This is a genomic window from Gemmatimonadaceae bacterium (assembly GCA_036504815.1).
In the GTDB taxonomy this organism is placed as follows: domain Bacteria; phylum Gemmatimonadota; class Gemmatimonadetes; order Gemmatimonadales; family Gemmatimonadaceae; genus PNKL01.
In genome coordinates, this window is the sequence record DASXUN010000018.1 from 1 (window position 1) to 46,789 (window position 46,789).

Genomic DNA, 46,789 nt, shown 5'->3' on the forward strand with positions numbered 1-46,789 from the left:
GAGACAACAGCCGTGGGGGACTCCTCCGTCCGTGCCGCGCGAACCGCGTATTGGTTACGGACGCGGTCCGCGCGCTCCCCACGCCCTTTCCGCGCAAATCGCAAATCGTAAGTTTGTCGCCCATGCTGCGCCGCACGCTTACCACGCTGCCGCTCGTCTTCGTCATCTACTTCAACGTCTCGGGCGGCGCGTTCACGCTCGAGGGGTTGGTGGCCGGGGCGGGGCCGGGACTGGCGCTCCTCATCCTGCTGCTCATCCCGATCTTCTGGTCGCTGCCGGAAATCCTGATCATCGGCGAGCTGGCGAGCATGCATCCCGACGAGGGCGGCTACTACCGGTGGGTGCGCCGCGCCTTCGGCGATTTCTGGGCCTTCCAGAATGGCTGGTACACCTGGCTCTACTCGCTGGTGGACATGGCCATCTACCCGGCGATGCTGAACCTGTACCTCGCCTGGTTCGTGCCGGACCTCGCGGCGGGCACGCGGTGGGCCGTATCGCTGGTGATGATCTGGACGGCGGCCGGCATCAACCTGCGTGGCGCGCGGCCCGTCGGGCGCGTCTCGGTGATGGTGGGGATGCTGATTCTCGGCGCGTTCCTGCTCGTGGCGCTCTGCTCGATTCCGCACATCACGCACGCCCCGTGGCAGCCCTTCATGAAGTCGGGGCAGGGGCTCGGCACCGGACTCGCCGTGGGTCTCTCGACGGCGCTCTGGAACTACATCGGCTGGGACAACGCCTCCACGGTTGGCGGTGAGGTGGTGGACGCGGGACGCACCTACCCGCGCGCGCTCGCGCTGGCGTTGCCACTGGTCACGCTGGGCTACTTCGTGCCGCTCCTGCCAACGCTCGGGGCCACCGACTGGACGACGTGGCGTGAGGGCGGGTGGCCGGCCATCGCCGCCAGCGCCACGGGAGCCGCGGGCGTCTACCTCGCGCCATTGCTCGCCATCGCGGGAATCTGCAGCGCCATCGCGCTCTTCAACGCGCTGTTGCTCTCGTACACGCGCATCCCGATGGCGATGTCGGCGGACGGACTGCTTCCCGAAATCTTCAGCCGCACCGACGCGCGCGGGACGCCGCGCGTGGCGATCATCGTCTCCGCTGCCATCTACAGCGTCGTGTCGCTGCTCCCGTTCGGCAATCTCGTGGTGGCCGACGTCATCTTCTACGCCGCGGCAGTGTTGCTCGAGTTTGCCTCGCTCATCTGGTTCCGCATCCACGAACCGCACCTGCGCGGCCCCTTCCGCGTGCCGCTCGGCACGGCGGGGATGGTGGCGCTGACCATCGTCCCCTCGGCCGTCTTCCTCTCGGTGCTCGTGATTTCCTTCTACGACGGCGAGTACGGATTCGCCTCGGCGGGTATCGCGATGCTGATGATGGCGGGCGGAATGCCGTGGTATCTCGTGATGCGGCGATTGTCGCGGCGCTGAGCGCTTGCGGGGGCAGCGACGCGCGTCGCCGGTTGACTAGGGCTTCCGCGCGATCACGCCACCCTTCATCACCATCGCCACCGCGCGCACCGCATGGATGTCGCGCGTCGGGTCGCCCTTCACCGCCACGAGATCCGCGAGCAGGCCCGGCGCCACGCGTCCCACGCGACTCTCCCAGTGCAGCAACTTCGCGTTGCCCGACGTGGCGGCCTTCAGGACGGCAAGCGGCGCCATGCCGTAGTCGACCATCAGCTCCAGCTCGCGCGCGTCATCGCCGTGCGCATAGACGCCGACGTCGCCGCCCACGCACATCGTCACGCCGGCGGCGAGCGCCGCCCGGAAGGACGCGCGCTTGGCGGTGATCGACGCCGGTTCGGGATCCACGCCCTTCTTCCAGCCGGCGTACTGCCGCGTCGCGTCGCCCGCCGCGAGCGTCGGGCAGAAGGTGACGTTGTGCTCCTTCATCAGGCGCCACGTCTCGTCAGTGCCGCCATCACCGTGCTCGATGGATTCGACGCCGGCCACGATGGCGCGCCGCATCCCCTCGGGGGTGCTGGCGTGCGCCACCACCGCCCGGCCGCTGCTGCGGGCCGCCTCGACGATGGCGCGCAACTCGGCCTCGGTGAACGTCGGCATCGTCTCGCCGCGCGGTCCCCACCGGTAGTCGGCGTACACCTTTACCCAGTCGGCGCCGTGCGCAATCTGGTCGCGCGCCACCCGCATCACGCCATCGATGCCGTCCGCTTCTTCCGCGCCCTGCGGCGGGTCGAACGCAAAATCCGTGCGCCGGGGGGCGTAGCTGCCCGTCACCAGCATCGCGCGCGTCGTCACGACCATGCGCGGGCCCGGGATGATCCCCTGATCGATGGCCTGCTTGAGTCCGACGTCGGCGTAGCCCGCCCCTTCGGTGCCAAGGTCGCGAATGGTCGTGAAGCCGGCCAGCAGCGTGGCGCGCGCGTGGTTCACCGCCCGCGCCGTGCGCAGCGCGAGCGGCTCGCGCATCACCTGGTCGTTCCACGGCGTCTCGTTGTAGGGGTGGAGGAAGAGGTGCGTGTGCGCCTCGATCATCCCCGGGATCAACGTCGTCCCCGGCAGTTCAAGCACCGAGGCGCCCTTCGGCACGCCCACCTGCGCCGCCGGCCCGACCGCCGCGATGCGGTCCCCGCGCACGAGCACCGTCCATCCCGTGGATGGCGCGTCGCTCGTCCCGTCCCACACCGCCGACGGCTTCAGCAGCAGCAGTGAGTCAGGTGCCTGCGCGGCAACCGGCGCGGCAAGAATGGTGAGCAGGAAGAGTGTGCGCATACCCACGAGCCCTCGTGTGATCGGACCACCCCAATCGACAATCGCCGTCCGCGATCGCTGTCCTGTGTCGCAATCCGGATTCCCAATCCTCAATGCAGTTTCGGAAAGTCCGTCACGCCACCCGATACAATGAACGCCATGAACTCCGCGCTGTCCGTCGCCAGCAGCTTCACCTTCGCGGACGGCATGATGAGCATCTGTCCCGACCAGGCGTACGAATGCGGCACGTACACCACGACGGATCCGTCCAGGCCCAGGCGCTCCGCCGATGACTGCGTGAGGAAGCCGAGCACCTGCACGTCGCTCCCCAGTCCCAGGTCCACCAGCGCCGGCTGGCTGAAGCGCTTCTTCTCGCCCACGAAGGCGCTCAGCACATCCTTGGTGGACGTGTAGAGCAGGCGGACGAAGGGCAGGCGCTGGAGCAGGTCTTCGAATATCGTCACGGCCGAGCGGGTGAGGATGCTCGAGCCCAGCGCGCCGATGGTGGTGATGATCACCAGGGTCAGGACGAACCCGATGCCGGGGGTCTTGATGCCGAGCCAGCCGTCGACGCGGGTGAAGATCCCGTAGCAGACCCAGACGGTCACGACGACGGGTACCGTCAGGATGAGGCCGCGGATGAAGTAGCCGAAGATCCGTTTCATGGGCTCGTGGGCAACGGAGTGTGCGAGGTATTCGTACCTTAGGGAAACCCGGCGGAAAGGCCTTCGTCTCCCGCGGGGAAGATAACTCCACACCCGGATTCCGCGATGAACATTCGCCGCATCGTCTTCAACGCCCTTCGCGTTCTGCTGCTCAGCGCCGCGTCAATTCCGCTCGCTGCCCAGTCGAAGAAACCCATCACGCAGGACACGTACGACCTGTGGCGCGCCATTCAGGGGGCAACGCTGTCGCCCGACGGCAAGTTTGCGATGTACACGGTCTCTCCGGTCGTGGGGGACGGCGAGGTGGTCATTCGAGGCACGGGCACGGGCACGGAATACCGCTTTGCCCGCGGCTACACGGGGCGTCCGCAACTGATGCCGGCCGCCGACTCGGCGGCGATCTTCGTGGCGCCTCCGGCGCAGTTCTCGGCCGGCTCAACAGTTGCGGCATTCATTACATATGCCGCGCGCGCCGATTTCGAGTCCGCTCGCAAGGCGAAGCCACGCCCGCTGCCGCCGCCGCGCACCTCGCTGACCATCGTGACCCTTGCCGACGGCAAGGCTCAGGTGATTCCGCGCGTGCGGTCGTTCCGCTTTGCGCGTGAGGGCGGCAGGTACCTCGCCTACCTGATGGAAGCCGACACGGCAGCCCCGGGAAGCGGCGGCACGGCGCCAGCTGGCGGTGCGGGCGCCCCGGGCGGTGCGCGCGCTGGCGCCACCGGCGGCACCCGCAGCGATCCGGCCGCGCCGCTGATGCTGCGCGACCTGACCACCGGACAGGAACTCAAGATCGATGACGTGACCTCGTACCTGTTCGACGAAGGCGAGAAGGTGCTCGTCTACGCCACGACGGTGGCGACGGACAGCACCAAGACGGGCGTCTACGTGCGCGACCTGGCCACCGGAACCGTCACGACGCTGGCCGCCGGGAAGGGGAACTACAAGTCGCTCGCCGTCGACCGGAAGGCCGCGCAAGTGGCCTTCGTGACCGATCGCGATGACATCGCCTCGGCCAAGCCACGCTACGCGCTGTATCACGCGTTGCTCGTGCTGGCGAAGGGGCAGAAGGGGCCCGTTGCCGCGACGAAGGTGGTGGACCAGGCGATGGTAGGCGCCGAGCAGGTGATTGCCGATCGCGGTCGCCTCGATTTCGTGCGCGACGGCACGGCGCTGCAGTTCGCGTTGGCGCCAATCCCGATTGACTCCATCCCGGCCGACTCGCTCACCGACAAGGCCGTGTATGACCTGTGGCATTACAGGGACACGCAGGTAATGCCGATGCAGAAAGTGAACGCCGCGCGTGAGCGCGGCCGCACCTGGACCGCGCTGTACACGCCGGCGGTCAGGAAGTGGGCCAAGCTTGGCAACGACTCGCTCCGTCAGGTCACGGTCTCCGACAACGGCAAGGTCGTGCTGGCGCTGAATGCGGTGGAGTACGCCATCGAACAGACGTGGGGCGAGGGAGGCAGCGACGCGTACCTCCTCGACCCGACGACCGCCGCGCGCACGCTCGTGGCCCGGAAGCTCGACGGCGCCCAGCTTTCGCCGGGCGGCAAGTACGTGACCTTCTTCCGCGACGGCAAGTGGTTTGCGCATGCGACGGCCAGCGGCAAGCAGGTGGAGATCACCGCCGCCATCAAGGGCGTGAAGCTGGACAACGAGGAGTTCGACATGCCCGATACCCGTCCGCCGTACGGACTCGGCGGCTGGACGACGGACGACGCGCGCGTGCTCGTGTACGACCGCTACGACGCGTGGGAAGTGGACCCGGCGGGCGTCGCCGCCCCGGTCAACCTGACGGCCGGCGCAGGACGCGCGAAGAAGGTGACGTACCGCGTGGTGAATCTCGACAGCGAGGATCGTTTCCTCGATCCGGCCGAACCGCTGATGCTCCGCGCCTTCGACAACGAGACGAAGGCGAGCGGCTACGCGCGTGCCAGGCTCGGCGCGAGCGCGGCCCCCGAGGTGCTCGTGATGGGGCCGAAGAACTACGCGGCCCTCCAGAAGGCGCGGAAGGCCGGGCAGTATCTGCTGACCCAGCAGAGGTACCGTGAGTTCCCCGACCTCTGGACGGGCACGGCGCTGAACGCCGTCACGAAGATCTCCAATGCGAACCCGCAGGACGCCGAGTATCCGCGCGGTGACGTGGAACTCGTCAGTTGGCTCAACGACGACGGCGTCCCCCTGAAGGGGATGCTCTTCAAGCCCGAGGGCTTCGATGCGTCGAAGAAGTACCCGATGATCACGTACTTCTACGAGAAGCTCGCCGACGGCCTGCACACCTACTACGCGCCGTCGGGGCGGAATACGGTCAATCCGCTCGTGTACAACTCGCTCGGCTACCTCGTCTTCATGCCCGACATCGTCTACACCGACGGTTTTCCGGGGCCGAGCGCGGCCAAGGCGATCATCCCGGGCGTGCAGTCGCTGATCGCCCGCGGCTTCGTCGATTCCAGGAAGCTCGGCGTCACCGGCCAGTCGTGGGGCGGCTACCAGTCGGCGTACCTCATCACGGTCACCAACATGTTCGCCGCGGCGGTGCCGAATGCGACGGTCGTGAACATGACGTCGGCGTACGACGGCATCCGCTGGCAGAGCGGCCTGCTGCGCCAGATGCAGTACGAGCACTCGCAGAGCCGCATCGGCGGTTCGCTGTGGCAGTATCCCGAACGGTTCATCGAGAACTCGCCGCTGTTCAAGCTCGACCGCGTGACGACGCCGGTGCTCTTCATGGCCAACGACAACGACGGCGCGGTGCCGTGGTACCAGGGGATCGAGTTCTACGGGGCGATGCGCCGCCTGCAGAAGGAGGCGTACCTGGTGGTCTACAACGGCGACGAGCACAACCCGACCAAGCGCGCCAACCAGAAGGACATCGACCGCAAGATGCAGGAGTTCTTCGGCGCCAAGCTGCTGAGCCAGCCGGAACCTGACTGGATGAAGAACGGGATCCCGTTCCTCAAGAAGGGGCAGGATCAGCTGAACCGCAGATAACGACAGAGTACGACAGAGTACGACAGAGTACGACAGAGTACGGCAGGGGGCTCGGCCTTCGGGGCGGGCCCCCTCGCATTTCCCTGAGCGGTGCTCCAGCGTCAATACAGGATCGCCGCCCCTTGAAAAACACTATATCGCGATATAGTATTATATAGACCCTAACCACAACGTCCCATGCCCTCCCAGACTCGCTACGGAATCACCGCCCAGGTTCGCAAGCCGTTCGACGCCACGGTCGAGGCGGCGCGCGCGGCGCTCGCCGCCGAGGGGTTCGGCGTCCTCATGGAGGCCGACCTGAAGGCCACCTTCCTGAAGAAGCTCGGCGCCGAGCACACGCCCTACGTGATTCTCGGCGCCTGCAGTCCGCGCGATGCGTTCGATGCGATCCAGCTCGAACCCGACCTCGGCCTGCTCCTCCCGTGCAACGTGATCGTGCGCGACGCGGGCAACGGCACCACGCACGTGGCGGCGCTCGATCCCACCGCGCAGCTGCGCCTGGCGGGGAATGCGGCGCTCGAACCTGCCGCCGCGGCCATTCGCGACCGGCTCGCCCGCGCCATCGCTGCGCTCGAGGCGGCGCCGTGACCACCCCGGTCGAAAGCACGGCGGCCTCAGCCGTCGTCGCCTGCCCGTTCTGCTCGCAGCTGAATCGCGTCGCCCTCGGACGGCTCGATGACCGGCCCCGGTGCGCCGAGTGCCAGAAACCGCTGCTGCTGGACCGCCCGGTGCACGCCAAGGATGATCACCTCTCGAAGGTGATCAACGGCGCGAGCGTTCCGGTCGTCGTCGATTTCTACGCCGACTGGTGCGGACCGTGCAAGATGATGGCGCCCGTGCTCGATGACCTGGCGGCCGAGCGCGCGGGCGAACTGCTCGTCGTGAAGGTGAACTCCGACCAGAATCCCGTCTCGCCGCAGCATTACGGCGTGCGGGGGATCCCGACGCTCATCGTCTTCCGCGATGGGCAGGAAGTGGCGCGTCAGGTCGGCTTCGCGCCAAAGGCGCAGCTGGCGCAGCTCATCGACTCGTCGGCTCCATAACGACGGCGCGACAAGGCGCCCATCGCGAACGCTCGCGATGGGCGCCTCGTGCTGCGGATGCCTAGCGTCCGCCGTACGGCTTGGGCGGGACGGTCCTCAGGAAGAGCCAGAGCGCTCGAATCTCGTCGTCCGTCATCAGCTTCGTGAAGCGGTACGGCATGAGCGAGTCGATGGCCACGCCGCTCGGGCGCTTTCCTTCGCGCAGGGCACGGAAGAAATCCTCTTCCGTGTAGTGGCCGATGCCGGTGGGCGTGATGTTCGCCGCCGGCTTCCAGTCGGGCGGCGTGCCGGGAATGTGGCCGCCGGAGAAGCCCTCGCCGTGGCAGCCGGTGCACCCGCCGATCTCGGCGAGGTAGCGCCCGTACTCCGGCGTCACGGCCATCGGCGCGGCGACCGGATGCTTGTCATGCGCGACCCGCTCGGCCGGGACGAGCGCCAGCTCGCCCTTGGCATACAGCGCGCGGCCAATCGGACCGACGCTGTTCTTCGCCGGCACGCGATCCACCGGCGGCATCGTTTTGAGATACGCGATGAGCGCGGCGAGGTCGTCGTCGCTCAGGAACTGGAATTCAAGCGACGGCATGAAGAGCAGCGCGGAGCCGTCGGGCTTCACGCCGTGCCGGATGGCGCGCTCCCAGTCGAGGTCGCTGAGCTGTCCGCCCACGCCGCCCTTGCCGCGCGTCAGGTTGGCCGCGTACAGCCGGGCGACCGGCGGCACGTCGATGAATTGGCGGCCGCCGAGGTCGGCGCCGTGGCAGTCCACGCACTTGGAGAGCGCCGTGGCCACGTGGTGGCCGCGCACCAGCGCAAGCGAGTCGGTGGGAATGGTCAGCGGGTGTCCCGCGATGGCGTACCGCCTGTCGATGCCACGCTGCGTGTAGAAGTACAGCGCGCAGCCGGCCACGAGCAGCAGCACCAGCACGGCACCAACGCCCCACGCGAGTGCGCGGACGATCTTCCTCATAGGGGGCCTCCGAAGGAGAATGAGAAGAAGCGGACAACATGCATGCCGCGCCGTCCGGCGTCCAATTGCCGGGGGCGCGGCCACGCCGACGTCCGCTCGCCTATCGCGTACGCCGTCCGGCCTTTGTAGGTTTCGCCACAACATGACCACCACCGCGCCCCACGACCCGGTGCCGGCGACCGAATCGCCGCGCTGGAACACCGATTCCGCCAAGCTCCTCTACAACGTGGAGGGGTGGGGCGACGGTTTCTTCGACATCTCCGACAAGGGGCGGATGCTGGTGCGGCCGGACAAGGCGCACCCGGAGCGGATGCTCGACCTCTTCGAGCTGGCGCTCGATCTCGAGGCGCAGGGCGTCGCGCTGCCCGTGCTGCTGCGGTTCTCCGACATCCTGCGCTCGCGTATCGAGGCGCTGCACGCCGCCTTCCAGAACGCCATCGCCGAGTTCGAGTACGGCGGACAGTACACCACGGTCTATCCGATCAAGGTCAACCAGCAGCGCCATGTGGTGGAGGAGATTCTCGCGTTCGGCCAGGTGGCCGGCGTCGGCCTCGAGTGCGGCTCCAAGCCCGAGCTGCAGGCGGTGCTTGCGCTGTCGGAGCGCACCGACCACGTGATCGTCTGCAACGGCTACAAGGACGAGGAGTTCATGCGCCTCGCCCTGATGGGGCAGAAGCTTGGCCACCGCGTCTTCATCGTGCTCGAGCAGCTCAGCGAGCTCGACGTGCTGCTGCAGGCCGCCGACGACATGGGGATCGTCCCCACATGCGGGGTGCGCATCAAGCTCTCCACCGAAGGGTCGGGACGCTGGGCGCAGTCGGGCGGCGAGAAGTCCAAGTTCGGGCTCAGCTCGGCGCAGCTCATCGGCCTCATCGAGCGCCTGCAGACGCTCGGCCGGCTCGATATCCTCAAGCTGGTGCACTTCCACCTCGGCTCGCAGATCACCGACATCCGCTACATCAAGCGGGCGATGGGCGAGGTGGCGCGGTTCTACGTCGAGCTGCGCCGCATGGGCCTCGACATCACGCACGTGGACGTCGGCGGCGGGCTCGGCGTCGACTACGACGGCACGCAGAGCACCAACACGGCGTCGGTGAACTACACCGTACAGGAGTACGCGAACGACATCGTGTACACGCTGGCCGAGATGTGCCGCGAGCTCGAGCAGCCAATGCCCGACATCATCAGCGAGTCGGGGCGCGCGCTCACGGCGCACCACGCGCTGATGCTGATGAGCGTCATCGACGTCGAGTCGCAGGTGGAGGCGGCCACGCCGGCCATCTTCGAGGAGGATCACACGCTCCTCCACGAGATGGCCGACGACCTCAAGGCCGTCTCGCGCAAGAACGTCTCCATCCGGCGCGTGCGCGAGGCGTACCACGACGCGACGTACGACAAGGAGAAGGCGCAGTCGCTGTTCAACAACGGGGTGCTCTCGCTCCGCGAGCGCGCGCATGCCGAGCAGCTGCACCTCTGCACGCTCAATGCCGTGCGCAGCGCGGCCCGCCGCCATCCCGATGAGTTCGAGGACATCATCTCCGACCTCGACGCGGCACTGGTGGACCGGTACTTCTGCAACTTCTCGCTCTTCCAGTCGCTCCCCGACAACTGGGCCATCGACCAGCTCTTCCCGATCATGCCCATCCACCGGCTCGACGAGGAGCCGACGCGGCGCGGCACGCTGCAGGACGTGAGCTGTGACTCCGACGGCAAGATCGACCGCTTCGTCGGCGACAAGGGCGGGGTGCCATCGCTCGAGCTGCACCCGTTCACCGACGGCGAGCCATACATCCTGGGCATCTTCCTCACGGGCGCCTATCAGGAAATCCTGGGCGACCTGCACAACCTGTTTGGCGACACCAACGCCGTGCACGTGCGCCTGCGCGACGGCGGCTACGAGATCACGGACCTCGTGCATGGCGACACGGTCACGGAAGTGCTGAACTACGTGCAGTTCCGCGCTTCCGACCTGCTGGCAACGTTCCGCCGCAAGGTGCAGGCCGCCTCCGGCATCACGCGCGACGAGGCGAACATGTTCATCGCCGACTACGTCGCCGGACTCGAGGGCTACACCTACCTCGAAGGCGAGGCCGCGCGCTGATGAACCTCTGGGCTGCCATGGCCGCTCCGGCGAGCGGCGGTCCCGACGTCCCCGCGTTGCTGCTGACGCTCGCCGCCGTGCTGGTCGCAACGAAGGTGATCGGCGCGCTCGCGCGGCGCATCAACCAGCCGGCGGTGCTTGGCGAGCTTGTCGCCGGCATCCTGCTGGGCGGCTCCGTGCTGGGCGTGCTCGACTCCAACGAGCCCGTGCTGCACGTGCTGAGCGAGATCGGCGTGCTGATCCTGCTCTTCGAAGTGGGCCTCGAGACCGACCTGCAGTCGCTGCGCCGCGTCGGCGGCGCCGCGCTCACGGTCGGCGGCGTCGGCATCGTCGTTCCGTTCGCGGGCGGCTTCGCCGTGGCCTCCGCCTTCGGCGCGTCCACCTTCTCGTCGCTCGTGATCGCGGCCGCGCTCACGGCCACCTCGATTGGCATCACCGCCCGCGTGCTCGGTGACCTCGGACGCCTGAAGAGCGATGAAGGGCAAATCGTGCTCGGGGCCGCCGTCATCGACGACGTGTTGGGGCTGGTGATCCTCGCCGTCGTCAGTGGCCTGGTGGCCGGCGAATCGCTGACGACGCTCGGCGTCGCGTCCAAGGCGCTCGTGGCGATCGGTTTCGTCGTGGCCGCCGTGGTGCTCGGCGCGTACGTTGCGCGTCCGTTGATGGACGCGGTGTCCCGCGTGCGGGTGGCCGGCACCGTGGGCGTCACCGCGCTCGTCCTCGTCTTCGTCACCGCGGCCATCGCGGCCAGGGTGGGATCGGCGATGATCATCGGCGCGTTCGCCGCGGGGCTCGTCCTGCACCGCACGCCGCAGCGCCACGAGATCGAGAAGTGGGTGACGTCGCTCGGCCACGCCCTCGTTCCGGTCTTCTTCGCCTCCGTCGGGGCGGCCGTGGACCTGCGCGCCATGTTTTCGCCGGCGGCGCTGGGTCTCGGTGCCGCGCTGATCGTCGTCGCCGTGGTAGGGAAGGTCGTGGCCGGCTATGCGCCGTGGTGGTTCAGGGGGCGCAAGCTGCTCGTGGGCGTGGCGATGGTTCCCCGCGGCGAGGTGGGGCTCATCTTTGCGCAGATGGGCGTGGGCGCGGGCGTGCTCGCCGGCGGGGAGTTCGGCGCGGTGATCGCAATGATCGTGGTGACCACCTTCCTCACGCCGCCGCTGCTCGCCCTCGTCGCCGGGCCGTCGCCCACCGGGCGCGGCGATGGCGACGGCGAGAGCGGGTTGAACGAGCTGGTGGCCGAGGGGGCGCCGCCCGCGCCGCCGCGGCGCGCGACGCAGGCGAGGCCCCGCCTCAACTGAGCGCGCCCGATCAGGCCGCTGCGAGCACTTCCCGCTCGAGCCGCTGATAGCTCGCTTCCATCCCGGCCGTCATCCCGGTGCCGAGGATCATGTCGCGCACTTCCTTGCTCGGATACGTGATGAGGAGCGACAGCAGCGTGCCGGCGGGAACCGCGGTGAGCGTCAGCTCGTTGCGCGTCGCCGGACCGGGGACGCCGATCATCGCCTCGGTGGTCACGGCGCGGTACGGCGCGGCCGACTCGAGCAATTCTCCCTCGAAGCCGAAACGCTGCCCCTGCGCGGCGTTTTCCCACTCGTAGCGATAGCGTCCGCCAACCGTCGTGGCGACTTCGCAGACGGGCATCGTCCAGCCGTCGGGGCCGAGGAGCCAGCGTTTCATCAGCGCAGGTTCGTGATGCGCGCGCCAGACCTGCTCGACGGTGCCGCGGATGACGCGGCTCACGCGCACCTGCGTGTCGCTGAGGAGCTGGGCCTCCGCGGCGCGGCTGGCGGCGAAGGACGCGAGGTCGGCGAGCACGCCATCGATCTGGCTCATCGCCGACTGCATCCCCTCCATCATCCCCATCTGCACCAGCTGCTCCATGGCCGCGATGCTCGGAAAGCGGGTGACGCTGGTGAAGCGCGAGCCCGTCGCGGTCTTCTCGAAGTTGAAGACCATGCGCATGGTGGGCATCTCGGCGTTGCGGCGGCCGTCCTCGTGGGCGAAGCCGTCCTCGACTTCAAAGCAGCGAAGCGGTTCCACCTTGAGGAAGCGGAACCAGCCGCGTGCACGCTCGCCGTCCGGGCCCGACATGTAGTAGTGCGACTCGCCGCCGACGGTCATGTCGTGCCGCGTGAAGGTGGCCGGCCACTCCACCGGGCCCCAGAAGCGCTCCAGCTGGCGCGGGTCGGCGTAGGCCTCCCAGAGGCGTTCGACGCTCACCGGGTAGTCGGCGACGACGGTGAGGGTGAGGGCGGCGGGATCGGACGAGACGGAGGTGATGGGCATGGGCTACTCCTTCGGGGGACGGGACTCGGCGAGAATGGCGTCGAGTTGGCTGAAGCGTGACGTCCATAGACGCTCGAGCTGTTGGAGGAGCTGGCGCGCGTGCGCCAACTGCTGGGGATTGCCGCGGACGATGCGTTCGCGGCCCTGCGGGCGCTTGGTCACAAGTCCTGCCTTCTCCAGTACGGCCACGTGCTTCTGCACGGCGGCGAACGACATGTCGTAGCGTGCCGCGAGGGCGGAGACCGAGGCGTCGCGGCCACTGAGGAGGCGCGTGACGATGTCACGCCGCGTGGTATCCGCGAGGGCGTGGAAGAGGCGGTCGAGGGCCGCCGGCGAGAGGTGGGATCGTACAACCATTCGGTTGTACGTTAGTGGCACGCGATTCGACGTGCAAGGGGGGCAATCCGGCATCCATAATGCAGAAGGGGCGCGCGAGCGCCCCTTCGTCGTACGTCCATCAAGCCGGTCTTCTACCGCGCCGAATAGCGCCTTGCCACCTCGGCCCAGTTCACGACGTTCCACCAGGCCTCGATGTAATCGGGGCGGCGGTTCTGGTACTTGAGGTAGTACGCGTGCTCCCAGACGTCGAGGCCGAGGATGGCGTGCTTGCCGTCCATCAGCGGGTTGTCCTGGTTGGGCGTGCTTTCAATGGTCAGCGCGCCGTCGCGACCGGCGACGACCCACGCCCACCCCGAGCCGAACCGCCCGACGGCCGCCGCCTTGAAGGCGTCGCGGAACTTGCCGAAGTCGCCCCACGTCTTCGTGATCGCCGCGCCGACGTCGCCACCCGGCTCGCCGCCGGCGCTGGGCGCCATCAGTTCCCAGAACAGCGAGTGATTCCAGTGGCCGCCGCCATTGTTGCGCACCGCCGTGCGCACCGTCTCCGGCACCTGCGCGATGTTGCGGCACAGGTCGCCCAGCGACCAGTTGCCAAGTTCCGGCGCCTTGTCGATGGCCGCGTTCAGGTTGGTGACGTAGGCGTTGTGGTGCTTGTCGTGGTGGATCGTCATCGTCAGCGCGTCGATGTGCGGCTCGAGCGCGTTGGCGGCGTAGGGCAGGGGGGGAAGCGTATGGGCCATGGGAGTCTCCAGGGGGGCTGAAGGAAGCTGCTCTAATATTAGCGGTCTTTCGGGCTTACGGGTTCCCGCGAACGGCCCGGCGGGCCTTGATCGCGCCGAGGATGGCCGGCGAAATGGAGATCAGCACGACGAGAATGATCACTTTCTCCACGTGCTGTGCCACGCCGGGCACGTACCGTCCCAGCAGGAAGCCCGTCAGCAGCATGGACCAGATCCAGGCGAGCCCGCCCATGATGCTGAACGTCAGGAAGGTGCGATACCGCATCACCGCCACGCCCGCCACGAGCGGCGCGAAGGTGCGAATGATGGGCATGAACCGGCAGAGGACGACGGTGACCGGGCCCCACTTCTCATAGAAGGCGTGCGCCTCATCCACGTACTTCTTCTTGAAGAAGAACGAGTCGTCGCGCTTGAAGATGCGCGGACCGGTGAGCCGCCCCACCCAGTAGTTCGTGTTGTCGCCGAGGATTGCCGCCGCGCTGAGCAGGCTGCCGAGCGTCACCAGGTCGAACTTGACCGGCGAATCCGGGGTCGCCGACAGCAGCCCGGCCGTGACCAACAGCGAGTCGCCGGGGAGGAAAAAGCCGAAGAAGAGCCCGGTCTCGGTGAAGATGATGCCCGCGAGGCCGGCCATGCCGGCCCAGGCGACCAGGGCGTCGAGGTCGCGGAGCTTGTGGAACAGGTCGAGAATGAGATCCATGGGCGGAAATCTAGCGCCTCGGAACGGCGATTGAGGATCGGGAATCCGGATTTCGATTTAGGATGGCGAATGCGGATCGCGATTTGCGAATCACAGCCGAAGGCTTCGCGCTCACCGGCCGGCTCGCGGAGGCCCTGATCGCGAGTCGTGGTCCGAAATCGACCTCCTGAATCCCAATCCGAATTCCCAATCCTCAGTTATCTTCTTGCCGTGCCTCTCCTCGATCGCCTCTCCATCGTCTTCCTCTACCCGCAGGATCCCGTGAACATCGCGGCGACCGTGCGGGCGATGAAGAACATGGGCGTCAGCGACCTGCGCCTGGTGAAGCCGTGCCCGTACGACCCGTTTCGCATCGAGGGCGTGGCGCACGGGACGCGCGACGTGGTGGAGAAGATCCGGCACTTCGAGACGCTCGACGAGGCGCTCGCGGATTGCCATCGCGTCATCGGCTTCGCCGGCAAGCGGCGCTCGGCCAAGTGGGAGCGGCTGCCGCCGCGCGCCATCGCCGAGCGCCATGTCGAGGATCTCGCCGCCGGGCACCGCGTCGCGCTCCTGTTCGGGCAGGAAGATCACGGGCTGCCCAACGACGCCCTCGACCGGGCGCAGGTGCTCTGCATGATCCCCACCACCGAGCACTCGTCGCTGAACCTGGCGCAGGCCGTGCTGGTGGCGCTCTACGAGTTCCACCTGGTGGCGGGCGACGCCACGCGCCGGGTCGAGGCGCATCGCCACCAGGCCGGTCCGGCCACGCACGACGAGTGGGAGCGGCTGTTCGAGGACACCGAACGGGCGCTGGATGCCATCGCCTTCTTCCGGACGCGGAACCCCGAGCTGGTGATGCGCTCGATGCGCAGCCTGGCCTTTCGCGCGAAGCCTGACGAGCGGGAAGTGACGATGTTGCGCGCGGTCGCCATCGAAGTGCAGCGCACCATCGATCGCATCACGCGCGGCCTGGCGAAGGGCCCGTGGCGGCGCCGGGGCGAACCGATGCACCCGCCGGAAGAGGGGTGAGCGCAACTCCGCGCGACTTCTTGGCTTAGGCTTGCGCGGCCCTATTCAGGCGGTGAAATTCCCTCGCTTGTTTCGCACCAGGTGTCCGCACGTGGTGCAGTCCCCCGTATTCCCTCTCTCCCGGACGACATCCGATGACGGGACGCAGGAAGTGGCTGGCGATTCTCGGCGTCGTGGCGATTGCGGTCGCTTCGACGCTGATGTCTGCCTATGCTGGCAATTACCAGACCGCCGCCGTGGCCGCAGGCACCACGGAGACCGCGACGCAGAAGGCGAACCGCGAGGCGCTCGGCAAGGCGAAGCCCGGGCCCTGGGGGTACAGCGGCGCGTCGGGCTACACCAACTATCTGGGACAGGGCACGGGCCGTTCGCCCGTCCAGCCCGTCATCTTCCCGCACCCGGTGCACGTGAACACGCTCAAGATGAACTGCGTGTTCTGTCACTTCTCCGCGAACAAGTCGCCGGACCCGGGCCTTCCCGCCGGCTCCACCTGCATGGGTTGCCACGCCATCACCGCGATCGACCGCCCCGAAGTGAAGAAGGTCGCGGAGGCGTACAACAAGCAGCTGCCGATTCCGTGGGTGCGCGTGCACAAGGTGCCGGAGTACGTGCGGTTCACGCATGTGCGCCACATCAACGTGGGCATCACGTGCCAGACGTGCCACGGCCAGGTGCAGAACATGGCGCGGGTCTTCCAGTACTCCTCGCTCAACATGGGCTGGTGCGTGTCCTGCCATGTGAACGGCTATTCGCGCGCCGAAGGGCTGCGGGCGGCCGGATACGAACCCGACTCCGCCGCGCTCGCCGACGAACGCAAGGGCGTGCGCAAGGTCGCGTCCTACGATTGCGCCAACTGCCACTACTAGAGACCGACGCATGACGATCCCCGTGGAAACGACGAACGGCGTCAAGCGCCGCGATTTCCTGAAGGTTCTCGGCGTCACTGGCGCCGCGACGACCATGGTCGGCTGCAGCACCGACAAGGTCGAGAAGCTCATTCCGTACGTCACGTCACCCGATCACACGGTGCCGGGCGTCTCCAACTACTACGCCAGCACCTGCCGCGAATGCGCGGCGGGCTGCGGCATCCTCGTCGAGACGCGCGACGGCCGCGCGATCAAGATCGAGGGCAACCCCGATCATCCGGTGAACCGCGGGGCGCTCTGCGCCCGCGGCCAGGCGGCGCTGCAGGGGCTCTACAACCCCGACCGCTTCCGCGGTCCGATGCTGCGGCAGAATGGCCAGCTCGTGCCGATCACCTGGACCCAGGCGATGGACGCCCTGCACAAGGGCGTGGACACGGCGATGAAGAGCGGCAAGGCCAAGGGCGCCGTCTTCATCAACCAGCACGAGCAGGGGCTGCTCCACACCTTCCTCGACGAGTGGCTGTCGCTGCGCGGCATGCCGCCGCACATCAGCTATGACGCCGAGGCGCCGTTCGCGACCATTGCCGCCAACAAGGCGGTGTACGGCGTGTCGTGGCCGAAGCTCGACTTTGGCGCCGCCCAGTTGATCGTCTCGTTCGCGGCGGACTTCCTCGATGGCTGGGGACTTCCGGTGCCGCAGCAGCTCGACTTCGCCGAAGCGCGCGGCAAGATCGACGGGGCGCCGCGCCTCATCTACATCGGCCCGCGCCGCCCGCTCACCGGCCTCAACGCCGACCAGTGGATCGCGGCCAAGCCAGGCACGGCGGGCGCGATCGCCAAGATGCTCGCTGGCAAGATGTCGGCGGCCGACGCGGCCGCCAGCACCGACGTGCCGGTCAAGGTGCTCGCGGCGCTGCAGAAGGAAGTGGCCGCCGCCAAGCCGTCGCTGATCATCGCCGGCGGCTCGGGGCCGCACGCCCTCGACCTCAACACCGAGGTGGCCAACCTCAACAAGGCGCTCGGCAATGTCGGCGTCACGGTGAAGCCAGCCGAGGCGCACGGCGCGTGGGAAGGTGTGGTGCCGCCCGCCGTGCTCAACGATGTCGTGGCCGCCATGGAAGCCGGGGAAGTGCCCGCCTTCTTCGTGCGTGGCGCCGATCCGGTCTATAGCACGCCGGCCGGCGTGGGATTTGCCGCGGCGCTCAAGAAGGTGCCGTTCAAGGTCTCCTTCTCCTCCGTGCCGAACGAGACGACGGCGCTCTGCGACCTCATCCTCCCCGATCACCACGCGCTCGAGAGCTGGGGAATCGCGGAGCCGGTGCAGGGAACGCTGAGCCTGCAGCAGCCGAGCATGGATCCGGTCTTCAACACCCGGTCCACGGCAGATGTGCTGCTGGCGTCGCTGAAGCCCGCGCCGTGCTTCGCCTGCCCGGAGAATCCAGCCGAGGACAAGCGGCACGCCGCGGACGTCGCCAAGTTCCCGCCCGACTATCGCGGCGTCGTGGCCAAGCACATCGGCGGCAACGGCCGGCTGCAGAACGCGCTGCCGAAGGCCGTGCTCGCGGGCTCGCTTCCCAAGCGGGTCGCGCCGGTGGCGAAGATCATGAAGCCGGCCATCGCCGGCGAGCAGAACGGCGACTTCTACCTCGCGACCTACTCCAACCTGCTGATGGGCGACGGCCGCGGCGCCAACAAGCCGTGGCTGCAGGAGCTCCCCGACCCGGTCACGAAGATCTGCTGGCAGACCGTGGTCGAGATGCATCCCGAGACGGCGCGGAAACTGGGCGTCGCGAGCGGCGATCATGTCACGGTGAAGACGGCCGCCGGATCGATCACGGCGCCCGCCTTCCTTTATATCGGCGTTCGCCCCGACACCATCGCGGTGATGGTGGGACGCGGACAGCAGGCATCCGGTCGCTACGCGACCAACACGGGGCACAACGCGTGGAGCCTGCTCCCCGCCTCGAATGACCAGGCCGGCGGCTACCAGCTCGTCGGCGTGCGCTGCACGGTCTCGAAGGCCGAAGGGCACTCGATGATCGTCACCACCGAGGGTTCCGGCCGACAGCACGGGCGTGGCATCGCGCGCGCCGCGACGCTCGAGGAACTGCTGAAGGGCGCGGAGCACGGTGAGCACGCGTTCCCCGGGCAGGCCTCGACGGAGTTCCTGCCGGGCCTTCGCGCGCCGGTGGCCAATGATGCGCAGGGCGAACTCGGCGACCCGAAGTCGGGCCAGCTGGGCGAGTACGATCCGAAGCATCCGAGCGGCCTGGCCAAGCGCCGCTGGGCGATGACGATCGACCTCGCGAAGTGCACGGGGTGCTCGGCCTGCGTGACGGCCTGCTACGCCGAGAACAACATCCCGACGGTCGGCGCCGAGTGGCAGGGGCCGATCCTGTACCCGGACCGCAAGTTCCCGGGGGCCAACATCACGCGCTCGCGCGAGATGGCCTGGCTGCGCCTCGAGCGCTACTACGAGATCGACCGCGAGTACAAGGACGTGGCGTGGAACCCGGAGCATCATCCCGAGGCGCGCGTCATCCCGATGATGTGCCAGCACTGCGGCAACGCGCCGTGCGAGCCCGTCTGCCCGGTCTACGCGACCTACCACTCGCCGGACGGCCTGAACGTGCAGGTCTACAATCGCTGCGTGGGCACGCGCTACTGCTCGAACAACTGCCCGTACAAGGTCCGCTACTTCAACTGGTTCGGGTACGGCGAGGAGGATCGCGCGCAGTATGCGTTCCCGGAGCCGCTCAACTGGCAGCTCAATCCCGACGTGACGGTGCGCGGGAAGGGCGTCATGGAGAAGTGCTCGTTCTGCGTGCAGCGCATCCGCGACGCGGAGACGCTGGCCAAGGTGCAGAAGCGCGAGATCAACGCCGACGAGTTCACCACGGCATGCGCGCAGGCCTGCCCGTCGCGCGCCATCATCTTCGGCGACGCCGCGGATGAGAACTGGTCGGTCACCAAGCTCATCGAGGACCGCCGCGCGTATCACGTGTTCGAGGAACTGAACACGTTCACCGCGGTCGTCTACCTGAAGAAGATCAACCACCCGGCCCCGGCCGGGGCTACGGCGTAAGGGGGCGCGGACGATGGCAACCATCGCCTACGAACCAAGGCGGCCGAACATCGCCTCGGCGAACGTGCAGCTCCCGGCGATCCGGGACTACGAGCAGGTCGACCACGAGATCACGGCCACGCTGCGGCCCAGCAAGGCCTGGTTCCTGATGCTGCTGATCTCCATGGGCTGCCTGGCCCTTGGCGCCGCCAGCTGGGCGTACCAGATCCACCAGGGCCTCGGCGTCGCGGGATACAATCCGCCGGTGATGTGGGGCGTCTACATCATCACCTTCGTGTTCTGGGTCGGCATCGGCCACGCCGGGACGCTCATTTCGGCCATTCTGTATCTCTTCCGCGCCGGCTTCCGCACCACGATCTACCGGTGCGCCGAGGCGATGACGGTCTTCGCCGTGATGACGGCCGGCCTCTTCCCGATCATTCACGTCGGGCGGCCGTGGAAGGCCTTCTGGCTGATTCCGTATCCCAACTGGCGCCTCCTCTGGCCGCAGTTCAAGTCGCCGCTGGTGTGGGACGTCTTCGCGATCTCGACGTACCTGACCATCTCGACGACCTTCCTCTTCGTCGGCCTGATTCCCGACATCGCCGTGCTGCGCGACCGCGAGACGAACCCGACGCGCAAGCGGATTCTCGCCTTGCTCTCGTTCGGCTGGCGCAACACCGAGCGGGAGTGGCGGCACTTCGCCCGCGCCTACCTGTTCCTGGCGGCGGTCAGCACGCCGCTGGTGCTCTCGGTGCACTCGGTGGTGTCGTTCGACTTCGCCATGGCGCTGACGCCCGGCTGGCACACGACCATCTTCCCGCCCTACTTCGTGGCCGGCGCCATCTTCTCGGGCATCGGGATGGTCTTCACGATCATCATCCCGATCCGGAAGTACTTCCGGCTGCAGCATTACGTGACGCTCAACCACCTCGATGCGGCGGCGAAGCTCTGCCTCACCACGTCGCTCGTGGTCGGGTGCGCGTACCTGATCGAGTTCTTCATCGCCTGGTACGGCGGCGTGCCGGCCGAGCAGGCCTTCTTCTGGAACCGCGTCTTCGGCCAGTGGTGGTGGGCCGCGTGGATCATGCTCACCTGCAACATGATCCTGCCGCTCTCGCTCTTCTCGCAGAAGCTCCGCCGCAACCCGACCTGGCTCTGGATCCTGTCGATCTTCATCAACATCGGCATGTGGTTCGAGCGCTTCGTGATCGTCGTCCCGTCGCTGTCGCACGAGTTCGAGCCGTGGCAGTGGACGACGTACGCGCCGACCTGGGTGGACTACTCCATCCTGATCGGGTCGTTCGGCTGGTTCTTCATGTGGTTCCTGCTCTTTGTCCGCCAGTTCCCGGTGATCGCCATCTCCGAGACCAAGGAGATCGTGCCGCCGCGCGTCCGGCATGTTCACGTGCACACGCCGGCGGACGCCGAAGACTTCGAACCCCAAACGGGACGGGCCCACTAATGCGCGGCGTCCTCGGTCACTTCAAGGAGTTGGACAGCGCGGTGGACGCCATCACCGAGCTGAAGACGGCGCGCCTTGGCGACGTGACGGTGTTCACGCCGACGCCGCGCCACGAGTTCGAGGTGGCGGTGAAGCCGCCGACAAGTCCGGTGCGGCTCTACCTGCTGATCGGCGGCCTCGCCGGCTGCGTGTTCGGCTACTGGATTGCCATCTGGGCGTCCGCCTACTGGCCGCTGGTGGTGGGCGGCAAGGCGTTCGCGTCGTGGATCCCGTACACGATCTTCGGCTTCGAGGTCTTCGTGCTCGTGGGCGCCCTGTCGACGGTCGCCGGCCTGTTCATCCACGCCGGCGTCCCGCGGCTGACCATGATGGTCGGCTACGATCCCCGCTTCAGCAGCGGCGACTTTGGCGTCTGGGTGGAATGCACGCCCGATCGCCTCGCGTCGGCCGAAGCGCTGCTGCGCAAGCACGGGGCGGTGGAGGTGCGCGGTGAACGCTAAATCGCTTCTCCGTCGCGCGGCGCTGGTCGCGCTGCCGCTCGCGCTCGGCGCCTGCGGCACCGGCACGTGGCTCGGCGACTTCAAGCAGCAGCCGTCCGTGGGGCCGTGGCAGGTCTTCAACCCCGACTCGGCGGAGACCAAGGGCTTCCGCGGCAATCCGGCCGGCTCGGTGTCCACCAATGGCACGCTGATGCCCGCGTGGGTCGTGTCGTACGGGCAGTTGCCGAGCGTGATCGACTCCATGTCCACGCTGGCGAATCCCGTGGCGGCCGACACCGCGTCGGTGCACCGCGGCCGCGTCTACTACCAGATCAACTGCGCGCCGTGCCACGGCGTGTCGGGGAAGGGAAACGGGCTCGCGACCACGCTCGGCATGGTACCGATGCCGCTCGTCTCGGACCGCGCCAAGAATTTCACCGACGGCTACATCTGGGGCATGATCCGCAACGGTCGCGGCCTGATGCCGTCGTACAATCGCATTGAAGAGATGGACCGCTGGGACGTCGTGAACTACATCCGCGCGCTGCAGGACAAGGTGCCGGGGATCGTGGCCGACACGACGCCGGCCGGCCTGCCCGGGGAGACGGGTGACAAGCTGCCCGGCTTCACGCAGATCGGTCCCAACCGCAACCCGGCCTTCGTCCGCCCGATCGTGACGGCGGCACCGAAGTCCGCCGAGCCGGCGGCCCAGGCCAAGACGGAGGGCCACAAGTAATGAGCGCCCACGATACTCCCGCCCCGTCGCGCGAACGCGTGGTGGCGGCCATCGACAAGCCGATTCCGGCGACCATCAAGCAGGCCTTCCTGGCGATGTTCGTCGCCGGCTTCGCCGTCTTCCTGTACGGCGTCGCGCGCGGCAACGGCCGCGCGTGGCAGGCCTTCCATGTGAACTGGCTGTTCTTCACGACCATCGCGTCGGCCGGCGTGACGTTCGTGGCGGTGCAGCGCATCACGACGGCGCGCTGGTCGCGCTCGGTGATCCGCTTCCTCGAGGGGTTCGTCGCCTTCCTCCCGTTCGCGTTCGTCGCGCTGATGCTCACCATCTTCTTCGGCGGCCGGGCGGTCTATCCGTGGTGGGACATGCCGGGGACCGGCGAGCTCATCCCCGAGAAGAACCTGTACCTGAATCACACGTTCTTCTGGGCCCGGTCCATCGGCGTGTTCGGCGCGCTGGTGGCGCTGCAGGTCTGGTACGTGTGGACGTCGGTGCGGCTGGACGTCGGCGTGACGCCCGAGCACGGCGCCAAGTGGGCGGCCGGCATTCGCGCCGCGATGCGGCGCAGCTTCGGCGAGGAGCGCCGGGAACTCCATTCCACCCACAGCCGACAGGGGTGGATGGCGGTGGTGATGGCGCTGCTGTTCGGGTTCGGGTGGGTCGTGATGGCGTGGGATCACAGCATGTCGCTCGACATCCACTTCTTCAGCACGATGTACGGCTGGCAGGTCTTCATGGGCGGCTGGGTCGTGGCGCTGATGATCTTCAGCGCCCTCGTGCGGTGGTTCAACCATCACCTCGGCGCGCCGGACCTGATCACCGAGAAGCAGTATCACGACATCGGCAAGCTGTGCTTTGCCTTCACGGCGTTCTGGGGCTACCTGACCTTCTCGCAGTACCTCGTGATCTGGTACGGCAACATGCCGGAGGAGACGCACTTCTTCACGCTGCGCCTGACCGGCGCGTGGAAGACGGCCACGGTGTCGGTGGCGATGCTGATGTTCACGCTGCCGTTCTTCGGCCTGCTGAGCGTGAAGGCCAAGCTGTACACGCCGACAATGATGTTCTTCGCCGCCTGCTCGTTCGTCGGGCTGTGGCTGGCGCGGTATGTCGAGGTGTATCCGTCGATCTACGGGCCGCGCGCGCTGGGTGAGCTGCCGGCGCTGTGGAAGTGGAACCTGGCCCTGTTCGTCGGCTTCCTCGGGGCGTTCGGCTGGTTCTACACCCAGTTCATGGACGGCTTCCCCAAGATGCGTGTCTTCCTGATGACGTCGCCGTATCGCGACGAGGTGCAGGTGCCGTGTGATCCGGAAACCATGGAACCGCTCCCTGCGCATGAATAGATCCGTGCTGGGCCAGTGATGGCGGATGGCGGAGGGCGGGTGGCAGATGCGGCGGGCCGGGGCTATCCGGTCCGCCGGTTTGCGTTGCGGCGGACGGCTTGGAGGAGGCGGACGAGTCTCGGGACCAAGCGGTCGAGTTCGGCGTGCAGTGCCTCGCAGTCTGGGACAAGAAGCAGTCCGGCATCCTGCGCCACATGCAGGTGACTCGCGGTTTCGCGCGCGGACGCAACTGAGATGGCGATGTAGCGCGCGAAGCTCGCTTGCGACTCGGACGCCGCGCCCTCGGCGAGGTTGGCGGGGATTGCACGGACAGAGCGAAGCAACTGGGCGCGCAGATCGCGGTCTCGAACTCTCGCCGCGACTGCGCTGCAGTTGGCAGCGAGGGCTCTCGCCTGAGCGTAGACCTCGAGCTTGTGCAACGGATACATGCCCAAATCCTGCGGCCGCTGCCGCGTACCGCGTCATCACGAGAAGGCATGGTCATCATTCGAGTGCCGCCCGCCATCCGCCATCCGCCATCTGCCATCTGCCCTTCCCACCCATCGATACTTAGATTTGTGCACGTCGGGGCGTTAGCTCAGTTGGGAGAGCACCGGCTTTGCAAGCCGGGGGTCATCGGTTCGAACCCGATACGCTCCATACGAGGACGGGGATCGGCACTACGGCCGGTCCCCGTCATCTCGTTTGCTGTCATTCTCTTTCTCACAAGCGCACAACGAAAACCCTGCTCGCAGAGATACGCTCGAACGTTCAACTCGTTATGCCATATAGTGTTACTACGTAGGGTAAAGCCGTACAGAAAATCGGCATCCTGCGACTGGAAAAGAGGGAGGCAATTGTACTCTTTTCTTTCGTGACCAGCGCCGCCACCCTTCGCGCCCCTGATCTCGCGCTCGACGCGCGCGGCATCGCGCGCCGCTTCGGTGCCCGCTGGGTGTTGCGCGGCGTCAATCTCCAGGTGCAGGCGGGCGAGATGGTCGGCCTGCTCGGCCACAATGGCTGCGGCAAGAGCACGTTCATGCGCATCGTCGCCACGCTGCTCAAGCCATCGGCCGGCGACTGTTTCGTCTACGGGTCGAACGTGAAGACCGAAGGCGACGACGTCCGCCATCACGTGGGCTTCTTCTCCCACGTGCCGGGGCTCTACGATGACCTCACGGCCCGCGAGAACCTCGCCTTCGCCGCCACGATGCTGGGCTTCCCGTCCGCCGATATCGATGCCGCGCTCGAGCGGGTGGGGCTGACCCACGTCACGCATGAACGCGTGCGCGGCTTCTCCGCCGGGATGCAGCGCCGCCTCTCGCTGGCGCGCCTCATCCTGCAGCGCCCGCGCCTGCTCCTCCTCGACGAGCCATACAACAACCTCGACGTGGCGGGCATCGCGCTGATGAACAGCTTCATTCGCGAACTCAACGCTGCGGGGGGCGCGGCGGTGGTCGTGCTGCACGACCTGGTGCCGGCCAAGGGCGTGCTCGACCGCACGGTCATCATTCGCGAGGGCAAGGTGCACGCGCCCACGCTCGGCGACATGGCGCACGACGGCGCGTCGCCGCAGGCCATCACGCTCCCGGCCGGCGCGGCGGGGATCTCGTAATGGCCGTCCGCGACGACATCCGGCGCATCCGCGCGATCGTGTGGAAGGACATCACCACCGAGCTGCGCTCGAAGGCGGGCTTCAACTCCGTCGCCGCCCTCGGCGTCACCATCCTCGTGCTCTTCGGTCTCGCCCTCGGCCCCGACGGCCCGGCGCTGAAGGACGCGGCGGCCGGGGCGCTCTGGCTCGCCGTGCTGTTCGCCGGCGTGCTCGCGTTCAACCGCTCGTACCAGGTGGAACTCGATGGCGGCGCGCTCGAGGCGCTGCTCCTCTACCCGGGGGCGCGCTGGGCGATCTTTGCCGGCAAGCTGATCGCCAACCTGATCTTCGTGACGCTGATGCTGGTCATCGTCGTGCCGGTCGGGATCGTGCTGTTCTCGGTGTCCGTCCCGTCGACGTGGCCGTCGATCCTCGGCGTCATGATGCTGGGCGTCGTCGGCATCGTGGCGCTCGGCACGTTCTATTCCGCGATGTCGAGCCGCAGCCGGGCGCGCGAGGTCCTGCTTCCGCTGCTGCTCTACCCCATGCTGATTCCGGTGCTGCTCGCCTCCATGTCGGCCACCAAGGCCCTGCTGTTCGGCGACGTGATGCAGGAGACGGGGGCCTGGGTGCAAATGCTCGCGGCGTTCGATGTCATCTTCCTCGTGGCAACCTTCGTGGCCTTTGAATACGTGATCGAGGTCTGATCTTCCCAATGTCCCCCGCAACGTCCGGTCAATTCGGTCCGCCGAAGCCGACCCCCGCCTCGCTCGGCTGGGTCGCCATCCTGTTCTTCGTCTTCGCGCAGGTCTACTCGGTCCTCACGTCCCCGGCGGACGCGATGATGGGCCACCTGCAGAAGATGATGTACGTGCACGTCCCCGCGGCCTGGGTCACCTTCGCCGCCTTCGCCGTCGTCCTCATGGCCTCGGTCCTGTACCTGTGGAAGGACGACGAGCGCGCCGACCTGCTGGCGGCCTCGTCCGCGGAGGTCGGCTCGCTGTTCTGCGGCCTCACGCTCGTGCTCGGCATGCTCTGGGGGCGGCCGACGTGGGGGGTCTGGTGGTCGTGGGACGCGCGACTGACCAGCACGCTCGTGCTCTTCCTCATTTTCGTGGGGTATCTGGCCCTGCGGTCATTCGTCGAGGATCCGCAGCGGCGTGGGCAGTGGAGCGCCGCCGTCGGGATCCTCGGTGCCATCAACGTGCCGATCGTCTGGATGTCGGTGCGGTGGTGGCGGACGCTGCACCAGATCCAGAGCAATCCGCGCGGCCTGTCCCCGGAGTACCTCCGTGGGCTGCTGCTCAACGTGGCGGCGTTCACGCTGCTCGTGATCTGGTTCATCTGGCGCCGGTACGAGGCGGCGCGCTACGAGCGCGCGGCGGAACATGCGGCGCAGGCGGCGGCGCTGGGAGGCAACAATGGTTAACGGACTGGAGGACGGCGGCATCGGGTACGTGGTGGCGTCGTACGTCATCACGTGGGTGGTGCTCGGGGTCATGCTGGTGCGGCTGGCCGGTGCGGCGCGCCGGGCCCGGGCAGAGTACGATCAGGCGGCCAAGGGAGAGTTCAGGACATGACGACGAAACGGACCAAGTGGGGCGCGCTGGCTGCGGTCGGCGTGCTCGTGATTGCCTTCGGCTGGCTGATCTACGGCGGCCTCGACAGCAACGTGGTGTACTTCCTCACCCCCAAGGAACTGCTGGCGAAGGGGGCGGATGGGTATGACAAGCCGATCCGGCTGGGCGGGCAGGTGAAACCCGGATCGGTCATCTGGGACGAGAAGGCGCTCGACCTGCGCTTTGCCGTCACGGACGGCACGGGCGAGGTGGTGGTGCACTCCAAGGGCGCGCCGCCGAACATGTTCAAGGACGGCCAGGGCGTGGTGGTGGAGGGACGCTACGGCAAGGACGGCGTCTTCAAGAGCACCAGCCTGATGGTGAAGCATTCCAATGAGTACAAGGCGCCGACGAAGGGCGAACGCCCGTCGGAGATGTACAAGTCCCTCATGAAGAGCACCGGGACATGACCCGACTGTTAGCCTACGACGCCATCCTGGTCGCCCTCGCCGTCACGGCGCTGGGGGCGCTCTTCGGCCCGATCGCCGTCCGGCGCGGACGCCGTGACTGGCTGATGTACCTGTACGCCGCGGTCTACACCAACTTCGTGCTCGTCACGGTGTCGACGCTGGCGCTGGTGTACGGCCTGGTCTCGCACGACTTCAGCATCTCGTACGTCGCGCAGGTGGGCAGCCGCGCGACGCCGACGTTCTACACGATCATCTCGCTGTGGGGCGCGCTCGAGGGCTCGATCGTCTTCTGGGCCTGGGTGCTCGCGATGTACGCGGCCGCCGTCGTCTGGTTCAACCGGAAGCGCGAGGGGAACCTCGTGCCGTACGCGGCGATGACGCTTCTGGTGGTGGCGCTCTTCTTCCACGTCCTGCTGATCGGGCCGGCCAATCCGTTCCAGCCGGTCTTCCCGGTGCCGTTCGACGGCCCGGGGCCGAATCCGCTGCTGCAGAACCACATCCTGATGGGCGTGCATCCGCCGCTCCTCTACCTGGGCTACGTCGGGCTCACGGTGCCGTTCGCCTTCGCCGTGGGCGCGATGCTCAGCGGCGAGGTGGCGAGCGACGACTGGATCCGCCTGACGCGCCGCTGGACGATCACCGCCTGGGGCTTCCTCACCGCCGCGATCATCGCCGGCATGTGGTGGTCGTACGAAGTGCTGGGCTGGGGCGGCTACTGGGCGTGGGATCCGGTCGAGAATGCGTCGTTCATTCCCTGGCTGACGGCCACGGCCTACCTGCACTCGGTGATGGTGCAGGAGCGGCGCGGGATGCTGAAGCTGTGGAACCTGAACCTGATGGTCGGCACCTTCGTGCTGACGATCCTCGGCACGTTCCTCACGCGCTCCGGGATCATCTCGTCGGTGCACGCCTTCACGCAGGGCACCATCGGCTACTACTTCCTCGGCTTCATCGCGCTGGTGCTGGTCGCCACGCTCTTCCTGGTGGCGGGCAACAGCGACAAGCTGGCGTCCGACGGCAAGCTCGACGCGCCGCTGTCGCGCGAGACGGTCTTCCTGCTGCAGAACCTGCTCTTCACGACGTTCATGTTCACGGTGCTCATCGGCACGCTCTTTCCGCTGGTCGCCGAGGCGGCGCGCGGCGTGAAGGTGAGCGTGGGAACGCCGTTCTTCAACCGCATGAGCATCCCGCTGATGGTGGCGCTCCTCTTCCTGATGGGCGTCGGCCCGGCGCTGCCGTGGCGGAAGGCGGCGGGGCCGGAGCTGAAGGCGAAGCTCGTCCCGGGCGTGATCCTCGGGCTGGTGCTCGCCATCGTGGCAATCGTCGCCGGGGCGCGCAACGTCTACTCCATTCTCGCCTTCTCGTTCGCCGGCTTCGCGCTGGGCGTCAACGTCGAGGAGTTCGTGCGCGGAGCCAACGCCCGCGTGAAAGCGCACGGGGAATCGTGGCCCATCGCGCTGTCGCACCTGGTGGGCGGCAATCGCCGGCGCTACGGCGGCTACATCGCCCACATCGGCGTGGTGCTCGTCGCGTTCGGCGTGACCGCCTCGTCGACGTTCCGCACGGAGCAGGAAGCGACGCTGAAGCCGGGTGAGACGGTGACGGTGGCCGGCCACACGGTGCGCTTCAAGAACGCGTGGGGGCGGGAGGAGAAGCAGCGCCAGGTGATCGGCGCGACCATGGAGCTGATGGACGGCAACCGCGTGGTCTCCACCGCCGAGCCGCGGATGAACTACTATCCGACGTCGCAGCAGCCGGTGCCGACGCCGGACGTGCGCAGCATGCTGTCGGGCGACCTCTACTTCAACCTGATGGCCTTCAAGCAGGACGGGTCGAACGTCACTGTGAAGGTGATCTGGGAGCCGCTCGTGCCCTGGATCTGGTTTGGCGGGTTCGTGCTCTGTCTCGGCGCCGTCGTCGGGATCCTGCCGCAGCGCCAGAAAATGGCGGCGGCGGTACCGGCCGTGGCGCTGGCGGAGGCCGCGCCGTGAACTGGAAGCGCGCCTCGATTGCCGCGGCCACGGCCGCGCCCGTGATCGCGCTCTTCGCGTGGGGACTGACGCGCGATCCGAACAACATTCCCTCGCCCCTGCCGGGGCGCGAGGCGCCGCAGTTCGCGCTGCAGGTCTTTGCGCCGGGGCAGGGGGACCTGCATCGCCCGATCGGCGACACCGTGCGCCTCGCCGACCTGCGCGGCAAGGTGGTGGTGCTGAATTTCTGGGCGTCGTGGTGCCTCGCCTGCCGTGACGAGCACGCCGCGCTTTCCGAAGTGGCGCAGACGTACGCGGGCCAGCCGGTGCAGTTCCTCGGCGTGCTCTACAACGACGTGCCCGACAAGGGCACGGCCTGGATTGCCGAGATGGGCGGGCAGTCGTATCCGTCAGTGGACGATCCGGGCGCGCGCGTGGCCATCGATTACGGCCTCTATGGCGTGCCGGAGACGTTCTTCCTCGACGCCAGCGGACGCGTGGCGTACAAGCACACGGGGCCGGTGACGCCCGGCGTCGTGCGCCTGAAGGTGGACTCACTGATGGCCGCGGCGCGGCAGGCGGCGCCCGCGGCACCCGCGGGAGCCGGTGTCGCTCCCGCTCCCACGCCGGAGAGCGGCAAATGATCTACTCCCGAATCCTCGCCCGGCTGCTCGTTGGCGTGACGGCGGCGGTATCGCTCGCGGGCGGCACGCTCGTCGCCCAGGCGCCGGCCCTGCCGGCCGCGCCGCAGAACGCGCCGCAGGACAGCGGCGCCCTGCGCGTGCAGGTGCAGGGCACGCTGACCGACGCGCAGAAGAACGACAAGTCGCTCGAAGCCGCCACCAAGTCGGTGGCCTCGGAACTCCGCTGCCCCGTCTGTCAGGGCGTGTCCATCCAGGACTCGCCGTCCGAACTGGCGCAGCAGATGCGCACCGTGGTCAAGGAGCAGCTCGCCGCGGGCAAGTCCTCGGATCAGGTCAAGGACTACTTCATCTCCAAGTACGGCGAGTGGATCCTGCTCGAACCCAAGGCGTCCGGCTTCAACCTGCTGGTCTACCTGCTGCCGGCGTTTCTCGTGCTCGGCGGCGCGGTCTTCCTTGTCTTCCTCGTGAAGAAGTGGACGTCGGCCGCGCCGGCCGCGGCAGCGCCGAGTGCGCTTGACGACGAGTAGGACGGTCCGCTAGAAGCGTCTGCCGGGTGCGGTTGATCGGGCCGCGCAGGCGTGCCACCGCGCCGGCGGCGTCTCAGGCGTCGCCTCGCGCGGGGAACTCGAGGGTGACCGTGGTACCGACGCCGAATTCGCTTTCGACCTTGGCCTCTCCGCCATGCAGCCGCATGATGGAGCGCACGATCGCGAGCCCAAGGCCGGAGCCGGGGCGGTCGGTTGCGCCGTCATCGGCGCGATAGAATCGGTCGAAGAGTTGAGGCAGATGTTCCGGCCGTATACCGCACCCGTTGTCGCGGACGGTCACGGTGGCGCCGCCGCCCGAACGTTGCTGCGCATTCAGGACCACCGTCCCACCCGGAGGCGTGTGCTTCAACGCGTTGGCCAGCAGGTTGCTGACGGCGCGTCGCACGAGCATCGGGTCGCCCGTGATCGTGGCGTCTCCATCACAGCGCGTCCGCACGTCGCGTTCCGCCGCGAGCGCCTCGTAGAAATCCTGTACGGCCACGAGTTCCCGCCGGATGGGGAACGAGGTGGAGTCGATCGCCTGCCGGGGATCCTCGCTGCGGGCGATGAACAAGAGCCCGTCGATCAACCGGGAGAGCCGCTCAAGTTCTTCGAGGCTCGAGCCGAGCGATTGCTGGTACTCCTCGGCCGTCCGAGGGCGGGCGAGGGTAACCTCGGCGTTGCCCCGCAGGTTGTTGATCGGGTTCCTGAGCTCATGCGCGAGGTCCGCGGCGAATTGCGACAGGCGGTTGAATGCTTCGCCAAGGCGCGCCAGCATCTCGTCGAAGTCGTTTGCGAGTCCCTGTAGTTCCGTCGGCCAGGGACGCGACGAGAGCGGCTGCAGGTCGAGACGGCTGGCGGTAATGGCGCGCACCCGGCCGGCGATGTCGTAGACTGGACGGACGGCCATGCGCGACACGAGCAGGCTGGCGAGCGCCGAGAGGATGACGCCGGCGCCGAGTACGACCGCCAGCAGCCAGGCGTAGCGGCGCAGCACGCCCTCGGTGCGTTCGATGTCGAGGGCCACCTGCAGGCGCACCGGTCCCGTGCCGTCCACGCCGTCGGCGAGTCGCGACGCCAGCAGGTACCGGTCATCCGCGCTCGGCGCGCATTCAGCGCAGTTCGATGTCGCGGCGCCCTGTGCTGCGTGCGCGGGGAACGCCGTAACGGACAGTGCGGGCGGCATGCCGGTTGTCTCGATGATCACGCGGCCAGACGGTTCGAGGATCCGCAGGTAGTACCGCAGCGGCCCCTCGTCGCCTGCCTCGTGCTGGATCTCACTCGCAATTGCCTCCGAGCCCAGCGGGAACGACGAGACGAGATGGGCGAGCACGGTGAGCTTGCTAGCGACGAGTTTGGCGTCCTGCTGCCGCAGTTCGCGGGCGAGACCCCAGTAGAGAATGCTGCCCGCGGCCGTCAGCAGCGCCAGGGTCTTCAATGCGTGAACGTGCGACAGGCGGCCCGCAATGGACCACGGTCGGCTGGACCGCTGCGGCGTCTCAGGCATGCTCGAGAACGTAACCAACTCCGCGTACCGTCCGGATGAGCTTCGTGGTGAACGGGTCGTCCACCTTCGCCCGGAGCCGACGGATGGCGACGTCCACCACATTGGTATCGCTGTCGAAGTGCATCTCCCAGACCAGTTCCGAGATCAACGTGCGCGACAGGACCTCGCCGCGCCGGCGCACAAGCAACGACAGCAGCGCGAACTCCTTGGGGGTCAGGTCTAGGCGCTGCCCGCCGCGCGTGGCGCGATGGCGAGTGACGTCGAGTTCGAGATCGTCGACGGTCAGCACGTCCGGCTGGCGGGCCGGGCCGCGCCGCAGGATCGAGCGAACGCGCGCCAGGAGTTCGGAGAAGGCAAACGGCTTCACCAGATAATCGTCGGCCCCTTCCTCGAGACCTCGCACCCGGTCGCTCACGGCGTCGCGCGCGGTCAGGAAGAGCACAGGCGTCTGGCGTCCGGCGCGCCGCAAGGAGGCGAGCACCGACCAGCCATCGCGACGCGGCAATCCGATATCGAGCACGATGAGGTCGTACGTCTCTTCGAGCGCCAGGTGCAAGCCGTCGTCGCCGTTGAGCGCCACGTCCACCACGAATCCTGATTCCGACAGGCCGCGATGCAGGTAGTCGGCAGCCTTGCGCTCGTCCTCAACGATCAGAATTCGCATGGCGGAGAGTCGCGATCAGCGTGAAAGTGCGGCGCGCCAGGCGGGACAGCGCCGGTGGAGCGTTCGAAGGAGCCGGAAACAACGAGCGGCCAGCCAGGCGCAGGAGGGGACGCCAGCCAGCCGCACGCTGCCCATGCCAATCTAGCGGTCCTTCAAAGCTCCGGGTACGCGGCGGGGGTGTCGATGCGGCCCGCGTCCCGGGGCTTGAGGGGGTGTGTCGACCTACCTGGTCCCGCCGAATCCGTACGTCAGTCCGACGTACACCGCCGTTCCATTGTACGCAGGCGCGAGATACGAACCCAGATTCGGGAGCCGGTTGCCCCACTGATGCGACCGCGACGTATCGCGCAGCAGCAAGTCGCTGCCAACGGTCTCGAACTGGGGCGTCCCGGCGCTCTGCTGCCAATCGTCCAACGTATAGCGCTCGTTGCGCAGCCCAAGCCGAGCCTGAATCCGGCCGAACAGCGGCGCGACGAGCGAGACGTCGGTCACCGTGGTGCGCTGCTGCACCGGCGTTGGCGACTGGAAGGCATACTCATTGGTCGCCGGCAGTGGGGTACCGTCGAAACTGGTGGCGCCGAATCCGCCGTACGCGAGGTCCATGTCGGCCCTGGCGGACGTGAAGTTCACCGCCACGGTGACCCGATTCGGCACCAGGGCGTACGTGCCGCCGAGCATCATGTAGGTGTTGCGGTCCTCGAAGTTGGCGGTCCACTCGCTGGACTCGCGCGTCCATGGACCGAGCACGGCGGTATTGATCGCACTCGGGTTCATCTTGTTATTCTCGTTGAACTCGATGCCCCGCATGTCGGATGTGCCGAGGTCGTAGCCGTACGACGCATTGAGGCCCAGCCGGTCATTGGGCGCGTACGTGGCATCGAAGGACAGCTGTTGCTGCGAGCGCTTGAGCAGGCCCAGTTGCTTGCCCGGCGTGCGCGCCTCCCGGTCCGCGACGGAGAGGCCGATCAGCGGCTGCACCGATGTCACGTCCGAGTCGAAATCGTCGGTGCGCGTCTTGAACCGAGTGGAGAGCGACAGTGTCGAGGTCGGCGTCAGCGTGACCGAGAGATCGGCCTGGTCGCGCGTCCGGTCGGCCATCGTGTAGGCCCGCGTGTCCGGGTGGTTCTCGAACGAGAACTGGGGGTTGTTGTTGTCGTTCGCATCCGTCGGCGCGTACCAGTAGCTCTTGCTCGCCGCCCGCCAGTTGTACTCGCCGGCGTCGCGCGTCCCGCGCTGCAGGCGCGCGCGCGCCGAGAGCCACTTCGCGGGACGGCCGTTCCAGGCCAGCCGCACGATGTTCTCGGACGTCGACTCGGCTTCGAGATGCTCGCGCCCGAAGTCCTCGCGCTCGAAGCCGACGGTGACGCTTCCCTTGAGCAGGGGCACTCGCACCGCCGTCTCGACGCCGAAATTCTGGCGATCCCACGCGAACTCCTCGTTCACTCGCTTATTCACGTACGACACCGTGCCGGTCAGGCCAGCCGCGTCCTGCGTGACGTATTGCCACTGCGCCGACGGCGTCTGATTGTCCAGGGCGTAGTGACGGGCGAAGGCTCGGAGGTTCAGGCGCGGCAGCGGGGCGATGCTGTACTCCGCCGAGAGCGCCGTGGTCTCCATCTTGCCCTGTGTACTGGCGCGCGGGAGCGTCTTGTTGGCCAGCATGTCATTTTGATAGGCATACGGCAGCAGGTCGCCGTCCTGTTCCATCGTGCCGCGTACGACGCTGGCGGTCAGCCGGCTGGCCCACGGAAGGGCAAGTCCCCCGGAGAGCGTGACCGCCTGGTAGCTATTGTCGGGCGACAGCGGGCGGCGACCGTACACGCCAACCGCGCGGTCCCACGTGTCGAATGACGCACCCGCTGGGGCCGACGCCCAGATATTGCGCCAGGTCAGGACATCGATCTCGTTCTCGAACTGTGACCGAAGGTATTCGGCGCGCACCTGATAGCGCGGTTTCACGATCTCCGCAGTCAGGGTGAGGTCGCCGGTCGCATAGTCCACCGGCTCCGCGAACTGGACGTTCAGCGTGCGCGGCGGACGGTCCCCGATCGGCCCGTAGCCGACCTTGCTCCCCGCCTTCTCGCGCCGAGTGTAGCCTGCCGAGAGATTGACCGACTGGATGCCACTGTACTGCAGGACGAAGGAGCCGTTCTTCGACGTCGTTCCGAGCGCAACGGGCCGAGCGTAGGCCTGCATATACGCGGCCGCGATCGCGTCGCTGGCCACCACATTGGCCGCATCCGACGCGCCGGTGCCGAGCTTCTTGAACGTGATCGCCATGGTCTGCGACACGTCGAGCGTGCCCGGCGTGGATGACGTATACGGGCTCTTCGCCGCGTGACTGAGGTCGTGCGGCAGCTCGTCCCACGTGGCCTTCAGGCGCCACACGCCGGGCTGGCCCACCGAAAGTCCCAGACTCTGGTCGCGGCGCGTCACGTCGGCTCCGGCGATGTTGAAGCTGAGTCCACTGGCCGACTTGGTTCCGAAGTTGAACGCGAGGGGCGTGCGGCCGTCCCGGAGGTCACGATACTCCGTGAAGACGCTGGAGTTCGTACTGTTGTCCACCTGCTGGAGGCCGATCGTGATCTGCCCGCCGCTCGTAGCGGGAGCGGTCTTCGCCGCGGTCCCCTGGGGCGACGCGATCGCCGGAAGGGCCGCCAGCGTCAAGCTTGCGATCAGTTTGCGCATGGTAGGGTCTCCTTACCGGGTAAACTTCGGACCCGACGGGTGCTGCGACCCGTGGATCGTGATGTGGCAGTTCACGCAGCCTTCGCCCTGCGGATTGCTCGTGCGGTTGTAGCGCGGAAGGTTGATGTGCCCGCCGTACGAGTGACACGAGAGGCAGAGGAACGCCTCCTTCTTGTTGAGGAGCTTCCGGTTCGTCGAACCGTGTGCGTCGTGACAGTTCACGCAGCTTTCGCGGACCGGCGCATGCTCCCAGAGGTATGGACCGCGCTTGCCGGCATGGCACGACGTGCACGTCTCGTTGACGGACGCGGTCTTGAGCAGCGCCGGGTTCGAGCCATGCACATTGTGGCACGACGCGCAGTCCATCCGCCCTTCGCGCACGGGGTGATGCGACGTCTTCGCCATCTGGACCCTGGTCGTGGCGTGGCAACGGAAGCAGGTCTCCGTCACCCGGCCGCGGGTGAGGACCGCCGAGGCGTCGCGGGGGGCCTTGGCGGCATGGCACGATGTGCAGCTGACGTCACCGCCCAGGTGGGCACCCGACATGAAGGTCAGTCGGCTGCCCCCGGCATGGCATTGCATGCAGATGCCGGACTGCTGTGCCTTCGTCAGCGAGTGCCATTCGGTGCCCGGCTTCGGGTCGTCGATGTGCTTGCTGCGCGGCCCATGGCACGATTCACAACTGCCCGACACGGCGGTCTTGCCCGCCTTGAAATACTCGGCGTGCGCGCTCAGTCCGAACTTCGCGTGCATCTCCTCGTGGCAGCCCGCGCAGGTCTTGTCGTCGCGCACGAAGGTCGCGCCCTTGAACGCGGGATTGAGTCGCTCCCAATCCACCTGCTGGGCGCCGGCCGTCGTAGTTGCCGCGAACGACATCCCCGTCAGCGCGGCCACCGCGAACATCCACCTCTCCAAAGCACGTCGCATGGCGTGTTTGCTCCCTTGAGTGATTCCTGGAGCTCCGGGCTGGACTGCTCGGAGCTGGCCAATCAGTAGCGCCCATGAGCGGCGCAGATCCGCAACCCGTCCCAGAAGACAACGTCTGGGTCCGACGGCGGATGGAGGCAGCATGCGACCGGAGGGGCTCGGCTTTCTGTTGCTTCCGGTGCATGCAGTCTGATGTCCGGGCCCCAACGGCAGGATGACCGGCGGATTACACTTCTGTCATCTCATCGGCGCCGCATCCGAGGCCGCCGGTGCCCCGCCACATTGTGACGCGGCGCGCCGCGTGCGAACTTTGGGCCGACGCTTCCCCGTGACGGTTGATGCTCGACCCCATCGAACACCTCGCGCGCGACGACAAGTGGCAGCTGGGCGCCGGCGACGGCACGCTGTTCGCGCCCACGTATCCCGCGTGGCTTGACACGCCGGGGTTCTGGGACGAGGCCACGGTCTACCAGTACGCCTTCGCGCCGCTCTTCACCGTGACGGTGCTCGACGCCGCCGGCCGCGAGGTGCCGGCCCGCGCGGTCTCCCGGCGCTGGACGCCCGCCGACCTGACCGTGACCTACCGGCTCGACTCGGGGATCACCGCGACCGAGGTGCGCACCGTGCATCCGGGCGGCGTCTTCGTCTCGGAATGGCGATTCGCCTCGTTCGGGCCGGTGACCGTGCATCTCGTGGCATGGACGGCGCAGGACGGCGTGTCGGTGCCGATGGGCGAGGCGGCGTGGTCGGACGGGGCCATCGCATTTCCCCGCCTGCTCAGCGACCGGCGGCAGCAGCCGCTGCGCGTGCGCGCCGAGCTTGCCTGCATCGGCGAGGCGGCGTCCTGGTCGGCGCTGCGCAGCGAGAAGAACGCGCCCCACCCGCTGTGGCGACACACGCCGTTCGTCGAGCAGTGGCGTGCCGGCGGATTGCCGCGCGTCGTCCGCGATGAAGGCATCGCCCCCGACGGGTTGTTCTACGCGGCGGTGCATCGCGCGGTCGACATCGGCTACCAGGGCGCCTCCGCGGTCTTCGCGATGAAGGTGACCGCGGACGATCCGGCGCTCCCGGTGACGGCGGCGTCGCGCAGCGTGCGGCCGTCGCACGGCACCATCGCCGGCGCGAGCCGACGCCGCTGGCATGCCTGGTTCGAACGCGTGCCGCAGCTGCGCTGCTCCGACCCGTACCTCGAGACCTACTACTACTACCGCTGGTACGGACTCTTCCTGAACGCGACGGCGGGCGGGCACGGCAACCATCGCTGGCCCTCGATGTGCGAAGGCATTGGCTTCTTCCACCAGCCCATCTCGTACTCGGCGCAGTGCCACGCCCGCGAGCTCCGGTGGCTCGACGACGCGGAGCACGCCCGCGGCGTGCTGCGCACCTTCTTTGCGCACCAGAAGGAGGACGGCGCGCTGCACGGACGCATCTACGCCAACCATCTCACCGGCACCGACTACTATCACGCCGACTGGGGCGGTGCGCTGATGGCGCTCGACGCGGCGTGGCCCGACGACGCGTTCATTCGCGAGCTCTATCCGGCGATGGCGCGCTTTGCCGAGTGGATGGTGCGCACGCGCGACGCCGACGGCACGGGGATGATTGACGTCGTGGACCAGTACGAGACCGGCCAGGAGTACATGAGCCGCTATCAGGCGGTGGACCCCGACGCCGACCGCTACGGTTGGGAGAACCGCCTGCGGCTCAAGGGAATCGACGTCACCGTCTACGCCTACGTGCTCTTTCGCACGCTCGAGCGGTACGCGCCCAAGGCCGGCGACGCCGCCGCGCGCTGGAAGCACCTGGCCACGCGGACGCGCGACGCGGTGCGCGACGAGATGTGGGACGCGGAGCGCGAACTGTTCTCCGACGTCCACCCCGGGACGGGGCAGCGCACCGGCGTGAAGGCGGCGGTCTGTTTCTACCCGTACTTCACCGACATCGTGGACGAGTCGCATCTGCGCGGCCTCCGCCAGTCGCTGCTGGACCCGAAGCAGTTCTGGACCGCCTTTCCGGTGCCCTCCTCCGCGCTCGACGATCCGCTCTTCAATGCCGAGGCGGAGTGGAAGGGCAAGCGACACGTCTGTCCGTGGAACGGCCGCACGTGGCCGATGACCAACAGCCATATGGTCGAGGCGCTGGCGGCGGCGTCGCGCCTGGGCGCGCCCGCGCTGCGCGAGCGCGCCGGCGAGCTGCTGCAGCGTTTCGTGCGGATGATGTTCCACGACGGCGACCTGCGGCGCCCGAATTGCTTCGAGCACTACAATCCGTTCACGGGGCACGCGTCGGTCTACCGCGGCATCGACGACTATCAGCACTCGTGGGTGGCGGACCTGATCCTGCAGTACGCGGCGGGGGTGCGCCCGCACGAGCACGGCGTGACCATCGATCCATTCCCGCTGAACCTCGAGCAGCTCACGCTGACCGGTGTCCGCGTCCGCGGTCGGGCGCTCGAAGTGCGCATCGTCGGCGACCGGTTCACGGTGATCTCCGGCGGCGACCGGATTGAATCGACCATCGGCGACGCGGTGGAGCTGCCCGACTAGCCGTGGCGGACCTCGCCCTCCTGGCCCTCCGCAAGCAGTTCGCCGGCGGCGTGATTGGCGTCGACGACGTCACGCTCGTCGTGCCCGACGGCGCGTTCACGGCGCTCGTCGGTCCGTCGGGGTGCGGCAAGACCACCATCCTGCGGCTCGTCGCGGGGCTCGAGGAGCCGACGAGCGGCGCGGTGCGCATCGGCGGGCGCGATGTCACCTTCCTGCCGCCGCGCGATCGCGACGTGGCGATGGTCTTCCAGAATTATGCGCTCTATCCGCACCTCTCGGTGCGCGCCAACATCGCCTTCCCGCTGACCGTGCGGCGCGTCGCGGGGGCGGAGGTCACGCGGCGCGTGCGACACGCCGCGGAACTGCTCGAGATCGACGGGCTGCTCGACCGCAAGCCGGCCCAGCTCTCGGGCGGCCAGCGGCAGCGCGTGGCGCTCGCGCGTGCCATCGTGCGCGAGCCGGCCTGCTTTCTCTTCGACGAGCCGCTGTCGAACCTCGATGCGCAGGTCCGCGCGCAGACGCGCGCCGAACTCGTGGCGCTGCATCGCCGGCTCGGCGCGACGATGCTGTACGTCACGCACGATCAGGTCGAGGCGATGACCATGGCGCAGACGGTGGCCGTGATGGCGCACGGCCGTGTGCTGCAGGAAGGGGCGCCCATGGAGCTCTATCGCAGCCCGGCATCGCTCGCCGTGGCGCGGTTCATAGGATCGCCCGCCATCAACGCCGTGGCCGGCCGCACGACGGGCACCAGGTTCGAGGGCGCGCTCGCCTGCGGCACACGGGCGCCGGCGCACGCCGAGGTGGTGCTTGCGGTGCGACCGGAGCACCTGGTCCTCGGCCACGCGATGGATGCCGCGCCCGCGCAGGTAACGCTGGTCGAGCCGCTGGGCCCGGAATCACTGGTGCGGCTGCGCCTGCGGAGTGGCGAGGAGTTGGTGGCGCGCGTGGCGGGCGAGGCGCGGTGCCGGATGGGAGATGAAGTCGGCGTGCGCATTGCCGCCGGCGAGGGGCTCTTCTTCCGCGCCGCCGACGGCGCGCGGCTGGTGTAGCATGCGACGTTCCTGGCGCTGGAGCCTGGCGTTCGCGGCGCTCGCGCTGGTGGCGTGTCGCAAGGTCGAGACGGTGACGCTCCGCATCACCTCGTGGCAGAGCCCCGAGGAGAACGCCATCGACGCGGTCGACTTCCGGGCGTTCGAGCTGGCGCATCCCGGCGTGCGCATCGTCAACGACCCGGTCTCGGTGAACGCCGAGTATCGCGAGAAGGTGCTGACGTCCATTGGCTCCGGATCGCCGCCCGATGTCTTCCTGCTCGATGGCATCGACGTGGCAGCCTTCGCCGCGCGCGACGTCGTGCTCGACCTGCAGCCGTTCGCGGAGCGCGCCGGTGCGCAACTGGGGCTGTTCTTTCCGCAGGTCGTCGAGCCCTTCCACGTCGGCGGCAAGCTGCTGGCGTTTCCCAAGGGCTTTTCGCCGATGGTCTACTACTACAATCGCGAGCTGTTCGCGAAGGCCGGCCTCGCGCCCCCGAAGAACGGCTGGACGCAGGCCGAGTTCCTGGCGACGGTCCGTGCACTCACGCGTGATACGAACGGCGATGGTGTGGTGGACCAGTGGGGGACCGTGCTCGACCGGCGGCTCTACGCCTGGCAGGCGTGGCTCTGGAGTGCGGGCGCCGACATCCTGACCCCCGATGGTCGGCGCGCGACGGGCGCGATCGACCAGCCGGCGGCGGAGCGCACGCTGACGCTGCTCACCGACCTTCCACGGCTCGGGTACGCGCCACCGCCCAGCGCGTCCGGCGGCGCGCTCGGGTTCGAGCAGCGGCTGTTCTACAGCGGCAAGCTCGCCCTGATGACGAGCGGACACTGGATGATTCCGCGCATCCGGCGCTATCTCCAGCAGGGGCGCGTCCAGTTGGGCGTCGTGTCGGTGCCGCGCACCGATGGGCATCAGGTGAAGACGCCGCTCTTCGCGAGCGGGTGGGCCGTCCCCTACAACACCCCGCACCGCAAGCTCGCCGTGGAACTGGCGGCGTGGATGGTGCGCGCCGACGCGCAGCGGCGGCGCGCCGCGTCCGGGCTCGAAATCCCGACGCTGATGACCGTCGCGTATGAGTCAGCCGCCAAGGATGCCACCGGGATGGAGATGGACTTCCTGTGGCAGGTGCCGTACGGCGGCGTGCCGTGGGGCGCCCGTGTGCCGCAGTACCGCGAGATCGAGAAGACGATGATGGACCTCGTCGACCGCGTCGTCGTGGATCGCGTTCCGGTCAGGACAGCCACGCGCGAGGCGGCCGCCGCGGTGGACGGCGTCCTGCGTCGATGATGACGTCGCATCGGCGGGCCGCGCTGCTGGTGGCGGTCGCGTGGGCCGCCGCGACGGCTGGGGTCTCGTGGCGGACGCTGGTCGGCATCGATCGCGCGGCGCGCAGCCGTGAGGCGCTGACGCAGGCGCGGGCGCAACGGGGGCGCGTGCCGCGCCCCGCCTTTCCCGCCGGGTTGAATGCGCGCGACTCCGCCGCGGTGCGGAACGAGGAGATCCCGCTGGTGGTGTCGACGGCGGCGGGCGCACGCATCACGGCGCCCGTGAAGGACGCCGATGACTGGGACATCATCGGCGTCGCCGCCGTGCCGACCCGCGCGCGGGAACAGGGCGTGAGCGTGCTCGCGCCAGTGGCCGTGGCCTTCGCGGCGATGACCGCGCTGCTGGTTGCTCTGCCCGCCGGTTCGGCCCGCCGGCGCCGCACCCACCTCGCGATGCTCGCCGTCATCGCGGGCGCGGCCGCCGTGATGGTTGGCGGACGGCTCGACGTCGCGACGCACGCGCTCGCGCCCGCGTCCGCGTCCGCGGTCCCGCGCGACCTGGCGCGCCTCGCGTTTACGGCGCCGTCGATGGGCTTCACGTTGCTCGTGCTCGTGGGCCTTGCGGCGCTCGGCGTGCTGGCGCAGTGGATCATCGACTGGCACGAGGCTTCCTCCGGTCGCCCGGCGCGCGTTCAGGAAACGGTCGGCGCGTGGGCGTTCATCGCGCCGAGCCTGCTGCACCTGCTCGTCTTCACCATCGCGCCGGTGGGGTTTCTCTTCTGGATCTCGGTCCACGACTGGGACCTGCTGGCCACCGATCGGCCGTTCGTGGGCTTCGCGCACTTCCGCGAGATTGGCGCGGACCCGCTCTTCTGGCGCGCCCTGCGCAACGGACTCGTCTACGCGCTCTACGTGCCGGCCACGATGCTCGCCGCGCTCGCGGCCGCGCTCGTGCTCGATCAGCCGTTGCGCGGCATCAAGGCGCTGCGCGTCGTGGTCTTCCTGCCCTATGTCGCCTCCACGGTGGCGGTGGCGCTGGTCTGGCAATGGCTGCTGCATCGCGACTTCGGGCTGCTGAACTCGGTACTGGTGGAGCTGCACTTGCCGCGCGTGGACTGGCTCGGCGATCCGTCCACGGCCCTCCCGGCGCTGATGCTGGTGAGTGCCTGGGGGCAGCTCGGGTACATGATGGTCGTCTACCTGGCCGGCCTGCAGGCCATCCCGGCTTCACTGCTCGAGGCGGCGCGCCTCGACGGCGCCGATGCATGGCAGCGATTCCGGCTCGTCCTCTGGCCGATGCTGCGCCCGGTCTCGACGTACCTCCTGCTCACGGGCATCATCTGGTCGTTCCACGGCTTCACGCTGGTCTACGTGATGACCGAGGGTGGGCCGGCGCACGCCACCGACGTGCTGGTCTATCGCATCTACCAGACCGCCTGGGAGTTCCGCCGCTTCGACGTCGCGGCCGCGATGAGCGTCGTGCTGTGCCTGTTGCTGCTGGCGCTGACGGCGCTGCAGTGGCGCACGGTACGGGGAGAGCAGGTCGATGCCTGACCGGCGCGTGCAGCGGGTGGTCGGCTATGCCGCGGCGCTCGGCCTCGCGTTCGTGATGGTCGCGCCGTTCCTGTGGATGCTCTCCACGGCGCTGATGGATGAGTTCGAGGTCTATCAGGCGCCACCGCCGCTGCTGCCGGCCGTGCCGCGCGTGGCGAACTTCACCGAGGCGCTCACCGCGCTCCCGTTCGCGCTCTACTTCCGCAACTCGCTCATCCTCGCGGCGGCCACGGTGACGGGGCAGGTGGTGACGGCGGCGATGGCGGGCTACGCCTTCGCGCGCCATCGCTTTGCGGGGCGCACGCCGCTCTTCGCGGTCTATCTCGGCACGCTGATGATTCCGGGGATCGCGCTGCTCGTGCCGCGTTTTCTCCTCGTCGACGCGATGGGACTCGTGGACACGGTCGCGGGGCTCGTCTCGGTGGAACTCGTCGCGGCGTGGGGAATCTTCCTGATGCGGCAGTACTTCCTGTCGCTGCCCCGTGACATGGAAGATGCCGCGCGCCTCGACGGCGCCGGCGAGTGGCAGGTCTTCTGGCACGTGGCCGTGCCGCTCGCGCGCCCGGCGCTGGCCACGGTGGCGCTCTTCGCCTTCATCGATGCCTGGAAGGCGCTGCTCTGGCCGCTCGTGATCGCGCGGTCACCCGACCTGCGCGTCGTCGAGGCCGGCGTGGCCTCGTTCCACGGGATGTACTACGCCAACTGGCCGTGGCAGATGGCGGCCGCCGTCGCCGCGCTCGTGCCGGTGCTCGTGGTCTTTCTCGTGGCGCAGAAGGCGTTCTTGCGGGGGCTGGCGTTTGGGGGGTTCAAGTAGGGATGGCAGAGGGCGGATGGCGGATGGCCGATGGCCGATGGCCGATGGCCGATGGCCGATGGCAGATGGGGAGAGCGTGCGCTCGATCCGGCATCACTTCCGCGCGCAGCGCAATCCGCTCTCATCCGCCATCTGCCCTCCGCCATCTGCCATCACTCACCCGCCAGGCAGATCTCGTCTAGCCTTTTACCGCTTTCACCTCGATCCGCTTCGGCTTGGGCTGTTCCATCTTCGGCACGCGGACGTGCAGCACGCCGTTGGTGAGCGACGCGTCGATCTTGTCCTCCTGCACGTTCGTCGGCAGCTGGAACGAGCGGCGGAACGAACCGAAGGCACGCTCGACGATGTGCCACTTGCCCTCCTCGCCTTCCTTCTTCACGCTCGACTTCTCGCCGGCGATCGCGAGCACGCCGCCCTCGCAGGTGATCTCCAGCTTGTCTTCCGTGACGCCGGGCATCTCGAGGTCGAAGAGCAGGGCATCGTTCGTCTCCTTCACGTCGACGGACGGAAGCCAGCCATTCGTCGAGGGCAACGAAATCCCCGCATTGCCGAACGTGTCCTCGAACAGCTTGTCGATTTCACGGCGAAGACCAAAGACGGGGGCGGCGAACTTGGTGGTGCGGACCATAGGACCTCCGAAAAGCAGACGCATGGTGTGTTGGATTGAGGGACCAATCGGCGGCGCATTCGCGCGCCGCTTCTGCCCCCCTCTTGCGCAACGCCCGTGCCAGCCGCGCTGTGCCAGCGCGGCGCGCTCGTCTGTCAGCCTGATCGACGCGCCTGCCAGACTTGCACGGGCGTTGTCGCGGCGGGATCGGTCATCTTGTCTGGTCTGGCGCCGGGGCGTACCTTCGCCTTCCGTACTTTTCCCCGCCTCGTGACTGAACCGACCACTTCCCTCGCTCCTTCCACACGCGCGCTCGACGCGCTGGCGTCGGTCATCGCGGAGTTCAACGCGGATCGCCCTCTCGAGACGAGCATCGACCTCGCCCTCGGCGCGCTCCGGCAGTCGCTCGAGGCGGCGGAATGCTCGCTCTGGCTGCGGACAGCGGACGGGTTCGTGCGGACGTGGGTTGCGGGCGATGCGCGGGCGCAGGAGGCGACGGTCACCGCCGCGGTGACGGCAAGCACGCCGGTGGACGGCGTCCGGGCGGTCGCGGTAAATGGGGCGGGGCGCGAAGTCGGTGCACTGGCGCTGCGGCTCGGCCGCGCGGCCGAGCCCGGGGACGACAAGCTCCTCACCGCCGTGGCCAACCTGCTTGCCCCCGAACTGGCACACGCCGAGCGCTCGCGCCAGCTCGAGGTGGAGGTGGCGGCGCGCACGGCGGAAATCGACCGCGAGCGGCGCTTCACCGAGAAGATCATCGACTCGCTTCCCCTCGGACTCTACGTCATCGACCGCGAGTACCGGATTCAGGCGTGGAATCGCAAGCGCGAGACGGGCATGCAGGGCGTCTCGCGCGACGAGGCGCTGGGGCGGAACATTTTCGACATCCTCCACCGCCAGCCGTTCGAGATGCTGCGCCGCGAGTTTGACGAGGTCTTCGCGACCGGGCGCATCCAGGAATACCAGATGGAGTCGAGCGCCAGCGGCACGGCGCGCACGTTTCGCATCACGAAGATCCCCATGCGGCTCGGCGACTCGGCGGTGACGCACGTCATCACCATCGGCGAGGACGTGACGGACTGGCGCGAAGGACAGCAGCGCTACTCGCAGGCCGAGAAGCTCGCGGCCATCGGCACGCTGGCGGCGGGGGTGATGCACGAGATCAACAACCCGCTCGCCACCATCGCCGCGTGCGGCGACGGCCTCGGCTATCGCCTCGAGGACCTGCAGAAGCAGGGCGCCGAGGTCAACAAGGACCTCTTCGATTACATCGAGATCATCGAGAACGAGGTCGTGCGCTGCAAGCAGATCGTGGACCAGCTGCTCGACTTCAGCCGGCCCAAGCAGCTGGCCAAGTCGCCGGTGGACCTCAACGAGGTGGTGGAGAAGACGCTCTTCCTGATGAAGCACCACGGCGGCTTCCGGAAGATGACGCTGGTCAAGGAGCTCGAGCCCTCGCTCGCCGTCGTCCCGCGCGGCAACGCGGAGCAGCTGGTGCAGGTGCTGATGGCGCTGATCATCAATGCCACCGACGCCATTGGCGGCCATGGCACGATCACCCTGCGCACGCGCGCCGGCCCGACACCGGCCGACGGGGCGATCGTGGAGGTGGCGGACACCGGCCACGGCATCCCGCGCGCCGAGCTGTCAAAGATCTTCGAGCCGTTCTACACGACGAAGGCGCCGGGGACGGGGACGGGGCTCGGTCTCGCCATCTGCTACGGCATCGTGCAGGATCACCGCGGACGCATCGAGGTGGACAGCGTGGTCGGGAAGGGGAGCACCTTCCGCGTCCTGCTGCCGACGATCGAATGGTGACGACGCCGACGCCGGCCGTGCCGGGCATCGCCGCGTCGGGGGCGCGCGCCGCGTTGACGCTGGCCGAGATGGAGCGGCAGCACATCGCGGCCGCGCTGGAGCGCACGGGCTGGCACCAGGGGCGCGCCGCCGAGGAGCTGGGCATCTCGGTGAAGACGCTCTACCGGAAGATCCGGGCATACGGGTTCCAGCGACCGGGAGCGCGCAACCGATGAAAGTGCTCGTCATCGAGGACGACAAGACCGTCGGCCAGTTCGTGAAGCGCGGGCTCGAGCAGCAGCGCTGGAGCGTGGACCTCGTCGCCGACGGCATCGAGGGCGAGCGCCTCGCGCGCACGCAGCCGTACGACGTGGTGGTGCTGGACATGCGGCTCCCCGGCAAGCAGGGGCTCGACATCCTGCGCGACCTGCGCGCCTTCGGCTTCGAGCGTCCCGTGCTCGTGCTCACGGCGCAGGACGCGGTGGACGCCAAGGTGACGACGCTGCGCGCCGGGGCCGACGACTACGTCACCAAGCCATTCGCCTTCGAGGAGCTGCTGGCGCGCGTGGAGGCGCTCGCGCGCCGGCCACGGGCGATTGCAACGCCGGTGCTGACGGTGGGCGACCTGACCCTCGATCTCGACACGCGGGAGGTCCGGCGTGGCGACCGGCTCGTCGACCTGACGCCCAAGGAATTCGTGGTGCTGGAGTACCTGATGCGCCACGCCGGCCGCGTGATGAGCCGCACGCTGATCACCGAGTACGCGTGGGGCTACCACTTCGATCCCGGCACCAACATCGTGGACGTGGTGATCAACCACCTGCGCAAGAAGATCGACGTGAAGTCCGAGAAGAAGCTGATCGCCACGGTGCGCGGCGTCGGCTACGTGATCAAGGGCTAGGCCGGCCGCGTGGCCACCATCCGCTCCCGCGTCACCGCGGCCTACGCCCTCGCCCTCGGCGGGACGATGCTCGCGTTCAGCGCCGCGGTCTGGACGGCGCGCCGCGCCGCCGTGCTGCGCGACCTGCAGACCCGCGTGTCGATGCTCGCCGACCTCGGGCACCTCGTGCTGACGCAGGCGGGAACGCAGAACAACCCCGTCGTGGTCGACACCACCGGCTCGCAG

The 46,789-nt window shown here is 68.1% G+C and carries 42 protein-coding genes and 1 tRNA gene; 31 read left to right on the plus strand and 12 right to left on the minus strand.

Translation table 11 applies throughout. The features are described 5' to 3' along the window. The first annotated feature begins 122 nt into the window (after positions 1–122). Positions 123–1,430: an APC family permease gene (locus tag VGJ96_08455; GenBank protein HEY3287137.1), complete on the plus strand. Its 1,308-nt coding sequence runs from the start codon at positions 123–125 to the stop codon at positions 1,428–1,430. Between the two features lie 36 nt (positions 1,431–1,466). On the opposite strand, the gene VGJ96_08460 is transcribed toward VGJ96_08455, so the two are convergent. Further along, the gene (locus tag VGJ96_08460; GenBank protein ID HEY3287138.1) at positions 1,467–2,735 is read right to left on the minus strand and encodes an amidohydrolase family protein; all 1,269 of its coding nucleotides are present in this window, start codon (positions 2,733–2,735) and stop codon (positions 1,467–1,469) included. An 89-nt stretch (positions 2,736–2,824) separates the two neighbouring features. Next, a complete protein-coding gene (locus VGJ96_08465; GenBank protein HEY3287139.1) occupies positions 2,825–3,379 on the minus strand; it encodes a DUF502 domain-containing protein in 555 nt (184 codons plus the stop codon). A 105-nt stretch (positions 3,380–3,484) separates the two neighbouring features. On the opposite strand from VGJ96_08465, the gene VGJ96_08470 reads away from it, so the two are divergent. The 3 genes from VGJ96_08470 to trxA all read left to right on the plus strand — a co-directional run bounded on the left by VGJ96_08470 (position 3,485) and on the right by trxA (position 7,416). Then, on the plus strand, positions 3,485–6,373 hold the full coding sequence (locus VGJ96_08470) for a prolyl oligopeptidase family serine peptidase (GenBank protein ID HEY3287140.1): 2,889 nt from the start codon (positions 3,485–3,487) through the stop codon (positions 6,371–6,373). Between the two features lie 177 nt (positions 6,374–6,550). Further along, positions 6,551–6,961 (plus strand): DUF302 domain-containing protein, encoded by a 411-nt coding sequence (locus tag VGJ96_08475; protein HEY3287141.1) that lies wholly within the window; start codon positions 6,551–6,553, stop codon positions 6,959–6,961. Continuing rightward, positions 6,958–7,416 (plus strand): thioredoxin, encoded by a 459-nt coding sequence (gene trxA / locus VGJ96_08480; protein HEY3287142.1) that lies wholly within the window; start codon positions 6,958–6,960, stop codon positions 7,414–7,416. Before VGJ96_08475 ends, trxA begins: the two co-directional genes overlap by 4 nt. Positions 7,417–7,477: 61 nt before the next feature. Here trxA and VGJ96_08485 read toward each other — a convergent pair whose 3' ends face one another. Then, positions 7,478–8,380: a c-type cytochrome gene (locus tag VGJ96_08485; protein ID HEY3287143.1), complete on the minus strand. Its 903-nt coding sequence runs from the start codon at positions 8,378–8,380 to the stop codon at positions 7,478–7,480. 142 nt (positions 8,381–8,522) lie between these two features. Between VGJ96_08485 and speA the strand changes: the two genes are divergently transcribed. Then, positions 8,523–10,481 (plus strand): biosynthetic arginine decarboxylase, encoded by a 1,959-nt coding sequence (gene speA / locus VGJ96_08490; GenBank protein HEY3287144.1) that lies wholly within the window; start codon positions 8,523–8,525, stop codon positions 10,479–10,481. Next, positions 10,481–11,779: a cation:proton antiporter gene (locus tag VGJ96_08495; protein HEY3287145.1), complete on the plus strand. Its 1,299-nt coding sequence runs from the start codon at positions 10,481–10,483 to the stop codon at positions 11,777–11,779. Before speA ends, VGJ96_08495 begins: the two co-directional genes overlap by 1 nt. Before the next feature lie 10 nt (positions 11,780–11,789). Here the strand turns inward: VGJ96_08495 and VGJ96_08500 are convergent, their stop codons facing one another. From VGJ96_08500 to VGJ96_08515, 4 genes are all read right to left on the minus strand, one after another. Next, the gene (locus VGJ96_08500; protein ID HEY3287146.1) at positions 11,790–12,767 is read right to left on the minus strand and encodes an SRPBCC family protein; all 978 of its coding nucleotides are present in this window, start codon (positions 12,765–12,767) and stop codon (positions 11,790–11,792) included. Between the two features lie 3 nt (positions 12,768–12,770). Beyond that, positions 12,771–13,124, minus strand: coding sequence for a metalloregulator ArsR/SmtB family transcription factor (locus tag VGJ96_08505; protein HEY3287147.1), 354 nt, complete (start codon positions 13,122–13,124; stop codon positions 12,771–12,773). A gap of 113 nt (positions 13,125–13,237) precedes the next feature. Then, positions 13,238–13,846, minus strand: a complete 609-nt coding sequence (locus tag VGJ96_08510; GenBank protein ID HEY3287148.1) for a superoxide dismutase — start codon at positions 13,844–13,846, stop codon at positions 13,238–13,240. A 55-nt stretch (positions 13,847–13,901) separates the two neighbouring features. Next, on the minus strand, positions 13,902–14,546 hold the full coding sequence (locus tag VGJ96_08515) for a VTT domain-containing protein (protein HEY3287149.1): 645 nt from the start codon (positions 14,544–14,546) through the stop codon (positions 13,902–13,904). Positions 14,547–14,756: 210 nt separating this feature from the next. Here VGJ96_08515 and VGJ96_08520 point away from each other — a divergent pair, with 210 nt between their 5' ends. The 16 genes from VGJ96_08520 (at position 14,757) to VGJ96_08595 (ending at position 30,253) form a co-directional block, all read left to right on the plus strand. Beyond that, positions 14,757–15,557 (plus strand): TrmH family RNA methyltransferase, encoded by an 801-nt coding sequence (locus VGJ96_08520; protein ID HEY3287150.1) that lies wholly within the window; start codon positions 14,757–14,759, stop codon positions 15,555–15,557. A gap of 134 nt (positions 15,558–15,691) precedes the next feature. Next, positions 15,692–16,423, plus strand: coding sequence for a cytochrome c3 family protein (locus tag VGJ96_08525; protein ID HEY3287151.1), 732 nt, complete (start codon positions 15,692–15,694; stop codon positions 16,421–16,423). A gap of 10 nt (positions 16,424–16,433) precedes the next feature. Further along, the gene (locus tag VGJ96_08530) at positions 16,434–19,508 is read left to right on the plus strand and encodes a molybdopterin-dependent oxidoreductase (protein HEY3287152.1); all 3,075 of its coding nucleotides are present in this window, start codon (positions 16,434–16,436) and stop codon (positions 19,506–19,508) included. A 13-nt stretch (positions 19,509–19,521) separates the two neighbouring features. Beyond that, positions 19,522–20,952: an NrfD/PsrC family molybdoenzyme membrane anchor subunit gene (gene nrfD / locus VGJ96_08535; protein ID HEY3287153.1), complete on the plus strand. Its 1,431-nt coding sequence runs from the start codon at positions 19,522–19,524 to the stop codon at positions 20,950–20,952. After that, positions 20,952–21,452 carry a DUF3341 domain-containing protein gene (locus VGJ96_08540; GenBank protein ID HEY3287154.1) on the plus strand — a complete coding sequence of 167 codons (501 nt, stop codon included), beginning with the start codon at positions 20,952–20,954 and terminating at the stop codon, positions 21,450–21,452. The genes nrfD and VGJ96_08540 overlap by 1 nt, the downstream gene beginning before the upstream one ends. Continuing rightward, complete coding sequence (locus VGJ96_08545) at positions 21,442–22,167, plus strand: cytochrome c (GenBank protein HEY3287155.1); 726 nt, start codon at positions 21,442–21,444, stop codon at positions 22,165–22,167. The genes VGJ96_08540 and VGJ96_08545 overlap by 11 nt, the downstream gene beginning before the upstream one ends. Next, positions 22,167–23,510, plus strand: a complete 1,344-nt coding sequence (locus VGJ96_08550) for a hypothetical protein (GenBank protein HEY3287156.1) — start codon at positions 22,167–22,169, stop codon at positions 23,508–23,510. The genes VGJ96_08545 and VGJ96_08550 overlap by 1 nt, the downstream gene beginning before the upstream one ends. A 566-nt stretch (positions 23,511–24,076) precedes the next feature. After that, positions 24,077–24,149: transfer RNA gene (locus tag VGJ96_08555), tRNA-Ala, on the plus strand. A 214-nt stretch (positions 24,150–24,363) separates the two neighbouring features. After that, complete coding sequence (ccmA, locus tag VGJ96_08560; protein HEY3287157.1) at positions 24,364–25,104, plus strand: heme ABC exporter ATP-binding protein CcmA; 741 nt, start codon at positions 24,364–24,366, stop codon at positions 25,102–25,104. Next, the gene (locus VGJ96_08565) at positions 25,104–25,790 is read left to right on the plus strand and encodes a heme exporter protein CcmB (GenBank protein HEY3287158.1); all 687 of its coding nucleotides are present in this window, start codon (positions 25,104–25,106) and stop codon (positions 25,788–25,790) included. The genes ccmA and VGJ96_08565 overlap by 1 nt, the downstream gene beginning before the upstream one ends. Positions 25,791–25,798: 8 nt before the next feature. Next, positions 25,799–26,512 carry a cytochrome c biogenesis protein CcsA gene (ccsA, locus tag VGJ96_08570; protein ID HEY3287159.1) on the plus strand — a complete coding sequence of 238 codons (714 nt, stop codon included), beginning with the start codon at positions 25,799–25,801 and terminating at the stop codon, positions 26,510–26,512. Beyond that, positions 26,505–26,663, plus strand: a complete 159-nt coding sequence (locus VGJ96_08575; GenBank protein HEY3287160.1) for a hypothetical protein — start codon at positions 26,505–26,507, stop codon at positions 26,661–26,663. The genes ccsA and VGJ96_08575 overlap by 8 nt, the downstream gene beginning before the upstream one ends. Beyond that, positions 26,660–27,112, plus strand: a complete 453-nt coding sequence (locus VGJ96_08580; protein HEY3287161.1) for a cytochrome c maturation protein CcmE — start codon at positions 26,660–26,662, stop codon at positions 27,110–27,112. The genes VGJ96_08575 and VGJ96_08580 overlap by 4 nt, the downstream gene beginning before the upstream one ends. Beyond that, a complete protein-coding gene (locus tag VGJ96_08585) occupies positions 27,109–29,103 on the plus strand; it encodes a heme lyase CcmF/NrfE family subunit (protein ID HEY3287162.1) in 1,995 nt (664 codons plus the stop codon). The genes VGJ96_08580 and VGJ96_08585 overlap by 4 nt, the downstream gene beginning before the upstream one ends. Further along, entirely contained in the window at positions 29,100–29,726 is a 627-nt protein-coding gene (locus VGJ96_08590; GenBank protein ID HEY3287163.1) for a redoxin domain-containing protein, read from the plus strand. Before VGJ96_08585 ends, VGJ96_08590 begins: the two co-directional genes overlap by 4 nt. Continuing rightward, positions 29,723–30,253 carry a cytochrome c-type biogenesis protein gene (locus tag VGJ96_08595; GenBank protein HEY3287164.1) on the plus strand — a complete coding sequence of 177 codons (531 nt, stop codon included), beginning with the start codon at positions 29,723–29,725 and terminating at the stop codon, positions 30,251–30,253. The genes VGJ96_08590 and VGJ96_08595 overlap by 4 nt, the downstream gene beginning before the upstream one ends. Positions 30,254–30,326: 73 nt before the next feature. Here the strand turns inward: VGJ96_08595 and VGJ96_08600 are convergent, their stop codons facing one another. The 4 genes from VGJ96_08600 to VGJ96_08615 form a co-directional block, all read right to left on the minus strand. Beyond that, positions 30,327–31,760 (minus strand): heavy metal sensor histidine kinase, encoded by a 1,434-nt coding sequence (locus VGJ96_08600; protein ID HEY3287165.1) that lies wholly within the window; start codon positions 31,758–31,760, stop codon positions 30,327–30,329. Beyond that, a complete protein-coding gene (locus tag VGJ96_08605; GenBank protein HEY3287166.1) occupies positions 31,753–32,424 on the minus strand; it encodes a heavy metal response regulator transcription factor in 672 nt (223 codons plus the stop codon). Before VGJ96_08605 ends, VGJ96_08600 begins: the two co-directional genes overlap by 8 nt. Before the next feature lie 222 nt (positions 32,425–32,646). Next, positions 32,647–35,112, minus strand: coding sequence for an MtrB/PioB family outer membrane beta-barrel protein (locus VGJ96_08610; GenBank protein ID HEY3287167.1), 2,466 nt, complete (start codon positions 35,110–35,112; stop codon positions 32,647–32,649). A 12-nt stretch (positions 35,113–35,124) separates the two neighbouring features. Then, positions 35,125–36,039 carry a DmsE family decaheme c-type cytochrome gene (locus VGJ96_08615; GenBank protein ID HEY3287168.1) on the minus strand — a complete coding sequence of 305 codons (915 nt, stop codon included), beginning with the start codon at positions 36,037–36,039 and terminating at the stop codon, positions 35,125–35,127. A 338-nt stretch (positions 36,040–36,377) separates the two neighbouring features. On the opposite strand from VGJ96_08615, the gene VGJ96_08620 reads away from it, so the two are divergent. From VGJ96_08620 to VGJ96_08640, 5 genes are read left to right on the plus strand one after another with little or no spacing between them, the layout of a single operon-like run. Further along, a complete protein-coding gene (locus tag VGJ96_08620) occupies positions 36,378–38,585 on the plus strand; it encodes a hypothetical protein (protein HEY3287169.1) in 2,208 nt (735 codons plus the stop codon). A 2-nt stretch (positions 38,586–38,587) separates the two neighbouring features. Next, positions 38,588–39,637, plus strand: coding sequence for an ABC transporter ATP-binding protein (locus VGJ96_08625; GenBank protein ID HEY3287170.1), 1,050 nt, complete (start codon positions 38,588–38,590; stop codon positions 39,635–39,637). A gap of 1 nt (position 39,638) precedes the next feature. Beyond that, positions 39,639–40,913: a sugar ABC transporter substrate-binding protein gene (locus VGJ96_08630; GenBank protein ID HEY3287171.1), complete on the plus strand. Its 1,275-nt coding sequence runs from the start codon at positions 39,639–39,641 to the stop codon at positions 40,911–40,913. Next, entirely contained in the window at positions 40,913–42,445 is a 1,533-nt protein-coding gene (locus VGJ96_08635; GenBank protein HEY3287172.1) for a sugar ABC transporter permease, read from the plus strand. The genes VGJ96_08630 and VGJ96_08635 overlap by 1 nt, the downstream gene beginning before the upstream one ends. Then, a complete protein-coding gene (locus VGJ96_08640; protein HEY3287173.1) occupies positions 42,438–43,259 on the plus strand; it encodes a carbohydrate ABC transporter permease in 822 nt (273 codons plus the stop codon). Before VGJ96_08635 ends, VGJ96_08640 begins: the two co-directional genes overlap by 8 nt. Positions 43,260–43,437: 178 nt before the next feature. Here the strand turns inward: VGJ96_08640 and VGJ96_08645 are convergent, their stop codons facing one another. After that, entirely contained in the window at positions 43,438–43,887 is a 450-nt protein-coding gene (locus tag VGJ96_08645) for an Hsp20/alpha crystallin family protein (protein ID HEY3287174.1), read from the minus strand. 249 nt (positions 43,888–44,136) lie between these two features. Here VGJ96_08645 and VGJ96_08650 point away from each other — a divergent pair, with 249 nt between their 5' ends. The 4 genes from VGJ96_08650 to VGJ96_08665 all read left to right on the plus strand — a co-directional run. Continuing rightward, positions 44,137–45,684 (plus strand): ATP-binding protein, encoded by a 1,548-nt coding sequence (locus VGJ96_08650; protein ID HEY3287175.1) that lies wholly within the window; start codon positions 44,137–44,139, stop codon positions 45,682–45,684. Then, positions 45,678–45,899, plus strand: a complete 222-nt coding sequence (locus VGJ96_08655) for a helix-turn-helix domain-containing protein (GenBank protein HEY3287176.1) — start codon at positions 45,678–45,680, stop codon at positions 45,897–45,899. The genes VGJ96_08650 and VGJ96_08655 overlap by 7 nt, the downstream gene beginning before the upstream one ends. Further along, on the plus strand, positions 45,896–46,564 hold the full coding sequence (locus VGJ96_08660) for a response regulator transcription factor (GenBank protein ID HEY3287177.1): 669 nt from the start codon (positions 45,896–45,898) through the stop codon (positions 46,562–46,564). The genes VGJ96_08655 and VGJ96_08660 overlap by 4 nt, the downstream gene beginning before the upstream one ends. A 9-nt stretch (positions 46,565–46,573) precedes the next feature. Further along, positions 46,574–46,789, plus strand: a 216-nt coding sequence (locus VGJ96_08665; GenBank protein HEY3287178.1) for a hypothetical protein, incomplete at its 3' end; no start/stop codon positions are given.

What these genes read in the sequence shown, in the direction of transcription:
- VGJ96_08580 (HEY3287161.1), top strand. Translation starts at nt 26,660, where the DNA reads ATGACGACGAAACGGACCAAGTGGGGCGCGCTGGCTGCGGTCGGCGTG.
- VGJ96_08525 (HEY3287151.1), top strand. Translation starts at nt 15,692, where the DNA reads ATGACGGGACGCAGGAAGTGGCTGGCGATTCTCGGCGTCGTGGCGATT.
- VGJ96_08460 (HEY3287138.1), bottom strand. Translation starts at nt 2,735, where the DNA reads ATGCGCACACTCTTCCTGCTCACCATTCTTGCCGCGCCGGTTGCCGCG.
- VGJ96_08660 (HEY3287177.1), top strand. Translation starts at nt 45,896, where the DNA reads ATGAAAGTGCTCGTCATCGAGGACGACAAGACCGTCGGCCAGTTCGTG.
- nrfD (HEY3287153.1), top strand. Translation starts at nt 19,522, where the DNA reads ATGGCAACCATCGCCTACGAACCAAGGCGGCCGAACATCGCCTCGGCG.
- VGJ96_08515 (HEY3287149.1), bottom strand. Translation starts at nt 14,546, where the DNA reads ATGGATCTCATTCTCGACCTGTTCCACAAGCTCCGCGACCTCGACGCC.
- VGJ96_08465 (HEY3287139.1), bottom strand. Translation starts at nt 3,379, where the DNA reads ATGAAACGGATCTTCGGCTACTTCATCCGCGGCCTCATCCTGACGGTA.
- VGJ96_08540 (HEY3287154.1), top strand. Translation starts at nt 20,952, where the DNA reads ATGCGCGGCGTCCTCGGTCACTTCAAGGAGTTGGACAGCGCGGTGGAC.
- VGJ96_08615 (HEY3287168.1), bottom strand. Translation starts at nt 36,039, where the DNA reads ATGCGACGTGCTTTGGAGAGGTGGATGTTCGCGGTGGCCGCGCTGACG.
- VGJ96_08600 (HEY3287165.1), bottom strand. Translation starts at nt 31,760, where the DNA reads ATGCCTGAGACGCCGCAGCGGTCCAGCCGACCGTGGTCCATTGCGGGC.
- VGJ96_08595 (HEY3287164.1), top strand. Translation starts at nt 29,723, where the DNA reads ATGATCTACTCCCGAATCCTCGCCCGGCTGCTCGTTGGCGTGACGGCG.
- VGJ96_08455 (HEY3287137.1), top strand. Translation starts at nt 123, where the DNA reads ATGCTGCGCCGCACGCTTACCACGCTGCCGCTCGTCTTCGTCATCTAC.
- speA (HEY3287144.1), top strand. Translation starts at nt 8,523, where the DNA reads ATGACCACCACCGCGCCCCACGACCCGGTGCCGGCGACCGAATCGCCG.
- VGJ96_08575 (HEY3287160.1), top strand. Translation starts at nt 26,505, where the DNA reads ATGGTTAACGGACTGGAGGACGGCGGCATCGGGTACGTGGTGGCGTCG.
- VGJ96_08585 (HEY3287162.1), top strand. Translation starts at nt 27,109, where the DNA reads ATGACCCGACTGTTAGCCTACGACGCCATCCTGGTCGCCCTCGCCGTC.
- VGJ96_08485 (HEY3287143.1), bottom strand. Translation starts at nt 8,380, where the DNA reads ATGAGGAAGATCGTCCGCGCACTCGCGTGGGGCGTTGGTGCCGTGCTG.
- VGJ96_08510 (HEY3287148.1), bottom strand. Translation starts at nt 13,846, where the DNA reads ATGGCCCATACGCTTCCCCCCCTGCCCTACGCCGCCAACGCGCTCGAG.
- VGJ96_08605 (HEY3287166.1), bottom strand. Translation starts at nt 32,424, where the DNA reads ATGCGAATTCTGATCGTTGAGGACGAGCGCAAGGCTGCCGACTACCTG.
- VGJ96_08645 (HEY3287174.1), bottom strand. Translation starts at nt 43,887, where the DNA reads ATGGTCCGCACCACCAAGTTCGCCGCCCCCGTCTTTGGTCTTCGCCGT.
- ccsA (HEY3287159.1), top strand. Translation starts at nt 25,799, where the DNA reads ATGTCCCCCGCAACGTCCGGTCAATTCGGTCCGCCGAAGCCGACCCCC.
- VGJ96_08500 (HEY3287146.1), bottom strand. Translation starts at nt 12,767, where the DNA reads ATGCCCATCACCTCCGTCTCGTCCGATCCCGCCGCCCTCACCCTCACC.
- VGJ96_08655 (HEY3287176.1), top strand. Translation starts at nt 45,678, where the DNA reads ATGGTGACGACGCCGACGCCGGCCGTGCCGGGCATCGCCGCGTCGGGG.
- VGJ96_08640 (HEY3287173.1), top strand. Translation starts at nt 42,438, where the DNA reads ATGCCTGACCGGCGCGTGCAGCGGGTGGTCGGCTATGCCGCGGCGCTC.
- VGJ96_08470 (HEY3287140.1), top strand. Translation starts at nt 3,485, where the DNA reads ATGAACATTCGCCGCATCGTCTTCAACGCCCTTCGCGTTCTGCTGCTC.
- VGJ96_08610 (HEY3287167.1), bottom strand. Translation starts at nt 35,112, where the DNA reads ATGCGCAAACTGATCGCAAGCTTGACGCTGGCGGCCCTTCCGGCGATC.
- VGJ96_08635 (HEY3287172.1), top strand. Translation starts at nt 40,913, where the DNA reads ATGACGTCGCATCGGCGGGCCGCGCTGCTGGTGGCGGTCGCGTGGGCC.
- VGJ96_08495 (HEY3287145.1), top strand. Translation starts at nt 10,481, where the DNA reads ATGAACCTCTGGGCTGCCATGGCCGCTCCGGCGAGCGGCGGTCCCGAC.
- VGJ96_08505 (HEY3287147.1), bottom strand. Translation starts at nt 13,124, where the DNA reads ATGGTTGTACGATCCCACCTCTCGCCGGCGGCCCTCGACCGCCTCTTC.
- VGJ96_08475 (HEY3287141.1), top strand. Translation starts at nt 6,551, where the DNA reads ATGCCCTCCCAGACTCGCTACGGAATCACCGCCCAGGTTCGCAAGCCG.
- VGJ96_08565 (HEY3287158.1), top strand. Translation starts at nt 25,104, where the DNA reads ATGGCCGTCCGCGACGACATCCGGCGCATCCGCGCGATCGTGTGGAAG.
- VGJ96_08630 (HEY3287171.1), top strand. Translation starts at nt 39,639, where the DNA reads ATGCGACGTTCCTGGCGCTGGAGCCTGGCGTTCGCGGCGCTCGCGCTG.
- VGJ96_08550 (HEY3287156.1), top strand. Translation starts at nt 22,167, where the DNA reads ATGAGCGCCCACGATACTCCCGCCCCGTCGCGCGAACGCGTGGTGGCG.
- VGJ96_08620 (HEY3287169.1), top strand. Translation starts at nt 36,378, where the DNA reads ATGCTCGACCCCATCGAACACCTCGCGCGCGACGACAAGTGGCAGCTG.
- VGJ96_08530 (HEY3287152.1), top strand. Translation starts at nt 16,434, where the DNA reads ATGACGATCCCCGTGGAAACGACGAACGGCGTCAAGCGCCGCGATTTC.